The following is a 50,161-nucleotide window of genomic DNA, read 5'->3' as shown; positions in this document are numbered from 1 at the left end:
ACGCACTCGCGGCCGGGGAGGGCGAGGCCGATGGGGCCGGCGAAGGGCTTGCGGAGGCGGCCGGCGCCGGGCTCGGCGTTTGCGCAAGAGCGCCGGACAGGCCAAGCGACAAGGCCGCTGCCGGGATCAGCGCGGCCAGAGCGAGACGGCGAAAACTGGTCATTCTATTCTCCCCAAGGCCCTGCTTCGTCAGGGCCTTAATTCATCAAGACCTTACCCACCAAGGCCTTAACCCGGCCGCGCGTCCCGGTTCGCGCGAACCGCGTCGTTCTAACACGCGAGCGCCGAATTCGTCCCATGACAGATGCGTCATGGCCGATGTCCAGACGCGGTGGCAAATCGCTGGCCAAGCGGCCAAGGATCGCCATATAAGGCAGGCGAAATTCGGGAATTTTCATGAGCGCGCTGGCCAACCACGCATTTGCCAAGATGAATGGCATCGGCAACGAGATCGTCGTTGTCGACATGCGCGATTCCGCTGGGCCGGTCACGCCCGACGACGCCCGTGCCGTGGCGTCCGCGCGAGGCGGCGTGGCTTACGATCAGCTCATGGTGCTGCAGAAGCCGCGGCTCGACGGTACCGAGGCCTACATCAGCATCTACAACAATGACGGCTCGGAGGCCGGTGCCTGCGGCAACGGCATGCGCTGTGTGGTCCGCCGCATCTTCGAGAAGACCGGGCAGACCACGGCGACCTTCGAGACCGCCGCCGGCCTGCTCAATGCCTGGCAGGGTCCAGCGCCGGATCTCTACACCGTCGACATGGGCGCGCCAAAATTCGGCTGGCAGGACATTCCGCTGGCGGAAGAGTTTCGCGACACCCGCTACATCGAATTGCAGATCGGGCCGATCGACAATCCGATCCTGCATTCGCCCTCCGTCGTGAGCATGGGCAATCCGCATGCGGTGTTCTGGGTCGAGGACGTCAACGCCTATGATCTCGGCCGCTTCGGTCCGCTGCTGGAAAATCATCCGATCTTCCCCGAGCGCGCCAACATCACGCTCGCCCACATCGTCGATCGCGAGCACATCACGATCCGCACCTGGGAGCGCGGCGCAGGCTTGACCAGGGCGTGCGGTTCGGCCGCCTGTGCCACGGCCGTCGCCGCCGCGCGGCTGAAGCGTGCCGAGCGCAAGGTCGAGATCACATTGCCCGGCGGCAAGCTCGGCATCGAATGGCGCGAGCGCGACGATCACGTGCTGATGACGGGCACCGCGACCTTCGAATATGAGGGCCATTTCGATCCGGCGCTGTTCGCGCCGGTCGCCTGATGGCTGTCGACATCGTCACCTTCGGCTGCCGCCTCAATGCCTTCGAGGCCGAGGTGATCCGCAGCAAAGCGGAGGGCGCGGGGCTTTCCGACACCATCGTCATCAACAGCTGTGCCGTCACCAACGAGGCGGTGGCGCAGGCGCGCCAGTCGATCCGCAGGCTGAAGCGCGAGCGCCCCGAGGCGCGCATCGTCGTCACCGGCTGCGCCGCGCAGACGCAAGCCGCGATGTTTGCCGACATGGCCGAGGTGGATCGCGTCGTCGGCAATGACGACAAGATGCACAGCGAAGCGTGGCGCGACACGCGCGATGCGTTCGACATCGGCACGACCGAAAAGATCGCCGTCAGCGACATCATGTCGGTGAAGGAGATGGCACCGCATCTCGTCGACGGCTATGCGAGCGGCCTGCCGCGCGTGTTCGTGCAGGTGCAGAACGGCTGCGACCATCGCTGCACCTTCTGCGTCATTCCCTATGGCCGCGGCAACTCACGCTCGGTGCCGATGGGCGCGGTGGTCGATCAGGTGCGGGCGCTGGTCGAGCGCGGCCATGCCGAGATCGTGCTGACCGGCGTCGATCTCACCAGCTATGGCGCGGACCTGCCCGGCGCGCCGAAGCTCGGCATGTTGACCAGGCAGATCCTGCGGCACGTTCCGGAGCTGAAGCGCCTGCGCATCTCCTCGATCGATTCGATCGAGGCGGATGACGATCTGCTCGATGCCATCGCCGACGATTCGCGGTTGATGCCGCATCTGCATCTGTCGCTGCAGTCGGGCGACGACATGATCCTGAAGCGCATGAAACGGCGGCATTCGCGCAATGACGCCATCGCGTTCTGCGACCAGGTCCGCCGCCTGCGCCCAGACATCGCCTTCGGCGCCGACATCATCGCGGGCTTCCCGACCGAGACCGAGGAGATGTTTTCGCGTTCGCTCGACCTCGTCGAAGAATGCGGCCTGACGTTCCTGCACGTCTTCCCCTATTCGCCGCGCCCCGGCACGCCGGCCGCGCGGATGCCGCAGGTGGCAGGCGGTGTGATCAAGGCGCGCGCGAAACGACTGCGGGCGGCGGGTGAAGCGGCGTTACGCCAGCGGCTGCAGGCCGAAGTCGGCGCAACGCGCGAGGTGCTGATCGAGAGCGACGGGCAGGGCCGCACGGAGCATTATCTGCCGGTGGCGATCACGGGCGAGCGGGTGGGAAGCGTGGTGCCGCTTAAGATTGCTGCCAGTGATGGCGAGCGTCTCACCACATAGTCGGTGTCGTCGCCCGGCTTGACCGGGCGACCCAGTACGCCGCGGCTTCTCGATCCATCTCTGGCGTCTCTGGAATACTGGATCACCCGCCTTCGCGGGTGATGACGGCGGAGTGTGGGGCGCGAAGCGAGCCCCGGACGTCCGCCTACAACGCCCGCACCTGCCAGAACCGCAGCGTGCGCCTTGCGTTCTCCGCCGTCATTCTCGAAAAATGCCCCTGCGCCCTGGCGATGTCCGCCGGTTTCATCGCACCTGTCGCGAAGCGGCTTTCGAGCACGGCCACCGTGGTCTCCCAGCTCAGCTGCGCGGCCTTGCACGGCACCAGCAGGCCGTCTTCGCGCAGACTCTGCATCAGCGGGCGAATCACCTCGACCGTCGACCCCGATAACGCCGCCAGGGCCGCGACCGTCTCCTCATAGCGCCGCTGTCTGGCGAAGCCGAACAGCGTCGTCTCATCGAGCCGGCCGCTCGCCTTGAGATTCGCAATCGCGCGCTTGGCACCTTCGAAATCGCGGGCGCCGGACATCTCGCGCTCGACGCCGACGGTGACGGCGGCGATCGCGCTCTGGATTTCCTCGAACAGGTGCGGCGGGGCGCGCGACAGCAGTCGGGTGCGCACGGCGTCCGTCGCCGAGCGCAGCAATTGGCGGCGCAGATCCGACGGCAAATCGACGCGAACGCCGACGCTGACCGCGAGCTCCGGATCGCTTTCGGCCTGCCCGACGATGATGGCAAATCCGCCTCCGGAGACGCGCGCGCCGGGATTTGCGGCGAGCCGTCGGCTGACGCTGGGATAGCGACGCGCCAGCAGCGCGTCGGTGACGATCTCCTTCAGCCACCAGCGGCCGGCGACCGCGAGCAGATGCGGCTCGCTTTTGCTGGAGGCGATCTTCACCAGCTCGCCATCGTCGAGGCGCGCGGATTCCTGCAGCACGGGGCCGGCGATGCGGATCTCGTCATTGTTGGCGAGGCGGCGGATCACGGACGGCGGCGCCTGCGCGACCGGCGCCAGCTGCGCGCTGATCTCGGCGAGCGTGACGCGTGCGCCGATGTCGGCGATCGCGCGCAGCTCGATGGTGCCGATCAGGCGCTCGAGCACGTCGTCGAACAGCGCGATCTGCTCGTCGTCGAAATTGCCGGCGGAAGACAGGAACAGCTCGGTGACGCGCCGGGCCGTCGCCAGGCCCTTTTCCGGCGAGCCGATCCGAAGTGCGGATTCGACCTCGTCGATGATCGATAGCCCGGCCTTGGTCATCACGCGCGGCTCGTCCTGAGCGGTTACGGGAGCTTGTTCTAAGCAACCGTTAGCATTAGAGGCGAGCGCTGAAGGTTTGGTAAACCATGGGGCGGCGGTGCTCAGATCAGGTTTGACTGCCGCCGCGAAGGCGGTGGGCTCCCTCTCCCGCGTGCCGGAGAGGGTTGGGGAGAGGGTTCTCTCCTCAACGGGACACTCTCCAAGAGGCCAAAGCCCTCACCCGCGCCTTCGGCGCGACCTCTCCCGCAAGCGGGAGAGGTGCACCGAACTCGCGGCACCTACTCCCCGTTCCAGCCGCAGGCCCTGAGCTTCTCATGCATATGCGGCGGGGCCGGCGCCACCACGCGGACCGGCTCCTTGTTCCGGGAGATCGGCACCACGATCTCGCGGGAATGCAGGTGCAGCTTCGGCTCGCCGAAGCGGGGGCCGTTGCCGTAAATGTTATCGCCGAAGATCGGCCAGCCGCTCGCGGACGAATGCACCCGCAATTGATGGGTCCGGCCGGTGACCGGTTCCATGGCGAGCCAGGTGAAACCGTCGCCCCGGCCCAGCACCTTCCAATTGGTGATGGCCTTCTGCCCATCCGGGTCCGGCTTCTGCCACCAGCCGCGTTCGGCGTTAAGCCGGCCGAGCGGCATGTCGATGGTGCCTTCGTCCTCAGTGGGGCCGCCCTCGACCACGGTCCAGTAGGTCTTGCCGATCTTGCCGTGCTTGAACAGCAGGCCCAGCGATGCTGTCGCTTTGCGATGGCGGCCGAGCACGAGGCACCCTGAGGTGTCCTTGTCCAGCCGGTGGGCCAGCACCGGCGGCCGCGGCAGGCCGAAGCGGAGCGCGTCGAAGCAGGCTTCCAGGTTCGGCCCGCCCTTGGGGCCGCGATGCACCGGCAGGCCGGCGGGCTTGTCGATGATGAGCATCAGCCCGTCGCGATGGAGCACGCGGCCTAAGATTTCCTCAGCGGTCAATTCGGGAACATCGAGCAATTGCAAGACTTTCGTTTAATCGCCGGAACGGCTAACACGCCACCATGAACGATACCACCTCCGACACCCCCAAGCTGAGCTGGTGGCGCCGCCTGTCCAACGGGCTCAAGCGCACCTCGTCCTCGCTCGGGACCGCGGTCGCCGACCTCGTCACCAAGCGCAAGCTCGACCGCGCCATGCTCGACGACATCGAGGACGTGCTCTTGCGCGCCGACCTCGGCACCCAGGTCGCGGTGCGCATTGCCGACGCCGTCGGCGCTGGCCGCTACGACAAGGCGATCTCGGCCGACGAGGTCAAGGACGTGGTCGCGACCGAGGTCGAGAAGGTGCTGTCGCCGGTGGCGAAGCCGCTCGAGATCGATGCGGGCAAGCAGCCGTTCGTCATCCTCGTGGTCGGCGTCAACGGTTCCGGCAAGACCACCACCATCGGAAAACTGTCGCAGAAATTCGCGTCCGAAGGCCGCAAGGTGATGCTGGCCGCCGGCGACACGTTTCGCGCAGCAGCGATCGAGCAGCTCAAGGTCTGGGGGGAGCGGACGAAGACGCCCGTCATATCAGGCGCGCAAGGCTCGGATTCGGCGAGCCTCGCTTTCAGCGCGCTCACGGCGGCGAAAGAGCAGAACATCGACGTGCTGCTGATCGACACCGCGGGCCGCCTGCAGAACAAGGCCGAGCTGATGAACGAGCTCGAAAAGGTCGTGCGCGTGATCCGCAAGGTGGATGCCACCGCGCCGCATGCGGTGCTGCTAGTGCTCGATGCCACCGTCGGCCAGAACGCGCTGTCGCAGGTCGAAGCCTTCCATCGCACCGCCGGTGTCACCGGCCTCGTGATGACCAAGCTCGACGGCACCGCGCGCGGCGGCATCCTGGTGGCGCTCGCGGAGAAGTTCAAACTGCCGGTGCATTTCATCGGCGTCGGCGAAGGCGTCGACGATCTCGCGCCGTTCACCGCGCGCGATTTCGCCCGCGCCATCGCCGGAATCGAATAGCATCATCCTTCGAGACGCCGCTTGCGCGGCTCCTCAGGATGAGGTCGTGCCACACAAGAGGTCCTCATCCTGAGGAGACCGCGAAGCGGTCGTCTCGAAGGATGGGAGAGACGGAAGAGAGAATGGACAAGACCCAGCCGCATCCGTTGTTCAAGCTGGCGACCGAGCTCGGTCCGCTGCTCGTGTTCTTCTTCGTCAACGCGAAGTTCAATTTGTTCGCCGCCACCGGCGCGTTCATGGTCGCGATCGTCGTGGCGATGGCCGCCTCCTATGTGGTGACGCGCCATATCCCGATCATGGCGGTCGTGACGGGCGTGATCGTGCTGGTGTTCGGCACGCTGACGCTGGTGCTGCACGACGAGACCTTCATCAAGGTCAAGCCGACCATCATCTACGGCCTGTTCGCCGCGATCCTCGGCGGCGGCCTGTTGTTCGGCCGCTCCTTCATCGCTGTGATGTTCGACCAGGTGTTCAACCTGACGCCGCAGGGCTGGCGCATCCTCACGCTGCGCTGGGCACTGTTCTTCGCCGGCATGGCGGTGCTGAACGAGATCATCTGGCGCACCCAGAGCACGGATTTCTGGGTGAACTTCAAGGTGTTCGGCGTCACCCCGATCACCATGATCTTCGCCATCGCCCAGATGCCGCTGACCAAGCGCTATGGGATCGCGCCGGCGTCGCTGGAAGCGAGCGAGGCGGATGCGGGGGACGTCAGGAAGGGGTAGGGCGAAGCGTCGCTCCACATACCGCTGTCATGCCCCGGCTTGACCGGGGCATCCAGTACGCCGCGGCTTCTCCGTATACGTCTGACGTCTCTGGAATACTGGGATCGCCCGATCAAGTCGGGCGATGACAGTTGAGTGTGCGGTACGAGCGCGGCGTCAGCTTCCCGCCTTCAGCGCCTTCTCCATCTGCGGCATCAACACCGTCCGCAGATTATCCGGCGTGATCGGGCCGACCAGCTTGTAGACGATGGTGCCCTCGCGACCGACGACGAACGTCTCCGGCACGCCGTAGACGCCCCATTCGATCGAGGCGCGGCCGTTGGCGTCGACGCCGACCCGGCTGAACGGGTTGCCGTAGCGCCCGAGGAAGCGTCGCGCGTTGTCGGCGGCGTCCTTGTAATTGATGCCGACGAGCTGGAAGCGCTTGTCCTTGGCGAGCTCGGTCAGCAGCGGCGCTTCGTCATGACACGGCACGCACCAGGACGCCCAGACGGTGACCAGGCTGACCTTGCCCTTGAACGCGGCGGGATCGAGCCCCGGCACCTGGGTGCCGTTGCCCTGCAAGCCCTCGAGTGGCGGCAGCGGCGTCTGCGGCGCCGGCCGCCCGATCAGCGCCGAAGGAATCCGCGAGGGATCGCCGCTGCCGAGCCGGAACCAGAACAGCAGCGCAAGACCGAGGAAGGCGATCAGCGGCAGAGCCATCAGGAAGGTGCGCCGCTGCGGCGGAGCGGAGCCCGACTGATCGCTCATGACGCGTCCACCGCGCTACGGCCCGAGCGGCGGGTGACGCCGCTACGGGCGAGCTCGCGCAGGCGCCGGGCCTGGTTGCGATAATCGAGCACGATCCAGCCGATCAGGATCACGACGACGAGCGCCGCAGCCGCATAGGAGGTCACGATGAAGGACGCGTAGGGACCGAGCGACATGATCACGCCGCCCCTTTCGACGCGTTTTCTTGCCGCGAGCCGGCCCCCAACTCGCTCGAAAACGCGACCCGGCTCGCCTGCATCATCTGCAGCGAGCGGACACGGCGGCGCAGGATCTCGTTGCGCATTGCCGCCAGATGCAGCGTGACGAACAGCAGCGTGAAGGCGATCGCCATCACCAGCAGCGGAACGAGGAAGGATTTGTCGAGCGCCGAGCCGCCCATGCGCATGACCGAGGCCGGCTGGTGCAGCGTGTTCCACCAGTCGACCGAGAACTTGATGATGGGCAGGTTGAGCGCGCCGACCAGGGTCAGCACCGCCGCGGCGCGCGCCGCGCGCGAGGGATCGTCGACCGCGCGCCACAGCGCCATCAGGCCGAGATACATCAGGAACAGGATCAGCACCGAGGTCAGCCGCGCGTCCCATTCCCAATAGGTGCCCCACATCGGCCGGCCCCACAGCGAGCCTGTCAGCAGCGCGAGGAAGGTGAAGGCGGCGCCGATCGGCGCTGCCGCTTTCGCCGCGACGTCGGCGAGCGGATGCCGCCACACCAGCGTGCCCAATGAGGCGATGCTCATCACGCCCCACACGAACATCGACAGCCAGGCATTGGGCACGTGGATGAACATGATCTTGACGGTCGCGCCCTGCTGGTAGTCGTCCGGCGCGTAGGCGGCTTGATAAAGGCCGATGGTGAGCAGGATGACGGTCGCGGCCGCGAGCCACGGCAACACCCGCGCTGTCAGCGCGAGGAACCGCGTGGGGTTGGCGAGGTCGATCAGCGTCATGGGTATTTTGATAATCACCGGGGGCCGCTCAGGCAATCAGCACGAAAGTCCGCAGCGAAAGTTGATCGGGGTCAAGGCCAGTCGAGTCCATCTCAATCGAGACCATGGCGCAGGCTCGCCGCCGCCGCGAATGGGCCGATCACGAGGCTGACCAGCGACAGCGCGCAGAGGATCGAGAACGGCGCGCCGAAGGTCATCGGGCCGACGATCACCGCCTGCGAGGCCGCAACCCCGAAAATCAGCACCGGAATCGACAGCGGCAGCACCAGCACGGCCATCAGCAGCCCGCCGCGATGCAGCGTCACCGCCAGTGCCGCGCCGATCATGCCGGTGAAGGTCAGGGCCGGCGTGCCCGCCAGCAGCGTCAGCGCCACCGCAGCCGTGGCGACCATGTCGAGGTTGAGCAAGAGGCCGAGCACGGGGGTTGCGACAATCAGCGGCAGGCCGGCGGCCAGCCAATGCGCCAGCGCCTTGGCGGCGCAGGCGAGTTCCAGCGGGGTCCGGCTCATCGTGATCAGGTCGAGCGAGCCGTCCTCATGGTCGGCCATGAACAGGCGGTCCAGGGTCAGCAGGCTCGCCAGGAGCGCGCCGAGCCAGAGGATCGCCGGTCCCAGCCGCGACAGCAGCGCCAGATCCGGCCCGATCGCGAACGGCATCAGGACGACGACGGTTAGGAAGAACAGCACCCCGATCAGGGCCCCGCCGCCAACGCGGAGCGCGATCCTGACGTCCCGGCGGACGAGGGCGGAGAGGGCGGTCATGGGGTGCTCCCAGCGTGCCCCAAGGGCGGTGCGCTCCCTCCCCCGCTTGCGGGCAGGGCGACCGCATATGGCGTGCGCGATGCGGCGGCATCGGCACTGGGCTCCCTCCCCCGCTTGCGGGGGAGGGTTGGGGAGAGGGTGCCTCCGCGTTGGGGTTGTTGAGAATTTGCCGAGAATATCCCTGCGCGGCGAGAGCCCTCACCCGCCGCGCTCTGCGAGCGCGTCGGCCTCTCCCGCAAGCGGGAGAGGCGGAGCAAGCCCGCGGACAGTCCCCGTGAAAGCATATGCGATAGCCCTGCGCTTGCGAGGAGGGGGGAGGGAACGGAGACAGCCGTGCCCAGCCACTTGGAAAGCTGAGGGTCCGTCAGAATCACGCCATCCCCCCGATCCGCAGCTCCCGCGCCTCGATCCCCAGCGGGGCGTGGGTCGCCGCGATGATCATGCCGCCGTGGGTCAGATGCTCGCGCATCAGGCCGCCGAACATGTCCTGGCCGGCCACATCCAGCGCCGTGGTCGGCTCGTCCAAGAGCCAGACCGGGCGGCGCACGGTCAGCAGCCGGGCCAGCGAGAGCCTGCGGCGCTGGCCCGCGGAGAGGAAGGCTGCGGGCAGATGGGTGGCATGGTCGAGCCCGACCTTGGCGAGGCTCTCAGTCGACTCAAAGCGCTCGCCGCCGAGAAAATCAGCCCAAAACGCCAGATTTTCGGCCACGCTCAGCGCCGGCTTCAGGGCATCGCGATGGCCGAGATAGTGGCATTGCTCCGGCAGCGTCAGCTCGCCATCGCCCCCGCCCAGCGCGATCGTCCCGCCGGCGGGAACCAGCAGGCCCGCGATCAGCCGCAGCAGCGAAGTCTTGCCCGATCCGTTGCGACCCATCACCGCCAGGGCTTCGCCCGAGCCGGCCGCGAAATCGAGGCCGGCGAACACCTCGCGGCCGCCCCGCACGCATCTGAGCCCGTGACCTGCCAGCCGCATCTCGCCTCGTTTCAACCCGCTCAAAGCCAGGCCTCAGGAAATCTTGGGGTAGCGCATGGGAATTTTTGGCTCGGCGATTGCTGCGGCACGATTGTGGCTGTGGCGGCGCGGTTAGAAAGCTTCTATAAGCCCGGAACTACTTGATGCAGCAACTCAACCTGCCCCTGCAAGCGGCCCCAGCCTGATACGCTACGGTGTTAAAATACCCTGCCGGGTATAACTAACAATTGGGATCTCCTACATGACCTCGCTCGACAGCTTCAAATGCAAAAAGACCCTCAAGGTCGGCGCCAAGACCTATGTCTATTACAGCCTGCCTACAGCCGAGAAGAATGGTCTGAAGGGAATTTCGAAACTTCCCTATTCGATGAAGGTCCTGCTCGAGAACCTGCTGCGCAACGAGGACGGCCGCTCGGTCAAGAAGGAAGACATCGTCGCGGTCTCGAAATGGCTGCGCAAGAAGTCGCTGGAGCATGAGATCGCCTTCCGCCCGGCGCGCGTCCTGATGCAGGATTTCACCGGCGTGCCGGCGGTCGTCGACCTCGCCGCGATGCGCAACGCGATGCAGAAGCTCGGCGGCGATGCTGAGAAGATCAATCCGCTGGTGCCGGTCGACCTCGTTATCGACCACTCCGTGATCGTGAACTTCTTCGGCGACAACAAGGCCTTCGGCAAGAACGTCACCGAGGAATACAAGCAGAACCAGGAGCGCTACGAGTTCCTGAAGTGGGGCCAGAAGGCGTTCTCGAACTTCTCCGTGGTGCCGCCCGGCACCGGCATCTGCCACCAGGTCAATCTCGAATATCTGGCCCAGACCGTCTGGACCAGGAAGGAGAAGATGACGGTCGGCAAGAAGACCGGCACCTTCGAGGTCGCCTATCCGGATTCGCTCGTCGGCACCGATTCCCACACCACCATGGTCAACGGTCTCGCCGTGCGCGGCTGGGGCGTCGGCGGCATCGAGGCGGAAGCCTGCATGCTCGGCCAGCCGCTGTCGATGCTGCTGCCCAACGTCGTCGGCTTCAAGCTGAAGGGCGCGATGAAGGAAGGCGTCACCGCGACCGATCTCGTGCTGACCGTGACGCAGATGCTGCGCAAGCTCGGCGTGGTCGGCAAGTTCGTCGAGTTCTTCGGCCCCGGCCTCGACAATCTCTCCGTCGCCGACAAGGCGACCATCGCCAACATGGCGCCCGAATATGGCGCGACCTGCGGCTTCTTCCCGGTCGATGCCGCCGCGCTCGATTATCTCAAGACCTCCGGCCGCGCTTCGGCGCGCGTCGCGCTGGTGCAGGCTTATGCCAAGGCACAAGGCCTGTTCCGGACCGCCAAGTCGCCCGACCCGGTGTTCACGGAGACGCTGACCCTCGACCTCGCCGACGTCGTGCCCTCGATGGCCGGCCCGAAGCGGCCCGAGGGCCGCATCGCGCTGCCGTCGGTCGCCGAAGGTTTCTCGGTTGCACTCAGCAACGAGTACAAGAAGGCCGAGGAGCCGACCAAGCGCTTCGCCGTCGAAGGCAAGGACTTCGAGATCGGCCATGGCGACGTCGTTATCGCCGCCATCACCTCCTGCACCAACACCTCAAATCCGAGCGTGCTGATCGGCGCAGGCCTGCTCGCGCGCAACGCGGCTGCGAAGGGCCTCAAGGCCAAGCCTTGGGTGAAGACCTCGCTTGCCCCGGGCAGCCAGGTGGTCGCGGGCTATCTCGCCGATTCCGGTCTGCAGAAGGATCTCGACAAGGTCGGCTTCAACCTCGTCGGCTTCGGCTGCACCACCTGCATCGGCAATTCCGGTCCGCTGCCGGAGGAGATCTCGAAGTCGATCAACGACAACGGCATCGTCGCCGCCGCCGTGCTCTCCGGTAACCGCAACTTCGAAGGGCGCGTCTCGCCGGACGTGCAGGCGAACTATCTGGCCTCGCCGCCGCTGGTCGTTGCGCACGCGCTCGCCGGCAGCGTCACCAAGAACCTCGCCACCGAGCCGCTCGGCGAGGGCAAGGACGGCAAGCCGGTGTATCTGAAGGACATCTGGCCGACGGCCAAGGAGATCAACGCCTTCATGAAGAAGTTCGTGACCGCGTCGATCTTCAAGAAGAAGTATGCCGACGTGTTCAAGGGCGACACCAACTGGCGCAAGATCAAGACGGTCGAGAGCGAGACCTATCGCTGGAACATGTCTTCGACCTATGTGCAGAACCCGCCTTACTTCGACGGCATGAAGAAGGAGCCGGAGCCGGTCACCGACATCGTCGAGGCGCGCATCCTCGCTATGTTCGGCGACAAGATCACCACCGACCACATCTCGCCGGCCGGTTCGATCAAGCTCACCTCGCCCGCGGGCAAGTATCTCAGCGAGCACCAGGTGCGTCCCGCCGACTTCAATCAGTACGGCACGCGCCGCGGCAACCATGAAGTCATGATGCGCGGCACCTTCGCCAACATCCGCATCAAGAATTTCATGCTGAAGGGCGCGGATGGAAACATCCCCGAGGGCGGTCTGACCAAGCACTGGCCCGACGGCGAGCAGATGTCGATCTACGACGCCGCGATGAAGTACCAGGAAGAGAAGGTGCCGCTGGTGGTGTTCGCCGGCGCCGAATACGGCAACGGCTCCTCGCGCGACTGGGCCGCCAAGGGCACGCGTCTGCTCGGCGTGCGTGCCGTGATCTGCCAGAGCTTCGAGCGCATCCACCGCTCCAACCTGGTCGGCATGGGCGTGCTGCCGCTGACCTTCGAGGAAGGCACCTCCTGGCAGTCGCTGGGACTGAAGGGCGACGAGAAGGTCACGCTGCGCGGCCTCGTCGGCGACCTCAAGCCGCGCCAGAAGCTGACCGCGGAGATCGTCTCCGGCGACGGTTCGCTGCAGCGCGTTTCGCTGCTTTGCCGCATCGATACGCTGGACGAGCTCGATTACTACCGTAACGGCGGTATTCTGCACTACGTGCTGCGCAAGCTCGCCGCGTAAGCGCGGATTTGTGAACGATGGCTCACTGCGAAGTGAGTAGAAGCCCAAATGAAGGCGGCCTATCAAAGGCCGCCTTCACGCGTTTGCGGTACGCTTCGGATGGGCCCGCCCGGCGGAAAACCTCCCCTGGACGGTTGCCTGGACGGACGAATGTGCCGCGCCCCGTAAGACTACGGTGACCATCAGGCGATAAGATTTCCCTTCTCACGAGCAATGGTGTGCGGCGTTCGACATGACAACAATGACGGCTACTTATCCGATTTCGCGCTGGTCTGGTGCCCTCTGGTCGGGAGCTCTCGGCATCTGTGCGATCATCGCCGTCATCCGCCCCGCCGAGGCTGATCCCCGCGCCGTCGTCGAATTGTTTACTTCGCAGGGCTGCTCGTCCTGTCCACCGGCCGACCAGATCATCGGCGATCTCTCCAAAGATCCCTCGGTCATCGCGCTGAGCATGCCGATCGACTATTGGGACTATCTCGGCTGGAAAGACACGCTGGCCGATTCGCGCTTCTCTGCACGGCAGCGTGCCTATTCGCGCATGCGCGGCGACCGCGAAGTTTATACACCGCAGGTGGTCGTCAACGGCTCCACCCATGTCATCGGCAGCGACCGCGCCGGCATCGAGAGTGCAATCGGCAAGACCGACAGGGGCACCGGCGTGATGAGCGTGCCGGTGACGATGTCGCTCTCGGGCAAGCAGATCAGCGTCTCGGTGGCCGCAAGCAAGGAGCCCGCGGTCTCGCACGGCGAAGTCTGGATCTGCTCGATCGCCAAGTCGGTGCCGATCGCGATCACCCGCGGCGAGAATCGCGGACAGCAGGTCACCTATCACAACGTGGTACGCAACCTGCTCAAGGTCGGCGACTGGACCGGTCGTCCGGAAAGCTGGACGGTGCCGATCGAGAACCTCACGCGCGACGGCGTCGACGGCGCGGTGGTCTATGTCCAGGACGGCAGCCGCGAGAAGCCGGGCCCGATGCTGGGCGCGGCGTACACGTCGCTGCATTGATTTCGATTCTCTAACATCGCACTCAGCCTCACCCCTCATGGTGAGGAGCGCGCTCTTGCGCGCGTCTCGAACCATGAAAGGCCCCGCTGATGCAGCCCGGGCCTCGATCCTTCGAGACGCCGCGCGAAGGGCGCGGCCCTCAGGATGAGGGGAGGGAGCCCTCGCGCGGATGTTCGGAGAGAGGGGCCTCGCGCCGGAAACATCCCGACACAAACAAAAAAGGACCAACTTGCGTTGGCCCTCCTTGCCGTGCGCACAGACCCGATCCTGTTCGACCCCGGGGGGCTGGGGGCTGAGGAATCCGGAATCGAAAGGACCGGGTCAACGCACGTCATTCTTTTCGCAATGCAGGGCGGCAGGCGGTTGGCGGAAAAGCGGCGAGACTAAGATTCTTGAGCACGATCCCGTGACGGTTTGCCGCGACAGAGTTCCACCATTGCGTGTGCCCTGACTCGCAGCCGATTCGATCGGTTGAACCCCTTGCGGTGCGGAACGGTTGGCGCGATCATGGAATTGTCATGAACGCGGTTCCGGGGACGGTCTTCGCGGACGCGGGTCATTACCGTGCGATGAGGAGGCGCTTCCCATGAGCCTGATGTCGGAGGATGCCGATCCGAGCGAGCAGCGCGCGGCGGCGCGCACCGCCGCTGCGAATGCGCAGCCGAACCGGGTGACGTTCAACCGGCTCGAGCTGCACCGTATTCTCAATCTCTATGGCCGCATGGTCGCCGACGGCGAATGGCGCGACTACGCCATCGACTTTCTGAAGGACCGCGCCGTGTTCTCGGTCTATCGCCGCGCCTCGGAAGTGCCGATCTATCGCATCGAGAAGGACCCACGGCTGGCGCGCAAGCAGGGCATGTACAGCGTGATTTCGGCGACGGGCTTGATCCTGCGCCGCGGCCACGAGCTCGAGCGGGTGCTGCTGGTGATCGATCGCAAGCTGGCGGTGGTGTGAGGCTTTCGTAGCCCGGATGAGCGAAGCGACATCCGGGACTTCCCTCGCAGCGTTCCCGGGTATCGCTGCGCTCACCCGGGCTACAACACGCTATTTCCCCGGCATGCTCCTCGCCCCCTCGCCGAGGTCGCGCTGCATCATCACCGTATCCAGCCAGCGGCCGAATTTCAGCCCGACATTGGGATGCGTGCCGATCATCTTGAAGCCGCACCGGGTGTGCACGCCGATCGATCCGGCATTGGCGGAATCGCCGATCACGGCGATCATCTGGCGGAAGCCGCGCGCCTCGCATTCGGTGATCAGACGCTCCAGCAGCCGCGAGCCGACACCGCGGCGGTGGAAAGAGGGATCGAGATAGATCGAGTTCTCCACCGTGAAGCGGTAGGCCGGGCGCGGGCGGTAGGCGCCGGCATAGGCATAGCCGGCCACGCGCCCGTCCAGCATGGCGACGAAATAGGGATAGCCGCCGTCGACCAGCGCGCGATAGCGGCGCGTCATCTCGGCAAGGTCAGGCGGATCCAGCTCGAACGTCGCGGTGCCCTCGCGGACGGCCTGCTGATAGATGGCGGTGATGGCGGGAAGGTCGGCCTCGGTGGTGGGCCTGATTTCAGGTGCGGACATGGCGGGAAGGATAGAGGCTTCGTGCGGGCGCTGGAAGGGGCTCGGCGCATCCACACCCGTCATTGCGAGCGCAGCAGCTATCCTCTCCGCTGTCATGCCCCGCGCAGGCGGGGCATCCAGTACGCCGCAGCCTCTCGATTCAATCACAGGCGCCACGGAGTACTGGATCGCCCGCCCCAGTGCGCAATTGCGCACAAGGCGGGCGATGACACCGAGCATGTGACGGCACCCCACCCCAAACAAAAACCCCGGCCTTTCGGCCGGGGTTCGTGTCCGTTCACTCTGGTCCGGCGCTTAGTCGCGCTGGCCGAGGAGCTGCAGCAGCAGCGTGAACAGGTTGATGAAGTTCAGGTACAGCGACAGGGCGCCGGTGATGGCCGCACGCTCTGCGATGTCACCGCCGGCCGAGGCGTAGCCGTAGATGTAGTCGTTCTTCAGCCGCTGGGTATCCCAGGCGGTGAGGCCCGCGAACACCAGCACGCCGATCACCGACACGATGAACTGCAGCATCGAGCTGGCCAGGAACAGGTTCACCAGGCTCGCGATGATGATGCCGATCAGGCCCATGAACAGGAACGAGCCCATCCCGGTCAGGTCACGCTTGGTGGTGTAGCCGTAAAGGCTGAGCGCACCGAAGGTCGCCGCGGTGATGAAGAACACCCGCACGATCGAGGTGTGCGTGAACACCAGGAAGATCGACGACAGCGAGATGCCCATCAGCGCCGAGAACACCCAGAACAGGATCTGGGCGGTCGAGGGGGCGAGACGGTTGATGCCCGCCGAGATCACGAACACCATCGCGAGCGGCGCGAGCATGAACAGCCACTTCAGCGGGCTGACGAACATGGCGTAGCCGAACGGCGTCAGGAACAGCTTGCCGACGCGGACGGCGTCCGCCGTCGGAACGTCGGTCACGGCGGCCATGTAGACGCCGAGCGCGGCAAGGCCGGTGATGGCCAGGCCAACGCTCATGTAGTTGTAGATGCGCAGCATGTAAGCGCGCAGGCCGGCATCGACCGTCGCGGCGTCAACGCGCCCGGCGGCCCTGCCGAAAGGAGAAGCGTAGTTACGGTCTAGGTCCGACATGGTCGAATTCCCGTTGGTTGGTCCGGTCCGGCATGAGGGTCGCCATGCCGCCGGTTCGTCAAATTCTATCTCGGATACCGCTGCCGGCCGACTAAATTTTGGCTAACAATCGGGTCTCCGAACCCATTCGATATGTGGGAAACTAACACATTCGCTGCAACCGTCCACGCGCGGCCGAATGTCGCCCTTGGCTGCAATCCTGACGAGCGGACGTGGTTAATCGCAGGAATCGTGCGATTTCGCTCCCGCGCGGCTGGCCGCTACCATTTGTCACAAATTCCGCAACACCGTGGCGGGCTTTTTGTTCAACGCCAGGAGCGTGCCGGCGAGCCCGAGCCCGACGGTGACGACCAGGGCGGCCGCGACCACGCCGGCCGCGCTGCCGGCCTGCCAGACGAAGCTCAGCGTCATCAGCCGCGTCACGATCATCCAGGCCGCGATGCTGCCGGCGATCACGCCGAACACCGCGGTGGCGAGCCCGATCAGGAGGTATTCGAGGGCATAGGCGCCGAGCAGCCGCAGTCGCGTCGCGCCCAGCGTCTTCAGGATCACCGCATCATAGACCCGGTGACGGTGGCCGGCGGCGAGCGCGCCGCCCAGCACCAGGATCGCCGAGATCAGGGTCACGGCGCTGGCGCCGCGGATCGCCAGCGCCAGATTGGTCACCACCGAGCCGACCGTCTCCATCACCTCGCGCACGCGCACGCTCGTCACCATCGGATAGGCGTCGGCGACCTCCTTGATGATCTTGCCGTCGCCTGCCGCATTTCCGCCCGTCTCCGTCAGCGTCGCGATATGGGTGTGCGGCGCGCCCTTGAAGGCGTTGGGCGAGAAGACGAGGACGAAATTGATGCCGAGCCCCTGCCAGTCGATGTTGCGCAAATTGCTGATCTTCGCCGGGATGTCGCGGCCGAGCACGTTGACCACCACCTCGTCCCCGAGCTTGAGGCCTAAACCGTCGGCGATCTTCTTCTCCATCGAGACCAGCGGCGGGCCGGAATAGTCCGCGCTCCACCACTCGCCCTCGACCACCTTGGAACCCTTCGGCAGCTCGCCGGTATAGGTCAGGCCGCGGTCGCTCTGCAGCACCCATTCGGAATCCGTGGTCGGCTTGAGCTCCTCGGCACGCACCCCGCGCGCGGCCACGATGCGCCCGCGCAGCATCGGCACGTCCTCGATCCTTGCGCTTGGGGCGATCTGGCGCAGATAGCCATCGAACTGCTCGGCCTGCGTGCTCGGGATGTCGATGAAGAAAAAGGATGGCGCCCGATCGGGGAGAGCCGCGAGGAACTGCCGGCGCAGATTGCCGTCGATCTGGGTGATGGTGACGAGCACGGCGAGCCCGAGGCCGAGCGACAGCACGACGGACGGCGTCAGCGCGCCTGGCCGGTGGATGTTGGCGATCGCAAGCCGCAGCATCGGCAGCCGGGTCCGCGGCAGCCGTCGCGCGATGGCCATCAGCAGGGCGGCGATGCCGCGCAGCAAGGCGAACACGACGACGGAGGAGGCCACGAACACCGCGGCGATGCGCTTGTCGAACGACAGACCGATCACGACCGCGATGAGCAGCGCGATCACCACGCCCATGAATACGAGATAGCTCGCGCGCGGGCGGTGCCATTCGGAGCTGATGGTGTCGCGGAACAGCGCGGCCACCGGCACGTCGTGCACGCGGCCGAGCGGCCACAGGCCGAAGGCGAGCGCAGTGAGCAGGCCATAGACGAAGGACAGTGCGAGCTCGTCGGCGTGCACGGCCGGTACCACCGGCAGCGGCAAGAGCTTGCCGAACAGGCCGACGATGGCGAAGGGCATGGCGGCGCCGAGCATAAGACCGATCACCGAGCCGATGCCCGCGAGCAGGATGACCTGCGCGAGATAGATGCCGAAGACGTCGCGCCCGGTGGCGCCGACGGCCTTGAGGGCCGCGATCACCTCGAGCCGGCGGTCGATATGGCTCTTCACGGCATTGGCGACGCCGACGCCGCCGACCAGAAGCGCGGCAAGGCCGACCAGGGTCAGGAACTGGGTGAAGCGGTTGATGTTGCGCTCGAGCTGCGGCGAGGCGTTGGAGCGGCTGCGGATCTCCCAGCCGGCCTGCGGCGCAGCGTTGCGCGCGTCCGAGATGAAGGCTTCGGTCGCGCGCTCGTTGTTCGCGGCTTCGGGCAGCTTGACCCGGTAGACCCAGCGCACCAGGCTGCCGGGCTGGATCAGGCCGGTGGCGCGCAAGGCCGCCTCGCTGATCAGGAAGCGCGGCCCGAATCCGATGCCGCCGGCGAGCTTGTCGGGCTCGGCTTCGACAGTGGAGCGGATCTGGAACGTTGCGGACCCGATCGTGACGCGGTCGCCGGTCTTGAGAGAAAGCCGCGCCAGCAGCGTCGGATCGGCGGCGGCGCCGAACGCGCCGTCATGCTCGGCGAGCAGATCGGCCATCGGCAGCTGTGGCGCCAGCGTCAGCTGTCCCAGCATCGGATAGGTGTCGTCGACCGCCTTCATCTCGACCAGTGCCAGCTTGCCATCCGTCGTGCGCGCCATGCCGCGCAAGGTCGCCGCGGTCGAGAGCGTGCCGCGCGAGCGCAGGAACGCGACCTCTTCCGGCCTGGCCTCGCGCTGGAACAGCACGAAAGAGACGTCGCCGCCGAGCAGCGTGCGGCCTTCGCGGGCAAGACCATCGCTCAGGCTTGCGGAGACCGAGCCGACGCCGGCAATCGCCATCACGCCGAGCGCGATGCAGGCGATGAAGACATAGAAGCCGCGCAGGCCCCCGCGTAATTCGCGCAGCGCATAGCGCAGCGACAGCGCGACGCCGCCCGGCTTCGCGAACGATTCGACCAAAGCGCTCATGCCGGTGCGGACTGCGTGTCGATGCGCCCGGAGCGCAGGCGGATGACGCGATCGCAGCGATGCGCGAGCGAGGAATCGTGCGTCACCAGCACCAGGGTCATGCCGCGCTCGGCGTGCTTGCTGAACAGGAGATCGACGATCTGCTTTCCGGTTGTCTCGTCGAGATTGCCAGTGGGCTCGTCGGCGACGAGGATCGCGGGATCGGGCGCCAGCGCGCGCGCGAGCGCCACGCGCTGCTGCTCGCCGCCGGAGAGCTGGGTCGGATAGTGATGCAGGCGGTCGCCGAGCCCGACCGATTGCAGCTCCTGCGCCGCGCGCCTCGCGGCATCCGGATTGCCGGCAAGCTCGAGCGGCACCGCGACGTTCTCCAGCGCCGTCATGGTCGGGATCAGATGGAAGGACTGGAAGACGATGCCGACCTGGCGGCCGCGAAAGCGCGCGAGTGCGTCCTCGTCGAGGGCATTGAAAGCCGTGCCTGAAACCACCACCTCCCCGCTATCAGGACGCTCCAGCCCCGCCATCACCATCAGCAGCGTGGATTTGCCCGAGCCTGACGGGCCGATCAGGCCGATCGTCTCGCCCGAGGCGACGCGCAGGCTGATGTCCTTGAGGATGTGAACGCGTGCCGCGCCCGTGCCCAATGAGAGATTGACGTTGGAGATGGCGATGGTGTCCATCGCGGTCGTGGCGAGCGAAGAGGAATAGGTGTCCATGGTCCGGTCATATGGCAACTCCGATAGCGCGGTCGAGAGGCGTTACGGATTGTTCATGCACATAGCCGTGTTGATGCTCGCCTTGATGACAATTGCGCCCCCCGCTCGGGCGGGCGCGACACAGCCGGTCAGGCTTGTCGTTCTCGGCGATTCCTTGAGCGCCGGTCTCGGCCTCCCAGCCCAGGAGGCGTTCCCCCAGAAGCTTCAAAAAGCCTTGCAGACCAAAGGTATAACGGTCGACATGACCAATGCCGGGGTGTCCGGCGACACCACCTCCGGCGGCCGCGACCGGCTCGACTGGTCGGTGCCCGATGGAACCGATGGCGTGATCGTCGAGCTCGGCGCCAACGACGCGCTGCGTGGCATCGATCCCGATTTGACGCGCGCTGCGCTGACCGACATCATCCAGCGGCTCAAGGCGCGCAAGATCGCGGTGATGCTGTGCGGCATGCTGGCGCCGCCGAATTACGGCGACGACTATGCCGCGCGCTTCAATTCGATTTATCCGGATCTGGCGAAACGGTTCGACGTGCCGCTCTATCCGTTCTTCCTCGATGGCGTCGCGGCCGACGCCAAGCTCAACCAGGCCGACGGCATTCATCCGACTGCGGCCGGCGTCGACATCATCGTCGGCAGCATCATGCCCACGGTGGAGGCATTCCTTGGCACGATCGCTGGGCAGCGGCGTTGAAAAGCAGGCAGCGCTCAGCGTAATTCCCAAGGTTTTGCCGGGGTGAGGCGCGGCATGCTTCGCAGAGTCACACAACTGCGATAGGAATCAGGGTACCGGTGATTCGTCGCCGGCTCTAATTTGGATATGGTCCTTAGCTCGAGGGCTGTACCCAAGCATCGGGAGTGCGAAACGATGCCGCGTTTGTTCACGGGTCTGGAAATTCCGGCCGAGATCGGCCAGTCGCTTTCCAACTTGAGGGGTGGCCTCCCCGGCGCCCGCTGGATCGATCCCGAAAATTATCACGTCACCTTGCGCTTCATCGGCGACATCGACGGCGCTTCCGCCAACGAGATCGCCTCGATGCTGTTTCGCGTCGACCGCAAGCCGTTCGAGGTGAAGGTGCAGGGGCTGACGAGTTTTGGCGGCCGCAAACCGCGAGCAGTCGTTGCGACGATCGCGCCGAGCAAGCCGCTGATGGAGCTTCAGGCCGAGCTCGAACGTATGATGCAGCGGATCGGCCTCGATCCGGAGGGACGCAAGTACATTCCGCATGTCACGCTGGCCCGGCTGCACGACGCCTCCGATCGCGACGTCGCCGACTATCTCTCGCTGCGCGGCTACTTCCCGAGCAAGGCCTTCATGGCCGAACGCTTCGTGCTGTTCTCGTCGCGTGCCTCGACTGGCGGCGGGCCGTATGTGGTCGAGGACGCCTACGAGCTGTGTGAGTGAGCTCTTCTTTACCTCTCCCCGCTTGCGGGGAGAGGTCGAATTCGATCGCAGATCGAATTCGGGTGAGGGGGTACAGGTCTCTCGACCATCTCGCGTGTGGAGAGAGGCCCCTCACCCCAGCCCTCTCCCCGTAAGAACGGGGCGAGGGAGAAGAAAGCGCATAGCGCCCCGCACCAATTGACGGCTTGCAATTTCCGCCGGTCTCTGGCGGTAAAGGGCCATGCTCTCCATCCCCAGTTCCCCCTTCAGCGAAGCCTACCAGGCCGAGATCGCGTCCGGCGCGATCGAGCCCGATGCCGCGCAGGCCGAGGTCGCCGAGGTCTATGCGGCGCTCGACCAGCGGCTCGCCACCTACAAGCCGCAGCGCAAGCAGGGCCTGCTCAGCCGCCTGTTCAGCAGCAATGACAAGGACGATGCGCCGCGCGGGCTCTACATCCATGGCGAGGTCGGCCGCGGCAAGACCATGCTGATGGATCTGTTCTTCCAGCAGGCCTCGGTCGAGCACAAGCGCCGTGCGCATTTCCACGAGTTCATGGCGGATGTGCACGAGCGCATCTACGACTATCGCCAGGGCATCGCGCGCGGCGAGATCGCCGACGGTGACGTCATCGCGCTGACGGCGAACGCGATCTTCGAGGAGAGCTGGCTGCTCTGCTTCGACGAATTCCACGTCACCGACATCGCCGATGCGATGATCCTGGGACGCCTGTTCGCGAAACTGTTCGAGCTCGGCACCGTCGTGGTCGCGACCTCCAACGTCGCGCCCGACGATCTCTACAAGGGCGGCTTGAACCGCTCGCTGTTCCTGCCCTTCATCAAGCAGATCACCGGCCACATGGACGTCGCGCGGCTCGATGCGCGCACCGACTTCCGTCTGGAGAAGCTGCAGGGCGTGCCGATGTGGCTGACGCCGGCCGATGGCGATGCGGACGCCGCGCTCGACCGCGCCTGGAAGCGGATGTCGGGCGGCGCCACATGCAGGTCGCGCGATATCTCGATCAAGGGCCGCATCCTGCACGTGCCGTGCTCGGCCCATGGCGTGGCGCGGTTCTCGTTCGCCGATCTCTGCGAGAAGCCGTTAGGTGCATCCGACTACCTCAGGCTGGCGCACGACTATCACACCATCCTGGTCGACCATATTCCAGTGATGGATTTCTCCCAGCGCAACGCGGCCAAGCGCTTCATCACGCTGATCGACGCGCTCTATGACAACGCCGTGAAGCTGATGGCCTCGGCCGATGCCAACCCGATCTCGCTCTACCTCGCCGACGAGGGCAACGAGGCCAACGAGTTCAAGCGGACCGCGTCACGCCTGATCGAGATGAGCTCGGAGTCCTATTTGGCGCTGGCCCACGGCCGCAAGGATTCCACCGCCAGCGGCTCGACCAAGGGCCTGGTAGAGACTTAAGTCCTATTTGCCAGCGCTGTCATTGCGGGGCGCGCGTCAGCGCGAACCCGGAATCTCGCGCGACAATTTCGAGATTCCGGGTTCGTCCGCGCAATGGCGCGGGCGCCCCGGAATGACGGTGTAGGGTTCGCTGGCCGGAATCGCGCCAAGCCCGACAATTGGGCATCCACCGACTTGAACGGGGGAGACGAAAGGGATAACCACCCGTCTCAGTTTTCCCCTCCTTACGTGTCTAAAGGACAGGTTCACATGGCGCGCGACAAGATTGCTTTGATTGGCTCCGGTCAGATCGGCGGAACGCTGGCTCACCTCATCGGCCTGAAAGAACTGGGCGACGTCGTGATGTTCGACATCGCCGAGGGCGTGCCGCAGGGCAAGGCGCTCGACATCGCGCAGTCCTCGCCGGTCGACGGTTTTGATGCGCACTACACCGGCGCGAACTCCTACGAGGCGCTCGAGAACGCAAAAGTCTGCATCGTCACCGCCGGCGTGCCGCGCAAGCCCGGCATGAGCCGCGATGATCTTCTCTCCATCAACCTCAAGGTCATGGAGCAGGTCGGCGCCGGCATCAAGAAGTACGCCCCCGACGCCTTCGTCATCTGCATCACCAACCCGCTCGACGCGATGGTCTGGGCTCTGCAGAAGGCATCTGGCCTGCCGCACAAGAAGGTCGTCGGCATGGCCGGCGTGCTGGATTCCGCGCGCTTCCGCTACTTCCTGGCCGACGAGTTCAACGTCTCGGTCGAGGACGTCACCGCCTTCGTGCTCGGCGGCCATGGCGATACCATGGTGCCGCTGGTGAAGTACTCCACCGTCGCCGGCATCCCGCTGCCCGACCTCGTCAAGATGGGCTGGACCTCGCAGGCGCGTCTCGACGAGATCGTCGACCGCACCCGCAACGGCGGCGCCGAGATCGTCAACCTGCTCAAGACCGGCTCGGCCTTCTACGCCCCGGCCGCCTCCGCAATCGCGATGGCCGAGAGCTATCTGAGGGACAAGAAGCGCGTGCTGCCCTGCGCCGCCTATCTCAACGGCGAGTACAGCGTGAAGGACATGTATGTCGGCGTGCCCGTCGTGATCGGCTCCAAGGGCGTCGAGCGCGTCGTCGAGATCGAGCTCGCCGGCAAGGACCGCGAGGCCTTCGACAAGTCGGTCGGCGCCGTGCAGGGCCTGGTCGACGCCTGCAAGAAGATCGCCCCCGATCTTCTCGGCCGCTAAGGCGCAGACAATCCCCCGCCGAAGATCGAAAACCGGTCTTCGGCGGTTTCACTTCCGGGAGCCGCTGCAGCACTTGAAAGGCTGGGCGGGTTCCGGGTTCGGCAGTCCAGAGATCTCGAAGTCAAAGAATCCGGGTTGCAGTTCCTGTGGTATATGGTATGCCAGCCACAAGACTGAGGTGGGCCCATGGGGTCACCGCCCGCGGGTTCAGGGAGCGACCATATGAATATCCATGAATATCAGGCCAAAGCGCTGCTTGGTGAGTTCGGCGTCCCGATCTCCAAGGGCGTGCCGGTCCTTAAAGCGACCGACGCGGAAGCTGCCGCCAAGGCGCTGCCCGGTCCGGTCTATGTGGTGAAGAGCCAGATCCATGCCGGCGGCCGTGGCAAGGGCAAGTTCAAGGAAGCCTCGGCCGGCGACAAGGGCGGCGTCCGCATCGCCAAATCGGCCGCCGAGGTCTCCGAGTTCGCCAAGCAGATGCTGGGCGCAACGCTGGTGACCGTGCAGACCGGCCCCGCCGGCAAGCAGGTCAACCGCCTCTACATCGAGGACGGCTCCGACATCGACAAGGAGTTCTATCTCTCCATCCTGGTCGACCGCGAGACCTCGCGCGTCTCCTTCGTCGTCTCGACCGAAGGCGGCGTCAACATCGAGGACGTCGCGCACAACACGCCCGAGAAGATCGTCACCTTCTCGGTCGATCCCGCCACCGGCGTCATGGGCCATCACGGCCGCACCGTTGCGAAGGCGCTGAACCTCTCGGGCGACCTCGCCAAGCAGGCCGAGAAGCTCACCGCGCAGCTCTACGCGGCCTTCGTCGCCAAGGACATGTCGATGCTGGAGATCAACCCGCTGGTCGTGACCAAGCAGGGCCAGCTCCGCGTGCTCGACGCCAAGGTGTCGTTCGACGACAACGCGCTGTTCCGTCACCCCGAGGTGCTCGCGCTGCGCGACGAGACCGAGGAAGACGCCAAGGAGATCGAGGCGTCCAAGTACGACCTCAACTACGTCACCCTCGACGGCAACATCGGCTGCATGGTCAACGGCGCCGGTCTCGCCATGGCGACGATGGACATCATCAAGCTCTACGGCATGTCGCCCGCCAACTTCCTCGACGTCGGCGGCAGCGCCAGCAAGGAGAAGGTCGCCGCCGCCTTCAAGATCATCACCGCCGACCCCAACGTGAAGGGCATCCTGGTCAACATCTTCGGCGGCATCATGAAGTGCGACGTGATCGCCGAGGGCGTCACGGCGGCGGTGCGTGAAGTCGGCCTCAGCGTGCCGCTGGTGGTCCGCCTCGAAGGCACCAATGTCGAGCTCGGCAAGAAGATCATCCGTGAATCCGGACTGAACGTGGTGCCGGCCGACAACCTCGACGACGCCGCGCAGAAGATCGTGAAGGCCGTCAAGGGAGGCTAAGGCCATGGCCCAGGACCATCTCGCCGCATCATCTCCGCTTGCAGAGCATACGCGCCTCGCCGCGTTCGCCGGCGAATGGAATGGCGAGGAGATGGTCTTCCCGTCGCGCTGGACCGAAGGCGGGCCGGCCACGTCGCACGTCGTCGCGCGCATGGACCTGAATGGATTTTATCTGATTCAGGACGCGGTGCAGATGCGCGACGGCAAGCAGGTCTTCGCGACCCACGGCATCTTCACCTACGACCGTGACGACCGGACCTACAAATTATTCTGGTACGACTCGCTCGGCTACACGCCGCCCTCGCCCGCCTCCGGCGGGTGGGTCGGCAAGACCCTGACGCTGGTGCGCGGCTCGCTCCGCGGCAATGCGCGCCACGTCTACGAGATCATCAATGAGGATTCCTACTCGTTGAAGATCCAGTTCTCGCCGGACGCGGAAGGCTGGTCCGATGTCCTCACCGGCGTCTACCGCCGCATCCACTGACCCTCTCACTCTGTTAGTTTCGCGAAAGCAGACCTCATGTCCATCCTGATCGACAAGAACACCAAGGTCATCTGCCAGGGCTTCACCGGCAAGAACGGCACCTTCCATTCCGAGGCCGCGATCGCCTATGGCACCAAGATGGTCGGCGGCACCTCGCCGGGCAAAGGCGGCGCGACGCATCTGGGCCTGCCGGTGTTCGACACCGTGCGCGAGGCGCGTGAGAAGACCGGCGCCGATGCGTCGGTGATCTACGTGCCGCCGCCGGGCGCGGCGGATGCGATCTGCGAAGCCATCGACGCCGAGATCCCGCTGATCGTCTGCATCACCGAGGGCATTCCAGTCATCGACATGGTGCGCGTGAAGCGCTCGCTGATCGGCTCCAAGTCGCGCCTGATCGGGCCGAACTGCCCGGGCGTCATGACCGCCGGCGAGTGCAAGATCGGCATCATGCCCGCCAACATCTTCAAGACCGGCTCGGTCGGCATCGTCTCCCGCTCCGGCACGCTGACCTATGAGGCCGTGTTCCAGACCTCCCAGGAAGGCCTCGGCCAGACCACCGCGGTCGGCATCGGCGGCGACCCGGTCAAGGGTACCGAGTTCATCGACGTGCTGGAGATGCTGCTCGCCGACCCCAAGACCGAATCGATCATCATGATTGGCGAGATCGGCGGTTCCGCCGAGGAGGACGCCGCCCAGTTCCTCAAGGACGAAGCCAAGCGCGGCCGCAAGAAGCCGATGGTCGGCTTCATCGCCGGCGTCACTGCCCCTCCCGGCCGCCGCATGGGCCATGCCGGCGCGATCATCTCGGGCGGCAAGGGCGACGCCGGTTCCAAGACCGAGGCGATGAAATCCGCAGGGATTACAGTGTCCCCGTCACCCGCGCGCCTCGGCCATACGCTTGCCGAAAAGTTGAAGGGCTAATTCACTTCTTCGTGCTTTTCCGGGCGAAGTTTCGCAGCAAATAGGGTAAAGGGTGCCTGTCGCGCCGAGCCTCTGCCGGGGAGCTCGGCGCCAGCGCCGTTTGTTATGCGCGAACCGAAATCGCCAGGAACTCAAGTATGTCTCGCCAGGACGCGAACGCAGCCTTTGCCCTGTCATCCTTTTTGCAGGGCACCAACGCCACCTACATCGACGAAATCTACGCCCGCTACGAGAAGGACCCCTCCTCGGTCGACGCCGAGTGGCAGGAGTTCTTCAAGAGCCTCAACGACCAGCCCGCCGACGTCCGGAAGAACGCGGAGGGGCCGTCCTGGGAGCGGGACAACTGGCCGCTGACGCCGAAGGACGACCTCACCTCGGCCCTCGACGGCAACTGGGCTGAGGTCGAGAAGGCGGTCGGTGCCAAGATCGCCGCCAAGGCGCAGGCCAAGGGAGGCGACAAGGGCGTCGATATCTCCTCCGCCGACGTGCTTCAGGCGACACGGGACTCCGTCCGCGCCCTCATGCTGATCCGCTCCTACCGCATGCGCGGCCACTTCCACGCCAAGCTCGATCCGCTCGGCATCGAAGCCCAGCGCAACCGCGAAGAGCTCGACCCGCGCACCTACGGCTTCAGCGAGGCCGATTTCGACCGCAAGATCTTCCTCGATCACGTGCTCGGCCTCGAATACGGCACGCTTCGCGAGATCACCGCGATCTGCGAGCGCACCTACTGCCAGACGCTCGGCGTCGAGTTCATGCATATCAGCAATGCCGCGCAGAAGGCCTGGATCCAGGAGCGCATCGAGGGTCCGGACAAGGAAATCTCGTTCACCCGCGAAGGCCGCCGCGCCATCCTGATGAAGCTGGTCGAAACCGAAGGTTTTGAAAAATTCTGCGACACCAAGTTCACCGGCACCAAGCGCTTCGGCCTCGACGGCGGTGAATCGCTGATCCCCGCGCTCGAGCAGATCATCAAGCGCGGCGGCAATCTCGGCGTGAAGGAAATCGTGCTCGGCATGCCGCATCGCGGCCGCCTCAACGTGCTGACGCAGGTGATGGCCAAGTCGCACCGCGCACTGTTTCACGAGTTCAAGGGCGGCTCCGCCAACCCGGAGGACGTCGAAGGCTCCGGCGACGTCAAGTATCACCTCGGCGCCTCCTCGGACCGCGAGTTCGACGGCAACCGCATCCACCTGTCACTGACCGCCAACCCCTCGCATCTCGAGATCGTCGATCCCGTGGTGCTCGGCAAGGTGCGCGCGAAGCAGGACCAGCACGGCGATCCGCCGGATATGCGCATTTCCGTGATGCCGCTCCTGATGCACGGCGACGCCGCGTTCGCCGGCCAGGGCGTGGTCGCCGAATGCTTCGGCCTGTCGGACCTGAAGGGCTACCGCACCGGCGGCTCCGTGCACTTCATCGTCAACAACCAGATCGGCTTCACCACCTATCCGCGTTATTCTCGTTCCTCGCCTTACCCGTCGGATGTGGCGAAGATGATCGATGCGCCGATCTTCCACGTCAACGGCGATGATCCGGAAGCGGTGGTGTTCGCCGCCAAGGTCGCGACCGAATTCCGGCAGAAGTTCCACAAGCCCGTCGTCATCGACATGTGGTGCTATCGGCGCTACGGCCACAACGAGGGCGATGAGCCGGCGTTCACCCAGCCGGTCATGTACAAGCGGATCGCGGCCCATCCGTCGACGCTGTCGCTCTATGCCAAGCGCCTGATCGCCGAGGGCGTGGTCACCGAGGGTGAGGTCGACAAGCTGAAGGCCGACTGGCGCGCGCGGCTCGATGCCGAGTTCGAGGCCGGCACCTCCTACAAGCCGAACAAGGCCGACTGGCTCGACGGCAAGTGGGCGGGCTTCAAGATCGCCGATCAGGAGGAGGATGCGCGGCGCGGCGTCACCGGCGTCGACATCGCCACGCTGAAGGACATCGGCCGCAAGATCACCAAGGTTCCGGACGGCTTCCGCGTTCACCGCACCATCCAGCGTTTCCTCGATAACCGCTCGAAGGCGATCGATACCGGTACCGGCATCGACTGGGCGACCGGCGAGGCGCTGGCGTTCTGCTCGCTGCTCAACGAAAACCACCACGTCCGCCTGTCCGGACAGGACTCGGAGCGCGGCACCTTCTCGCAGCGCCACTCGGTCCTGATCGACCAGGAGGACGAGAGCCGCTACACGCCGTTCAACCATCTGGGTCACGAGCAGGGCCACTACGAGGTCATCAACTCGCTGCTGTCGGAAGAGGCCGTGCTCGGCTTCGAATACGGCTATTCGCTCGCCGAGCCGAACACGCTGACGCTGTGGGAAGCCCAATTCGGCGACTTCGCCAACGGCGCGCAGGTCGTGTTCGACCAGTTCATCTCCTCGGGCGAACGCAAATGGCTGCGCATGTCCGGCCTCGTCTGCCTGCTGCCGCACGGCTATGAGGGCCAGGGACCGGAGCACTCCTCGGCGCGCCTCGAGCGTTACCTGCAGATGTGCGCGGAGGACAACATGCAGGTGGTCTACCCGACCACGCCGGCGAACTACTTCCACGCGCTGCGCCGGCAGCTGCATCGCGAGATCCGCAAGCCGCTGATCATGATGACGCCGAAGTCGCTGCTGCGCCACAAGCGGGCAGTGTCGCGTCTCGAAGAGCTGGCGAAGGGCACGACCTTCCATCGCATCCTCTACGATGACGCCCAGATGCTGCCGAACGAAGCCGTCAAGCTCGTTCCGGACGAGAAGATCCGCCGCATCGTGCTGTGCTCCGGCAAGGTCTATTACGACCTCTACGAGGAGCGCGAGAAGCGCGGCATCGACGACATCTACCTGATGCGCGTCGAGCAGCTCTATCCGGTACCGCTGAAGGCGCTGGTGGCCGAGCTGTCGCGCTTCAAGAAGGCCGAAGTGGTGTGGTGCCAGGAAGAGCCCCGCAACATGGGCGCCTGGCACTTCATCGAACCCTATCTGGAATGGGTGCTGAACCAGGTGAACGGTGCGAGCCGGCGTCCGCGTTATGTCGGCCGCGCCGCTTCCGCCGCGACCGCCACGGGTCTGATGTCCAAGCACCAGGCTCAGCTGAAGGCGTTCCTGGACGAAGCACTGAGCTGAGAAGTTTTTAACGACCCTGTCATGCCCCGCGAAGGCGGGGCATCCAGTACTCCGCGGCGTTCGTTCTAATCACGAAGGTCATGGCGTACTGGATTGCCCGCCTTCGCGGGCAATGACGTATGAATTCATGACCGCTATCGGCGATCCCTTAAGGAAGAGACCATGACTGAAATTCGTGTGCCGACGCTCGGCGAATCCGTCACCGAGGCTACCATCGGCCGCTGGTTCAAGAAGGCCGGCGATCCCGTCGCCGTCGACGAGCCCTTGGTGGAGCTCGAGACCGACAAGGTCACCATCGAGGTCCCCGCGCCCTCCGCGGGTACGCTGAGCGAGATCATCGCCGCCGATGGTGCGACCGTCGCGGTCGGCGCGCTGCTCGGCCAGATCACCGACGGTGCCGGCGCTGCCAAGCCCGCCGCCGCGCCGGCCAAGGCTGCTGCTCCTGCGGCCGCCGCTGCTGCTCCCGCGCCGGCTCCCGCTGCCGCCAAGGCGCCGCCGGCCGACGCCCCGCTCGCCCCGTCCGTGCGCAAGCTGTCGGCCGAGACCGGCATCGACGCCTCCACCGTTCCGGGCTCCGGCAAGGATGGCCGCGTCACCAAGGGCGACATGTTAGCTGCGATCGAGCGCGCCGCGTCGGCGCCGCCCCCGGCCACCCAGCCCGCCGCCGCCGTACAGGTCCGCGCGCCGTCGCCGGCCGATGACGCCGCCCGCGAAGAGCGCGTCAAGATGACCCGCCTGCGCCAGACCATCGCGCGCCGCCTCAAGGACGTGCAGAACACCGCCGCCATGCTCACGACCTTCAACGAGGTCGACATGACCAACGTCATGGCGCTGCGCGCGCACTACAAGGACGCGTTCGAGAAGAAGCATGGCGCCAAGCTCGGCTTCATGGGCTTCTTCACCAAGGCCGTCGTGCAGGCGCTGAAGGACATCCCGGCCGTCAACGCCGAGATCGACGGCAGCGATTTGATCTACAAGAACTATTACCACATCGGCGTCGCCGTCGGCACCGACAAGGGCCTGGTCGTGCCGGTGGTGCGCGACTGCGACCACAAGTCGATCTCCGACATCGAGAAGAGCATCGCCGATTTCGGCCGCCGCGCCCGTGACGGCCAGCTCAAGATCGACGAGATGCAGGGCGGCACCTTCACCATCACCAATGGCGGCATCTACGGCTCGCTGATGTCGACCCCGATCCTGAACGCGCCGCAGTCCGGCATCCTCGGCATGCACAAGATCCAGGAGCGGCCGATGGTCGTCGGCGGCAAGATCGAGGTGCGCCCGATGATGTACCTGGCGCTGTCCTACGATCACCGCGTCATCGACGGCAAGGAAGCCGTCACCTTCCTGGTCCGCGTCAAGGAGAGCCTGGAAGATCCGGCGCGCCTGGTGCTCGATCTCTGATCCCTGATGCTCTGCGAGCGCCGTCGCATTATCGCGCGACGGCGCATGTCGAACCATGGAGGCGCGCGTGACGGATAAGGTCGTTGTCATCACCGGCGGCAGCCGCGGCATCGGGCGGGCGACCGCAATTGCGGCGGCCGCGCGCGGCTTTCGCGTCGTGGTCGGCTATGCCAGCAACAAGCAGGCCGCCGACGAGGTGGTCGCGCAGATCGAGGCCAAGGGCGGCAAGGCCATCGCGGTGAAATGCGATGTCGCCGAGGAAAGCGACATCCTCAACCTGTTCAAGGCTGCCGACAAGTTCGGCATCCTCGGCGCCCTCGTCAACAATGGCGGCATCGTCGGCAAGAGCGGCGTGCGCGTCGACGAGATGTCGGCCGAGCGCATCCAGCGCGTCATGGCGGTCAACGTCACCGGCTCCATGCTCTGCGCGCGCGAGGCGGTGAAACGGATGTCGACCAAGCATGGCGGCAAGGGCGGTGTCATCGTCAACCTGTCGTCGGTCGCCGCCAAGCTCGGCTCGCCCAACACCTATGTCGACTATGCCGCGTCCAAGGGCGCGATCGATTCCTTCACCATCGGCCTCGGCTATGAGGTTGCGAACGAAGGCATCCGTGTCGCGGGCATCCGCCCGGGCCTGATCGACACCGAAATCCACGCCGCCGGCGGCGAGCCCGATCGCGCCCATCGTCTGGCCCATCTGGTGCCGATGAAGCGCGTCGGCACCGCCGACGAAATCGCCAACGCCATCGTCTGGCTGCTGTCGGACGAGGCCTCCTACGTCACCTCAGCCATTCTCGATGTGTCCGGCGGACGCTGACGCGCCGCGCGGACGCTGACACATCTCTATCACGCTAAACCTACGGGACTTTCTCTCATGGCTATCTACGATCTCGTCGTCATCGGCACCGGACCGGGCGGATATGTCTGCGCAGTGCGCGCTAGCCAGCTCGGCATGAAAGTCGCCGTGGTCGAAAAGAACTCAACGCTCGGCGGCACCTGTCTCAATGTCGGCTGCATGCCCTCGAAGGCGCTGCTGCATGCCTCCGAAATGTTCGAGGAAGCCGGCCATTCCTTCGCGAAGATGGGCGTCAGCGTCTCGGCGCCGAAGCTCGATCTGCCTTCGATGATGAACTTCAAGCAGCAGGGCATCGACGGCAACGTCAAGGGCGTCGAGTTCCTGATGAAGAAGAACAAGATCGATGTGCTCAAGGGCACCGGCAAGATCTTGGGGACCGGCAAGGTCGAAGTCTCCGCCGACGGCAAGGCGCAGGTGGTCGAGACCAAGAACATCGTGATCGCCACCGGCTCCGACATCGCGCGCCTCAAGGGCATCGAGATCGACGAGAAGCGCATCGTCTCCTCGACCGGCGCGCTGTCGCTGGAGAAGGTGCCCGGCAGGTTGCTGGTCATTGGCGCCGGCGTGATCGGGCTCGAACTCGGCTCCGTGTGGCGCCGGCTCGGATCCGAAGTCATGGTGGTCGAATTCCTCGATCGCATCCTGCCCGGCATGGACGGCGAGATCGCCAAGCAATTCCAGCGCATGCTGGAAAAGCAGGGATTTGCATTCAAGCTGGGTTCGAAGGTCACCGGCGTCGAAGTGAACAGCAAGGCATTGCTCGCGAAAATCGAACCGGCTGCCGGCGGCGCCGCCGAGACCATCGAAGCCGACGTCGTGCTGGTCTGCATCGGCCGCACGCCGTACACGGATGGGCTCGGCCTGAAGGAAGCCGGCGTCGCGCTCGACAATCGCGGCCGCGTGCAGATCGATCCGCATTTCGCCACCAGCCTCAAAGGCGTCTATGCCATCGGCGACGTCGTCGCCGGCCCGATGCTCGCGCACAAGGCCGAGGACGAAGGCGTTGCCGTCGCGGAGATCATCGCAGGGCAGGCCGGCCACGTGAACTACGATGTGATCCCGGGCGTCGTGTATACCACGCCGGAAGTGTCCTCCGTCGGCAAGACCGAGGAGGAGCTGAAGCAGGCGGGCACGGCCTATACCGTCGGGAAGTTTCCCTTTACCGCCAACGGCCGCTCCAAGGTCAACCAGACCACCGACGGCTTCGTGAAGATTCTCGCAGATGCGAAGACCGATCGCGTGCTCGGTGTGCACATTATCGGCCGCGAAGCCGGCGAAATGATCCATGAAGCCTGTGTTCTCATGGAATTTGGCGGCAGCGCGGAAGATCTCGCGCGTACCTGCCACGCCCATCCGACCCGCTCGGAGGCCGTCAAGGAAGCCGCGCTTGCAGTCGGCAAGCGGGCCATCCATATGTAGCGACGCGCCCAGCGCCGAACCGGGCGGGAAACACATGCTGCGCCGCCTCCTTCAACCGGTCTGGGTCCTGCTTGCGATCATCTTCCTGATCGAAGCCTGGCTGTGGGACCATCTCGAGCCGATCGTTGCAAAGGTCGTCGCGGCGATCCCGCTTGCGCGCTTCAAGCAATGGCTGACGGAGCGCGTCGATGCGCTGTCGCCGGCCATGACGCTGGTCGTGTTCGCGGTCCCCATCATCCCGCTGTTTCCGCTCAAGCTGGTCGGCCTGTGGCTGCTCGCGCACGAATACTGGACCAGCGCAGTCTTCACGATCCTGTTCGCAAAGCTGGTCGGCGTCGGCGTCACCGCCTTCGTGTTCGACGTCACGCGCGCCAAGCTGCTGGAGATGCACTGGTTCGAGCGGATCTACGATCTCGTGATGAAGCTGCGCGCCAAGGCGCATGCGCTGGTCGACCCGATCAAGCGCCGCATCCGCGAGCTGATCGCCGGCAACGGCGAGGGCTGGTCCGCCCGCACGCTGCGCCAGATCCAGCGTTTCAGGAAGAGCGTGCACCAGGCGCGGTGAGCTGCTCGCCGCGGACTCACTGTCATTGCCACACACTCGGTGTCATTGCCCGCGAAGGCGGGCAATCCAGTATTCCAGAGGAAGCGAGGCTAGATCCGAGACGCTGCGGCGTACTGGATGCCCCGCCTTCGCGGGGCATGACAGCGATAATGTGGCTTCAAGCGTGCGCGACAGCGCGCGCCCTAATGCAAATGCAGCAGATGCGGCCACCACAGGCCGAGGGCGGTCATGATCAGGCCGGCGAGCGTCAGCACGCCGCTGACATAGGCCAGCGCGAGCATGCCGGTGATGATGGTGGCTGACGCCAGCACGATGCCGATCTGGAAGGCCGCCGACGCCAGCTCGAAATGGTGGTATTTCGCAGTCGACTCGTCGCGATCGTGCTCGGCGTGCTTGGCCTTCTCGGCGAGCTGCTCGGTGCCTTCGCCGGTCTCGGGCTCGGAGCGGTAGCGCTGCGCGGTCTTGGTCCAGTCGTCGACCTGCTTCTGCACCGACGCCTTCAGCGCGTCATCGCCCGTGCCGGCGAGCGTCAGCTTGCCCTGCTCGGCCGCGGTCTGCACCACGGTGCGGCGGATGCTCTTGGCCTGGAAGAACGCCCAGAGATTGGCAGCCTCGACATTCTTGCTGATCGATTCGGTCTGGGCGCCCTTGCCGAGCGTCTCCGAGACGGCCAGGAACAGCGCCAGGACAGCGATCAGGAGCGCGATCTTCTTGTTCGAGCCGGACGCGTGTTCGGCGTGCTCGGCATGCTCCATGCTTTCATGTGCGCTCATAAATCCCTCCTGCCTCGGTTCCGCAACGATTGACCGAACCGCGCGGCCTGCGCAAGAGGCATGCGCATCGTGACAAGAACGTGTCAGCTCGTCGGCTCTCGTGTCCCGGACGCGGCGCGGCGTGTAACGCTGCGACGCAGAGCCGGGACCCAGCTATTCGCCGCGGATGGGCCCCGGCTCTGCAGCGCATCGCTGCTCCGGACGATGCTTCGCATCGCCGGGAGAGCGCTGCGCTGCGTCCGGGGCACGAGAGCTTGCAGTGTGTCAGCGCCGCGGATGTGCGCTGGCGTAGACCTCAAGCAGCCGCTCGGAATCGATGCCGGTGTAGACCTGCGTGGTCGAGAGCGAGGAATGGCCGAGCAATTCCTGGATGGCGCGTAGGTCGCCGCCGCGCGAGAGCAGATGCGTGGCGAAGGAATGCCGCAGCGCGTGCGGCGTCGCGCTGTCGGGAAGTCCCAGTGCGCCGCGCAGCCGCTCCATCGCGAGCTGGATGATGCGCGGGCTGAGCGGCCCGCCGCGTGCGCCGACGAAGATCGGGCCCTCGGCGGGCAGCGGATACGGGCACATGGCAACGTATTCCTGCACCAGCGCGAGCACGTTTTGCAGCACCGGCACCATGCGGGTCTTGTTGCCCTTGCCGGTGACGACGAGCACGTCGCCTTCGCCGGGCCGCGGCACCTCGCGGCGTTTCAGGCCGAGCGCTTCGGAGATGCGCAGGCCGGAGCCGTACAGGAGCGCCATCACCGCAGCATCGCGCGCCAAAATCCAGGTCTCGCGTTCCTCGCCGGCGCGCTCGTCGGCGTCGGCAAGACGCTTTGCAGATACCATCGGCAGCGGCTTCGGCAGGCTTTTTGCGACTTTTGGCGCACGGATCGCGGAGAGCGCGCCGACCTTGCCCTTGCCCTCGCGCTCGAGGAAGCGGCCGAACGAACGCAGCCCCGCCAGCGCACGCATCAGGCTGCGGCCGGCAATGTCGTCGGCGCGACGCATCGCCATGAAGGCGCGCACATCGGTGGCCTCCAGCGCGGCGAATCGCTTGAGCGTGACGCGCTCGCCCCAATGCGCACAGAGGAAATCCAGGCACTGCCTTAAGTCGCGGCCATAGGCCTCCAGCGTCTTCGGCGACAGCCGCCGCTCGGCGCCGAGATGCGACAGCCAGCGCGCCATCTCCTGCGCGATCGAGGGATCGGCGCTGGCGAGCTCGATTTGTGGGGCGGCCGCTTTGCTCATGCGCTCTGGACGTGGTGATTCCGCACAGTATATCGCATCACACTCGTTTATCGTTCGCTAAGGCCGCCGCGCGGCGCTAGCCTCAAGGCCCGGGTTCCGATTCTCAGCTCATGGATCACACGTCGCGCAGCAGCACCGCCCCCGCCACAGCGACCCGCATGGTCGACGTGCTGGTGCCGGTCGCGCTCGACCAGACCTATTCCTACAAGGTGCCGCGCGGCATGGAGCTGAAGGCGGGCGATCTCGTCGGCGTGCCACTCGGCCCGCGCGAGGTGCTGGCCGTGGTCTGGGGCGAAAACGCCAATCCCGATCCGCGCCTGCACAACCGCCTCAAGGAGGTCAGCGAGAAGCTCGACATTCCGCCGCTCAAGCCCGAGCTGCGCTCGGTGGTCGACTGGGTCGCCAATTACACGCTGAGCCCCCGCGGCATGGTGCTGCGCATGTGTCTGCGCATGGGAGAGACTCTCGGCCCGGAGCGGGCGCGCGCCGGCGTGCGTCTTGTCGGCGATCCCCCGAAGCGGCTGACGCCGGCGCGGCAGCGGGTGATCGCGGTGCTGTCGGACCGGCTGCTGCACGGCAAGTCCGAGGCGGCCAAGGAAGCCGGCGTCTCCTCAGGCGTGATCGACGGCCTCGTCGACGAAGGCACGCTCACGGTGGAGCCGATGCCGCCGCCTCCGCCGCCGCCGACCCCCGATCCGGAGTTCGGCCGTCCGGATTTCTCGCCGCTGCAGCGCGCCGGTGTGGATGCGATGCGCGCGCTCGCGGCCAACGGTACCTTTCACGTTGCGCTGCTCGACGGCGTCACCGGCTCGGGCAAGACCGAGGTCTATTTCGAGGCCGTTGCGGAAACGATCCGCCGCGGAAAACAGTCGCTGATCCTGATGCCGGAAATCGCGCTCACCGGCCAGTTCCTCGACCGCTTCGCGCAGCGTTTTGGCGTGCGGCCGATCGAGTGGCACTCCGAGCTCACGCCGCGCACCCGCGCGCGCAATTGGGCCGCGATCTCCGCAGGCACCGCACCGGTCGTGGTCGGCGCGCGCTCGGCGCTGTTTCTCCCCTACGCCAATCTCGGCCTCATCGTGGTCGATGAGGAGCACGACCAGGCCTACAAGCAGGACGAGGGCGTGCACTATCACGCCCGCGACATGGCGGTGGTGCGTGCGCATATCGCCAAGATCCCGATCGTGCTGGCGTCCGCCACGCCCTCGGTCGAATCCGAGGTCAATGCCCGCAAGAACCGCTATCAGCGCATCGCGCTGCCCTCGCGCTTCGGCGGCCAGCACATGCCGCATATCGAGGCGATCGATCTGCGCCGCGAGCCGCCCGCGCGCGGCCGCTTCATCTCGCCGCGGCTTGCCGGCGAGATCAGAACCGCGATCGAGCGGCGCGAGCAGGCGCTCTTGTTCCTCAATCGCCGCGGCTATGCGCCGCTGACCTTGTGCCGCGCCTGCGGCCATCGCTTCGCCTGCACCATCTGCGACGCCTGGCTGGTCGATCACCGCTTCCGCCAGCGCCTGGTCTGCCATCATTGCGGCTTCTCGATGCCGCGTCCGCATCTCTGCCCGAACTGTTCGGCCGAGGAATCGCTGGTCGCGGTCGGTCCCGGCGTCGAGCGCCTGCAGGAGGAGGCGGCGGCGCTGTTCCCGGAGGCGCGCACCATGGTGCTGTCGAGCGATCTCATCACCTCGATCGAGACGATGCGCTCAGAGCTTGCGGAAATCGCGGAGGGCCGCGTCGACATCATCATCGGCACGCAGCTCGTGGCGAAAGGTCACAACTTCCCGCGGCTCAATCTGGTCGGCGTGGTCGATGCGGATCTCGGCCTCTCCAACGGCGACCCGCGCGCCGCAGAACGCACCTGGCAATTGCTCAACCAGGTGATCGGCCGCGCCGGGCGCGAGCAGGGCCGCGGCGTCGGCTATCTCCAGACCCATCAGCCCGATCATCCCGTAATGAGGGCGCTGATCGCCTGCGACCGAGAGGCCTTCTACGACAGCGAGATCGATCTGCGCGAGAAGACGCTCTATCCGCCGTTCGGCCGGCTCGCGAGCCTGATCATCTCGGCAGGCGACCGCCCGAGCGCCGAAGGCTTTGGCCGCAAGCTCGTCGCGCTGGCGCCGCGCGACGAGCGCGTCGTGGTGCTGGGGCCGGCCGAAGCGCCGCTCGCCGTCATCAAGGGCCGCTACCGCTTCCGCATCCTGGTGAAATCGGCGCGCGGCTTCGATCTGTCGGATTATTTGCGCAACTGGCTCGCGGTTTGCCCGAAGCCGACGGGCAATCAGAAGCTGGAAGTGGACGTCGATCCGCAGAGCTTTTTGTAGCCCCACTCTCTCCTCTCGTGCCCCGGACGCAGCGCAGCGTCTCCCCGGCGATGCGAAGCATCGTCCGGTTCGACGATGCGCTGCAGAACCGGGGCCCATCTCGCGCAGGAGCTCGCGGCTTCTGGATCCCGGCTCTGCGCCGCAACGCTCACGCGCTGCGGCTTGTCCGGGACACGCGGAAAGATTCTGGATTGACAGTTTCATCCAGCGCGCGTCGGCAGCTCAATGCCGGTCCCAACTCGCAACGACGGTGTGGAGAGAGCATGCGCCTCCATCGCCGTTGCGTGCCCCGGACGCAGCGCAGCGTCTCCCTGGCGATGCGAAGCATCGTCCAGTTCGACGATGCGCTGCAGAGCCGGGGCCCATGTCGCAGAGGAACTCGCGGCTCCTGAGTCCCGGCTCTGCGCCGCAACGCCGAGCGGCGTTGCAGCTTGTCCGGGACACGAGTGTGACGACGGCAAACAAAAAAAGCCCGCGGTCCCCCAAGACCACGGGCTTGTTTCAGGCGCGCATCAAACTGATGAAAACTGCGCGCGTGAGGCGTCTCGAATGCCTTAGGAGACGACTTCCGCGGTGACGCGGCCGACGCCGGCGCCGGTGAGGCCGATGGCGCGGGCGGCACCGGTGGAGAGGTCGAGGACACGGCCGCGAATGAACGGACCGCGGTCGTTGATGGTGACGACCACGCTCTGGCCGCGGTGGGTGACGCGGAGCTTGGTGCCGAACGGCAGCGAACGGTGCGCCGCGGTCAAGGCGTTCTGGTTGAAGCGCTGGCCCGAGGCGGTCCGGCTGCCGGACTCGTTGCCGTAATAGGAGGCCATGCCGGAGAAGCTGTGGCCCGTGCCGGAGGTCGGCGTCATCGACGCATTGGCATTACGCCAATCGGAGGTCGCGTTGGCATCGGCCTGGGCGTGGTGCCGGTGATGATGGTGCCGGTGATGCCGGGATTTGGCGGAAGCTTCGGTGGCAGTTCCACCGACGAGGAGAGTTGCGGCGACGAAAGCAATCGCCGTGCGCGGCCGGGTCACAGAGCCCAGCGTCTTCAAAGACAGCATTTAGTGGTCCCTAAGCTAGTATTGCCACATATGTGGCTAGTGGAGCCCCTATCAGTTTGAGAGCGGGTTGGCGTTTCGATTCCCAATGAGGCGTGAATTGGGCAGTAAATCCGGAATGTGTCGTCATGAAATATCTTGTTACCGGTGCGCGATATTCGGCCGATGTCCCGTAAGCTTCGGCTTTAACGATTAGTTAACCTCATGATTACTTGCTAATACTGTAAAACGAAGTCATCGCCTCGATCGTTTAGAATTGGGTAAGTATTCAGCGTGTGGAACTGGTGCGGTCGAATTCACGCCTCAGCGATCCGTGTTCATGGCCGCTATGCGCTGAGGGCAGGAACCAATGGCGGGTCCGCGGCAAGGCACGCAGCAATTTTCCGCGGCGTGGGAGGTCGCCGGTCCCAACTCGTCATCGTTGTCGTTGCGGCCTTGTTGGCTGCGACGAACTGGCGACAGAACCTCGTGCCTTTAATTTGGCGTCATGTTGCACGTGCGCGCCTGCTATGTTAGCAAAGCCGCGATTTTAACGGACCCGGCACCTCCCGTGTCGGCCGAAAATCGAAGTCCCGCTTGAATTCCAAGGGCTTGGATCGCTAGGCGCCGCTTTGTGGCGACGGTTTTTCCCTTGCGAGTTTGACAGCAAAAAGAGCGCGTCTGTGGCTGCAGAAGATACGTCCGTTTCAGGTGTGTCCGGCCGTTATGCAACGGCCTTGTTTGAACTGGCCCGCGACCAGAAAGTGGTCGACGAGGTCAAAGCCGATCTCGAAAAATTCGAGGCCTTGCTGGCCGAGAGCGCCGATCTGAAGCGCCTCGTCCGCAGCCCGGTGTTTGCCGCCGACGCCCAGTCCAAGGCCCTCTCGGCCGTGCTGGCCAAGGCCGGTATCGCCGGGATCTCCGGCAATTTCCTGAAAGTGCTGACGGCCAATCGCCGCCTGTTCGCGGTGTCTGACGTCATTCGCGCCTATCTCGCCCTTGTTGCCAAGTTCAAGGGCGAGACGACGGCCGACGTCACCGTGGCGGAAGCGCTCTCGGACAAGAATCTCGACGCCCTCAAGGTTGCCCTGAAGTCGGTGACCGGCAAGGACGTCGCGCTGAACGTGAAAGTCGATCGCTCGATCATCGGTGGCCTCGTCGTCAAGCTGGGCAGCCGCATGGTGGATGGTTCGCTTCGCACCAAACTCAATTCGATCAAGCACGCGATGAAAGAGGCAGGCTGATGGACATCCGCGCCGCGGAAATTTCCGCGATCCTCAAGGACCAGATCAAGAATTTCGGCCAGGAAGCTGAAGTCTCCGAAGTCGGACAGGTGCTGTCCGTCGGCGACGGTATCGCCCGCGTCTACGGTCTGGACAACGTCCAGGCCGGTGAAATGGTCGAGTTCGAGAACGGCACCCGCGGCATGGCGCTGAACCTCGAAACCGACAACGTCGGTATCGTTATTTTCGGTGCCGACCGCGAGATCAAGGAAGGCCAGACCGTCAAGCGCACCCGCGCCATCGTGGACGCGCCGGTCGGCAAGGGCCTGCTCGGCCGCGTCGTCGACGCGCTCGGCAACCCGATCGACGGCAAGGGGCCGATCCAGGCCGACAAGCGTATGCGCGTCGACGTCAAGGCGCCCGGCATCATTCCGCGCAAGTCGGTGAGCGAGCCGATGGCCACCGGCCTCAAGGCGATCGACGCCCTGATCCCGATCGGCCGCGGCCAGCGCGAGCTGATCATCGGCGACCGTCAGACCGGCAAGACCGCGATCGCGCTCGACACCATCCTGAACCAGAAGCCGCTCAACGCGCAGCCTGACGAGAACATCAAGCTGTATTGCGTCTACGTCGCGGTCGGCCAGAAGCGTTCGACCGTCGCGCAGTTCGTGAAGGTGCTGGAGGAGCAGGGCGCGCTCGAATACTCGATCGTCGTCGCCGCCACCGCCTCGGATCCGGCGCCGATGCAGTACATCGCGCCGTTCACCGGCTGCACCATGGGCGAGTACTTCCGCGACAACGGCATGCACGCGGTCATCATCTATGACGATCTGTCCAAGCAGGCCGTCGCTTACCGCCAGATGTCGCTGCTGCTGCGCCGCCCGCCGGGCCGCGAAGCCTATCCCGGCGACGTGTTCTATCTGCACTCCCGCCTGCTCGAGCGCGCGGCGAAGCTGAACAAGGACCAGGGTTCGGGCTCGCTGACGGCGCTGCCGGTCATCGAAACCCAGGCCAACGACGTGTCGGCCTACATCCCGACCAACGTCATCTCGATCACCGACGGTCAGATCTTCCTGGAAACCGACCTGTTCTTCCAAGGCATCCGTCCCGCGGTGAACGTCGGTCTGTCGGTGTCGCGCGTCGGCTCCTCGGCGCAGACCAAGGCCACCAAGAAGGTCGCCGGCAAGATCAAGGGCGAGCTCGCGCAGTACCGCGAAATGGCGGCGTTCGCGCAGTTCGGCTCTGACCTCGACGCCTCGACCCAGCGCCTGCTCAACCGCGGTTCGCGCCTCACCGAGCTCCTCAAGCAGCCGCAGTTCTCGCCGCTGAAGATGGAAGAACAGGTCTGCGTGATCTGGGCCGGCACCAACGGCTATCTCGATCCGCTCTCGCTCAACAAGGTGCGCGCGTTCGAGGACGGCCTGCTCTCGCTGCTGCGCGGCAAGCACGTCGACATCCTCAACACGATCCGCGACAGCCGCGACCTCTCCGACGATACCGCTGCCAAGCTGAAGTCGGTGGTCGAAGGCTTTGCGAAGAGCTTCGCGTAAGTAAGAGCTTTCATGGCCGGGCTTCCGGCCATGGCCGCTTCGCGAGGAGCAAAATAATATCAAGCTTGCCCGGCGCCCGGCCGGGCATTGCGATAGGGACAGGCTAGCGGTCCGACATTGCGTCGAACCGCCGGGGTGAACGAAGAATGGCGTCACTTAAAGACATGCGCGTCCGCATCGCCTCCACCAAGGCGACGCAAAAGATCACCAAGGCCATGCAGATGGTCGCGGCCTCGAAGCTGCGCCGCGCGCAGACCGCCGCGGAAGCGGCGCGTCCCTATGCCGACAAGATGAGCGCGGTGATCTCCAACATCGCCAGCGCCGCGGCGGGCTCGCCGGGCGCGCCGCCGCTGTTGGCCGGCACCGGAAGGGACCAGGTGCACCTGCTGCTGGTCTGCACCGGCGAGCGCGGCCTGTCCGGCGCCTTCAACTCCTCGATCGTGCGCCTCGCCCGCGAGCACGCCCAGGCGCTGATCGCGCAGGGCAAGGACGTGAAGTTCTTCTGCGTCGGCCGCAAGGGCTATGAGCAGCTCCGCCGTCAGTTCGACAAACAGATCGTCGAGCATCTCGACCTGCGCAGCGTGCGTCAGCTCGGCTTTGTCAATGCCGAGGACATCGCCAAGAAGGTGCTGGCGCGTTTCGACGCCGGCGAGTTCGACGTCTGCACATTGTTCTATTCGCGCTTCAAGTCGGTGATCGCGCAGGTCCCGACCGCCCAGCAGATCATCCCGCTGGTTGTCGAGGAGGGCGGTGCGAACGGCAGCGCGACCTCCTACGAATACGAGCCGGAGGAGGACGAGATCCTCGCGCGCCTGTTGCCGCGCAATCTCGCGGTGCAGATCTTCCGCGCCCTGCTCGAGAACAACGCTTCGTTCTACGGCGCGCAGATGTCGGCGATGGACAACGCCACCCGCAACGCCGGCGAAATGATCCGCAAGCAGACGCTGGTCTACAACCGCACGCGTCAGGCTCAGATCACCAAGGAACTCATCGAAATCATCTCCGGCGCAGAAGCAGTCTGACCGGACACGAAATTCGGATCGAAGGAGACAGTAAATGGCTACAGCAGCCACACAGATCGGTCGCGTTACCCAGGTCATGGGCGCCGTCGTCGACGTGCAGTTCGAAGGCCACCTGCCGGCCATTCTCAACTCGCTGGAGACCAAGAACGGCAACAACCGCCTGGTGCTGGAAGTCGCGCAGCATCTCGGCGAGTCGACCGTCCGCACGATCGCGATGGACGCCACCGAAGGTCTGGTGCGTGGCCAGGAAGTGACCGACACCGGTCAGCCGATCTCGGTTCCCGTGGGTGACGGTACGCTGGGCCGCATCATGAACGTCATCGGCGAGCCGATCGACGAGGCCGGCCCGATCAAGTCGGAAGGCACCCGCGCCATCCACCAGGAAGCGCCGACCTATACCGACCAGTCGACCGAAGCCGAGATTCTCGTCACCGGCATCAAGGTCGTCGATCTGCTCGCTCCCTATGCGAAGGGCGGCAAGATCGGCCTGTTCGGCGGCGCCGGCGTCGGCAAGACCGTGCTGATTCAAGAGCTCATCAACAACGTCGCCAAGGCGCACGGCGGTTACTCCGTGTTCGCCGGCGTGGGCGAGCGTACCCGCGAGGGCAACGACCTCTATCACGAGTTCATCGAATCCAAGGTCAACGCGGATCCGAAGAATCCGGATCCGAGCGTGAAGTCGAAGTGCGCGCTGGTGTTCGGTCAGATGAACGAGCCGCCGGGCGCCCGCGCCCGCGTCGGCCTCACCGGCCTCACCGTCGCCGAGCACTTCCGCGACCAGGGCCAGGACGTGCTGTTCTTCGTCGACAACATCTTCCGTTTCACCCAGGCGGGCTCGGAAGTGTCGGCGCTGCTCGGCCGCATTCCTTCGGCGGTGGGTTATCAGCCGACGCTCGCGACCGACATGGGCGCGCTGCAGGAGCGCATCACCACCACGCAGAAGGGTTCGATCACCTCGGTGCAGGCCATCTACGTGCCGGCTGACGACTTGACCGACCCGGCGCCCGCCACCTCGTTTGCGCACTTGGACGCCACCACGGTGCTGTCGCGCGCGATCTCGGAGAAGGGCATCTATCCCGCGGTGGACCCGCTCGACTCGACCTCGCGCATGCTCTCCCCGCTGGTCGTCGGCGAGGAGCACTACGCCGTCGCCCGTCAGGTCCAGCAGGTGCTGCAGCGCTACAAGTCGCTGCAGGACATCATCGCCATTCTCGGCATGGACGAGCTTTCGGAAGAGGACAAGCTGACGGTGGCCCGCGCCCGCAAGATCGAGCGCTTCCTGTCGCAGCCATTCTTCGTCGCCGAAGTCTTCACGGGCTCGCCGGGCAAGTTCGTCGACCTCGCCGACACCATCAAGGGCTTCAAGGGCCTGGTGGAAGGCAAGTACGATCACCTGCCGGAAGCCGCCTTCTACATGGTCGGCACCATCGAAGAAGCCGTCGAGAAGGGCAAGAAGCTGGCGGCGGAAGCGGCCTAAGCACTGCTCGTCATTGCCGGGCTTGACCCGGCAATCCATCGAAAAACGAAAATCGTTCGATGGATGGACCCGCGGGTCAAGCCCGCGGGTGACAAGTGAAGAGAACGGAAACACCCATGGCCACCTTCCACTTCGATCTCGTCTCTCCGGAAAAGCTCGCCTTCTCGGGTGAGGTCGATCAGGTCGACATCCCCGGCGTCGAGGGCGATTTCGGCGTGCTGGCGGGACATGCGCCGGTCGTGGCTGCGATCCGGCCCGGCATCCTCACCATCACCACCGCTGGCCGCCACGAGAAGATCATCGTGCTCGGCGGCCTCGCCGAAGTCTCGGAGAGGGGCCTGACCGTTCTCGCCGACGTCGCGACCTCGCTGGAGGAGCTCGATCGTGCACAGTTCGCCGAGACCATCGCCGAGATGGAAGAGGGGCTGAAGGAGCACGAAGGCGACGAGCTCGATCAGGCCATCGAGCGGCTCGACCACTTCAAGAGCATCCAGCAGCAGCTCAGCTCCACGGCTATGCACTAAGCCCCGGCGCGGCCGCTCCGGGGCTCAAGCTCAAAATTCCTGAACAAGTTCAGCGCTCGTCACCACCGTGGCGGGCGCTGAAACTTTGTTGCACCGCGCCGGAGATAGCGGCATTCTGCGCCCGCGGATTTGTTCCGGGGGCCGGTGGCAGATGAAACGCAAGATCGCGGCGATTTTCGCAGCCGATATTGCCGGGTATTCGAGGCTGGTCGCGGAAGACGAAGAGGAGACGCTGCGGCGTCTCGCCTCCTATCGCGAGGTCGTCGACGATTTCATCGCCAAGGCCGGCGGGCGCATCTTCAACACGGCGGGCGATGCCGTGCTCGCGGAATTTCCGAGCGCGGTGGATGCAGTGCGCTGCGCGATCGACATCCAGGAGTCTTTGCGGACCCGCAACATGGCCTACCCGCCGAGCCGGCAGATGTCGTTCCGCATCGGCATCACCATCGGCGACGTCGTCGAGCGCGACGGCGATCTGTTAGGGGACGGCGTCAACATCGCCGCGCGTCTGGAAGGCCTTGCCGAGGTCGGCGGCATCTGCGTCTCCCGCGCGGTGCATGAGCAGGTTGCCAACAAGCTCTCGGTCCAGTTCGCCGACATCGGCGCGCAGGAGGTCAAGAACATCCCGACGCCGGTGCACGCCTATATGGTGGCGATGCGGCGCGAGGACCGCAGCTATTCCAAGCCGCAGGTGAAGAAGGCGGCCTCCAAGGTGGCCACGGCGCCGGTGTGGATGTGGCCGCTGGTGGTCGCGGTGGTCTCGATCGTCGGCATCGTCGTCACCGGCTTTCTCTACAACACCAAGCTCAAGCAGACCGCGACTGCCGCATCGAAGCTGGCCGCGCCACCGATTGCCGTGCCGAGCGCAACGCCGAGTCCGACGCCCACCCAGGTCGCAAAGGCGCCGATGGCTCCATCGAACACCGGCGCCGCGATGGCGCCGATGCCCGCGCCGTCACCATCCGCGGCGCCGATGACAGGCAAGCTTGCAGCCGACAGCGTGCCCTTCATCAACGAGCGCGTTCGCAACTTCCTGGCCGGCGACTATTCCGCGGCCGGCGACTACAAGGCTTTCGCGCTCAATGTCGGCGGCTTTACCGGCTCGGCATTGAACCAGCCGAACGAGGAGGCCGCGCGCAGCATGGCGCTCGAGCAGTGCCAGAAGCGTGCCGATGCCGCGCAATCGCCGCGGCGCTGCGAGCTCTATGCAGTCGGCAACAACGTCGTCTACACGCACGGCAAGCCGCCGATGCCGCCACAGCCTTGGGTGCGGCACGATGCCATGACCGAGCGGACCTTCGCGTCGAAGGATTTTCCGATCGTGCGCGATCCGCAAAAGGTCCGGCTCGAGAACATGTTCGTGCCGGCGGCGAAATCGCGCTCGGTCGCGCTCGGGCCGGGCGGACAATATTTCATGGTGCTGGGCGCCGCGTCCGCCGACGATGCGGCGCGGCGATCACTGGAATCGTGCGGCGCGATCGCCGGCGTTGCCTGCCTGGTCGTCGCGATCGACGACAATTTCGTCGTGCCGATCCCGACCTTGTTCAGGATCACCGGCTTCTTCAACGCCGCCGCCAACGCCTCGATCGTGGCCGACGCGCGCGGCGAGGTCGTGCGCAAGCTCAGCGACGCCATGGGCTGGAACGCCGTCGCCGTCGGCACCGCGGGCCGTCCCGGTCTCGGCCTCAAAGCCGCCGACGAGCAGGCCGCCGTCACCTCCGCGCTCGCCGACTGCGCCAAACGCGACAGCGACTGCCACGTCATCGCCATCGGCCCATTCACGGTTGGACCGATCAATTAGGGCGTGCCGCGCTTTGGCGGCGAAAATTCTCTCATGATTTCAACCCCATCTCTACTGTGCATGGGGTTGTTTTCGCAGTTTCAGCTTGCGAGGGCCGCAAACTCTCGCGCCACGGCGCGGTAGACCTCACGTCGGAACGGCACCACGAGGTCGGCGACGCGGTCGAGGCGCTCCCAGCGCCAGGCGTCGAACTCTGCGGGCTGGCCGTTGCGCGGTGTCAGCGGATCGATCTCGTCATCCTTGCCGGTGAAGCGCAGCGCGAACCATTTTTGCCGCTGGCCGCGGAATTTCGCGAGGCGATGCGTCTGTGGGCCGTCGTAAGGAGGGAATTCATAGGTGAGCCAGTCGGTCTCGCCAAGGAATTCGGCGCTGACGACGCTGGTCTCCTCCCAGAGCTCGCGCATCGCCGCGTCGCGCAAATTCTCGCCCTCGTCGACGCCGCCCTGCGGCATCTGCCAGTCGAGGCCCGGTAGGATGATCTCGGGACCGTCGCCCTTGAAGCGGTGGCCGATCAGCACACGGCCATCGGTGTTGAACAGCGCGATCCCCACGTTGGGGCGGTAGGGTTTTTCGTTGGTCACTTGCAAATATCTCTCGGCGTCATTCCGGGCGATGCGAAGCATCGAACCCGGAATCTCGAGGTCCCGGGCACGATGCTGCGCATCGCCCCGGGACGACAATAAGGATTATCCGTCCGCCAGCGCAGAAAATTCCTTCACCACGCGCTCATAGACCGGGCGCTTGAACGGGATGATCAGCCCGGTCAGATTCTGCATCGGCTCCCAGCGCCAGCTCACGAATTCCGCCTTGTGGCCGCCACCGCCGGGCTTTTCGACATTGATCTCGCTGTCCTTGCCGGTGAAGCGCACCGCGTACCATTTCTGGCGCTGGCCGCGATAACGGCCCTTCCAGGCGCGCCCCGCAACCGTGCGTGGAATGTCGTAAGTCAGCCAGTCCGGGACTTCGCCGAGCCGCTCGACCGAGCGCACGCTGGTCTCCTCATAGAGCTCGCGCTTGGCCGCTTCCCAGGTGTCCTCGCCGGGATCGACGCCGCCCTGCGGCATCTGCCAGACATGGGCGTCGTCGACATGCTCGATGCCGCCGGCGCGGCGGCCGATGAACACCAGTCCCTTTGGATTGATCAGCATCACACCGACGCAGGTCCGGTAGGGCAGATCCTCGTAACGCGCCATTCCGCCAGACCTCTCGCCTGCTTTTTTGGAAGGCATGCCGGCCCCGCGGGAGCCGTGCCGTACCAATTTGTTGATTTAGCTGGATTTTGATTTCAGCATCGCGGTTGTCAATGGCACCAAAAGGATACCTCGGTCGCCCAATGTCTTGGTCCAGGCGCCGATGCGCTCGATCGAGACGGGCAGGGCGGACGCCGTGCCGACAGCGATGCCGCGCTCCCGCGCCGTCGATTCGAGCTTGTTCAGGGCGCGGTCGATCTCGGTCGGGGTCGGCACCACGTCGATCGCGATGTCGCCCTTGCCGAACGGCATCGCCTGATTCGCCGCGGCCTGGGGCGCGATGCTGCGGGGCGAGGAGCCGTCGTCGAAGAAGCCGAGGCCGCGCTTGGCCGCCTCGCGGATGATCGGCTGCATCGCCGGCTCGGTCGCGATGAAGCGGGCGCCCATGAAATTGGTGAGGCCGGCATAGCCCTGCATCCGGCTCAGGTGCCAGTACAGGCGGTCCATGTTCTGGTCGGGGCTGAGCGAGGTCAGCAGCGTCTGCGGCCCCGGATCGTTGTCGGGGAAATCGTAAGGCTCCATCGGGATCTGGAGGAAGATCTCGTGGCGCTGCGCGCGGGCCCGCTCGGCGAGCTTGCCGGGGTCGGCGCCATAGGGCGTGAAGGCCAGCGTCACCGCCGGTGGCAGCTTCATGATGGCATCTAGGGTCTTGGCGGCGCCGACGCCGAGGCCGCCGATCACGATCGCGACCGCGGGCATCTTGGCGGCCTTGGCGCGGTCGGCGTCTGCCGCATAGACGTTGAACGGCTTCAGCCCGTCGGCCACCACCGGGATCATGCCGTAGCGCGATTTCTCCAGCAGCTTCGGATTGATCCCGGCCATGACGGGCGGCGCGGCGGACGCTGCCTCGCCCTTGTCCGCAGCATCGCCGCTGCCGATCACCACGTCGTGGCGCGCGCCGGTCGAGCCGTCGATCATGGTGATGGTCTTCTGCTCGCCGGGGGCGGCCTGCTTCGGCGCTTCCTTGGTGTCCTGCTTGCTCTCCTGGCCGTGGCCGGAGGCCGCCGGCTTCTCGTCCGTCGCCTTGTCCGTCGTCTTGTCCGTCGTCTTGGGCTCGCGGATCGCGATCCGCGTCATCGGCTCGCCGCCGAGCGGGTCCTTGTTGAAGATGGCGAAGCCGGCAAAGGTGACGAGGAACAGGCCGAGCAGGACGGCCAGCAGCTGCATGGCCGTGAACGGTAGCCGCAGCCGGCGTTTCCGGCGCGGCGTGTCCTGTCCGAGCGGGGCGCTCAGATCATCGGCCGTTTCAGTCATGCGCGATCCCGAATCACTCGCAATGACGATACCACGCCGTGGACAAGCGGCGGCAGGCCGGGATAGGCCGGGGACGCGAGATCGAATCGGCGGCACCTGCGACGGAGGTGCGCCCCCTCTCCCGCTTGCGGGAGAGGGTTGGGGAGAGGGTGTCTCCACAGAGAGACTCCCCAAGAGGGGAGAGCCCTCACCCGCGCCTCCGGCGCGACCTCTCCCGCAAGCGAGAGCTTTGCACAAAGGCGAATCAGCGATTCCATAGGGCTTAGGTTCGGAGGGGGCTCGGGATGGCATATCGACAGGTTGGGCAACCGAGTTTTGCGGACGCGCTGGTGTCGCGGCGAGGAAAAGGGAGCCCGGTGCTGAGGCGGATTTGCGAGCTGGTCGACTGGG

General features: G+C 65.5%; 43 protein-coding genes. 26 read left to right on the top strand and 17 right to left on the bottom strand.

Annotated features, from left to right (window positions below):
* The first annotated feature begins 396 nt into the window (after positions 1–396).
* Together dapF and mtaB are read left to right on the top strand one after the other, a co-directional pair.
* A complete protein-coding gene (dapF, locus tag CVM73_RS34125; RefSeq protein WP_100236162.1) occupies positions 397–1,272 on the top strand; it encodes a diaminopimelate epimerase in 876 nt (291 codons plus the stop codon).
* On the top strand, positions 1,272–2,525 hold the full coding sequence (gene mtaB, locus CVM73_RS34120; protein ID WP_100236161.1) for a tRNA (N(6)-L-threonylcarbamoyladenosine(37)-C(2))-methylthiotransferase MtaB: 1,254 nt from the start codon (positions 1,272–1,274) through the stop codon (positions 2,523–2,525). Before dapF ends, mtaB begins: the two co-directional genes overlap by 1 nt.
* A 145-nt stretch (positions 2,526–2,670) precedes the next feature.
* Here mtaB and CVM73_RS34115 read toward each other — a convergent pair whose 3' ends face one another.
* Both CVM73_RS34115 and CVM73_RS34105 read right to left on the bottom strand, forming a co-directional pair.
* Positions 2,671–3,780, bottom strand: a complete 1,110-nt coding sequence (locus CVM73_RS34115) for a DUF2336 domain-containing protein (protein ID WP_100236160.1) — start codon at positions 3,778–3,780, stop codon at positions 2,671–2,673.
* A gap of 278 nt (positions 3,781–4,058) precedes the next feature.
* Positions 4,059–4,760: an RluA family pseudouridine synthase gene (locus tag CVM73_RS34105; RefSeq protein WP_167407222.1), complete on the bottom strand. Its 702-nt coding sequence runs from the start codon at positions 4,758–4,760 to the stop codon at positions 4,059–4,061.
* Positions 4,761–4,804: 44 nt separating this feature from the next.
* Between CVM73_RS34105 and ftsY the strand changes: the two genes are divergently transcribed.
* Together ftsY and CVM73_RS34095 are read left to right on the top strand one after the other, a co-directional pair.
* Entirely contained in the window at positions 4,805–5,749 is a 945-nt protein-coding gene (ftsY, locus tag CVM73_RS34100) for a signal recognition particle-docking protein FtsY (protein ID WP_100236158.1), read from the top strand.
* A 122-nt stretch (positions 5,750–5,871) separates the two neighbouring features.
* Positions 5,872–6,474, top strand: coding sequence for a septation protein A (locus CVM73_RS34095; protein ID WP_100236157.1), 603 nt, complete (start codon positions 5,872–5,874; stop codon positions 6,472–6,474).
* A 156-nt stretch (positions 6,475–6,630) separates the two neighbouring features.
* Here the strand turns inward: CVM73_RS34095 and CVM73_RS34090 are convergent, their stop codons facing one another.
* The 5 genes from CVM73_RS34090 to ccmA all read right to left on the bottom strand — a co-directional run bounded on the left by CVM73_RS34090 (position 6,631) and on the right by ccmA (position 9,922).
* Positions 6,631–7,224 carry a DsbE family thiol:disulfide interchange protein gene (locus tag CVM73_RS34090; RefSeq protein WP_100236156.1) on the bottom strand — a complete coding sequence of 198 codons (594 nt, stop codon included), beginning with the start codon at positions 7,222–7,224 and terminating at the stop codon, positions 6,631–6,633.
* Positions 7,221–7,406 carry a heme exporter protein CcmD gene (ccmD, locus tag CVM73_RS34085; protein WP_100236155.1) on the bottom strand — a complete coding sequence of 62 codons (186 nt, stop codon included), beginning with the start codon at positions 7,404–7,406 and terminating at the stop codon, positions 7,221–7,223. The genes CVM73_RS34090 and ccmD overlap by 4 nt, the downstream gene beginning before the upstream one ends.
* Positions 7,403–8,188, bottom strand: coding sequence for a heme ABC transporter permease (locus CVM73_RS34080; protein WP_100236154.1), 786 nt, complete (start codon positions 8,186–8,188; stop codon positions 7,403–7,405). The genes ccmD and CVM73_RS34080 overlap by 4 nt, the downstream gene beginning before the upstream one ends.
* Positions 8,189–8,280: 92 nt before the next feature.
* Entirely contained in the window at positions 8,281–8,949 is a 669-nt protein-coding gene (gene ccmB / locus CVM73_RS34075) for a heme exporter protein CcmB (protein ID WP_100236153.1), read from the bottom strand.
* Between the two features lie 370 nt (positions 8,950–9,319).
* On the bottom strand, positions 9,320–9,922 hold the full coding sequence (ccmA, locus tag CVM73_RS34070) for a heme ABC exporter ATP-binding protein CcmA (RefSeq protein ID WP_100236152.1): 603 nt from the start codon (positions 9,920–9,922) through the stop codon (positions 9,320–9,322).
* A gap of 241 nt (positions 9,923–10,163) precedes the next feature.
* Here ccmA and acnA point away from each other — a divergent pair, with 241 nt between their 5' ends.
* The 3 genes from acnA to CVM73_RS34055 all read left to right on the top strand — a co-directional run bounded on the left by acnA (position 10,164) and on the right by CVM73_RS34055 (position 14,851).
* Positions 10,164–12,884: an aconitate hydratase AcnA gene (gene acnA / locus CVM73_RS34065; RefSeq protein WP_100236151.1), complete on the top strand. Its 2,721-nt coding sequence runs from the start codon at positions 10,164–10,166 to the stop codon at positions 12,882–12,884.
* Between the two features lie 232 nt (positions 12,885–13,116).
* The gene (locus CVM73_RS34060; RefSeq protein WP_100236150.1) at positions 13,117–13,893 is read left to right on the top strand and encodes a DUF1223 domain-containing protein; all 777 of its coding nucleotides are present in this window, start codon (positions 13,117–13,119) and stop codon (positions 13,891–13,893) included.
* 586 nt (positions 13,894–14,479) lie between these two features.
* A complete protein-coding gene (locus CVM73_RS34055) occupies positions 14,480–14,851 on the top strand; it encodes a DUF2794 domain-containing protein (RefSeq protein WP_100236149.1) in 372 nt (123 codons plus the stop codon).
* 90 nt (positions 14,852–14,941) lie between these two features.
* Here the strand turns inward: CVM73_RS34055 and CVM73_RS34050 are convergent, their stop codons facing one another.
* From CVM73_RS34050 to CVM73_RS34035, 4 genes are all read right to left on the bottom strand, one after another.
* A complete protein-coding gene (locus tag CVM73_RS34050; protein WP_100236163.1) occupies positions 14,942–15,472 on the bottom strand; it encodes a GNAT family N-acetyltransferase in 531 nt (176 codons plus the stop codon).
* A 294-nt stretch (positions 15,473–15,766) separates the two neighbouring features.
* Positions 15,767–16,558, bottom strand: coding sequence for a Bax inhibitor-1/YccA family protein (locus tag CVM73_RS34045; RefSeq protein ID WP_100236148.1), 792 nt, complete (start codon positions 16,556–16,558; stop codon positions 15,767–15,769).
* Positions 16,559–16,828: 270 nt separating this feature from the next.
* Positions 16,829–19,399, bottom strand: a complete 2,571-nt coding sequence (locus CVM73_RS34040) for an ABC transporter permease (protein ID WP_100236147.1) — start codon at positions 19,397–19,399, stop codon at positions 16,829–16,831.
* Positions 19,396–20,112: an ABC transporter ATP-binding protein gene (locus CVM73_RS34035; RefSeq protein WP_100236146.1), complete on the bottom strand. Its 717-nt coding sequence runs from the start codon at positions 20,110–20,112 to the stop codon at positions 19,396–19,398. Before CVM73_RS34035 ends, CVM73_RS34040 begins: the two co-directional genes overlap by 4 nt.
* Positions 20,113–20,167: 55 nt before the next feature.
* On the opposite strand from CVM73_RS34035, the gene CVM73_RS34030 reads away from it, so the two are divergent.
* From CVM73_RS34030 to CVM73_RS33975, 12 genes are all read left to right on the top strand, one after another.
* Entirely contained in the window at positions 20,168–20,803 is a 636-nt protein-coding gene (locus CVM73_RS34030) for an arylesterase (protein WP_167407223.1), read from the top strand.
* Positions 20,804–20,977: 174 nt separating this feature from the next.
* Positions 20,978–21,514: an RNA 2',3'-cyclic phosphodiesterase gene (gene thpR, locus CVM73_RS34025; RefSeq protein ID WP_100236144.1), complete on the top strand. Its 537-nt coding sequence runs from the start codon at positions 20,978–20,980 to the stop codon at positions 21,512–21,514.
* 220 nt (positions 21,515–21,734) lie between these two features.
* A complete protein-coding gene (zapE, locus tag CVM73_RS34020) occupies positions 21,735–22,922 on the top strand; it encodes a cell division protein ZapE (protein ID WP_100236143.1) in 1,188 nt (395 codons plus the stop codon).
* Between the two features lie 249 nt (positions 22,923–23,171).
* Complete coding sequence (gene mdh / locus CVM73_RS34015; protein WP_100236142.1) at positions 23,172–24,140, top strand: malate dehydrogenase; 969 nt, start codon at positions 23,172–23,174, stop codon at positions 24,138–24,140.
* 222 nt (positions 24,141–24,362) lie between these two features.
* Positions 24,363–25,559 carry an ADP-forming succinate--CoA ligase subunit beta gene (gene sucC, locus CVM73_RS34010; RefSeq protein ID WP_100236141.1) on the top strand — a complete coding sequence of 399 codons (1,197 nt, stop codon included), beginning with the start codon at positions 24,363–24,365 and terminating at the stop codon, positions 25,557–25,559.
* A gap of 4 nt (positions 25,560–25,563) precedes the next feature.
* Positions 25,564–26,043, top strand: a complete 480-nt coding sequence (locus CVM73_RS34005; RefSeq protein ID WP_100236140.1) for a DUF1579 family protein — start codon at positions 25,564–25,566, stop codon at positions 26,041–26,043.
* Between the two features lie 36 nt (positions 26,044–26,079).
* Positions 26,080–26,964, top strand: coding sequence for a succinate--CoA ligase subunit alpha (sucD, locus tag CVM73_RS34000; protein WP_100236139.1), 885 nt, complete (start codon positions 26,080–26,082; stop codon positions 26,962–26,964).
* 137 nt (positions 26,965–27,101) lie between these two features.
* Positions 27,102–30,071 (top strand): 2-oxoglutarate dehydrogenase E1 component, encoded by a 2,970-nt coding sequence (locus tag CVM73_RS33995; protein WP_100236138.1) that lies wholly within the window; start codon positions 27,102–27,104, stop codon positions 30,069–30,071.
* A gap of 162 nt (positions 30,072–30,233) precedes the next feature.
* Positions 30,234–31,475, top strand: a complete 1,242-nt coding sequence (gene odhB, locus CVM73_RS33990; RefSeq protein WP_100236137.1) for a 2-oxoglutarate dehydrogenase complex dihydrolipoyllysine-residue succinyltransferase — start codon at positions 30,234–30,236, stop codon at positions 31,473–31,475.
* 55 nt (positions 31,476–31,530) lie between these two features.
* Complete coding sequence (locus tag CVM73_RS33985) at positions 31,531–32,292, top strand: SDR family oxidoreductase (protein WP_100236136.1); 762 nt, start codon at positions 31,531–31,533, stop codon at positions 32,290–32,292.
* A 57-nt stretch (positions 32,293–32,349) separates the two neighbouring features.
* Positions 32,350–33,750, top strand: coding sequence for a dihydrolipoyl dehydrogenase (gene lpdA / locus CVM73_RS33980; RefSeq protein WP_100236135.1), 1,401 nt, complete (start codon positions 32,350–32,352; stop codon positions 33,748–33,750).
* A gap of 34 nt (positions 33,751–33,784) precedes the next feature.
* Positions 33,785–34,315, top strand: a complete 531-nt coding sequence (locus CVM73_RS33975; protein ID WP_100236134.1) for a hypothetical protein — start codon at positions 33,785–33,787, stop codon at positions 34,313–34,315.
* A 182-nt stretch (positions 34,316–34,497) separates the two neighbouring features.
* Here the strand turns inward: CVM73_RS33975 and CVM73_RS33970 are convergent, their stop codons facing one another.
* Both CVM73_RS33970 and CVM73_RS33965 read right to left on the bottom strand, forming a co-directional pair.
* On the bottom strand, positions 34,498–35,088 hold the full coding sequence (locus CVM73_RS33970) for a DUF4337 domain-containing protein (RefSeq protein ID WP_100236133.1): 591 nt from the start codon (positions 35,086–35,088) through the stop codon (positions 34,498–34,500).
* Between the two features lie 264 nt (positions 35,089–35,352).
* Positions 35,353–36,318, bottom strand: a complete 966-nt coding sequence (locus CVM73_RS33965; RefSeq protein ID WP_100236132.1) for a tyrosine recombinase XerC — start codon at positions 36,316–36,318, stop codon at positions 35,353–35,355.
* Positions 36,319–36,428: 110 nt separating this feature from the next.
* Here CVM73_RS33965 and CVM73_RS33960 point away from each other — a divergent pair, with 110 nt between their 5' ends.
* On the top strand, positions 36,429–38,639 hold the full coding sequence (locus tag CVM73_RS33960) for a primosomal protein N' (RefSeq protein WP_100236131.1): 2,211 nt from the start codon (positions 36,429–36,431) through the stop codon (positions 38,637–38,639).
* A 554-nt stretch (positions 38,640–39,193) separates the two neighbouring features.
* Here the strand turns inward: CVM73_RS33960 and CVM73_RS33955 are convergent.
* Complete coding sequence (locus CVM73_RS33955) at positions 39,194–39,694, bottom strand: septal ring lytic transglycosylase RlpA family protein (protein WP_100236130.1); 501 nt, start codon at positions 39,692–39,694, stop codon at positions 39,194–39,196.
* Between the two features lie 659 nt (positions 39,695–40,353).
* Between CVM73_RS33955 and CVM73_RS33950 the strand changes: the two genes are divergently transcribed.
* The 6 genes from CVM73_RS33950 (at position 40,354) to CVM73_RS33925 (ending at position 47,267) form a co-directional block, all read left to right on the top strand.
* Positions 40,354–40,914, top strand: a complete 561-nt coding sequence (locus CVM73_RS33950; protein WP_100236129.1) for a F0F1 ATP synthase subunit delta — start codon at positions 40,354–40,356, stop codon at positions 40,912–40,914.
* Positions 40,914–42,443 (top strand): F0F1 ATP synthase subunit alpha, encoded by a 1,530-nt coding sequence (gene atpA / locus CVM73_RS33945; RefSeq protein WP_100236128.1) that lies wholly within the window; start codon positions 40,914–40,916, stop codon positions 42,441–42,443. Before CVM73_RS33950 ends, atpA begins: the two co-directional genes overlap by 1 nt.
* A gap of 146 nt (positions 42,444–42,589) precedes the next feature.
* Positions 42,590–43,465 (top strand): F0F1 ATP synthase subunit gamma, encoded by an 876-nt coding sequence (locus CVM73_RS33940; protein WP_100236127.1) that lies wholly within the window; start codon positions 42,590–42,592, stop codon positions 43,463–43,465.
* Positions 43,466–43,499: 34 nt separating this feature from the next.
* Positions 43,500–44,942, top strand: coding sequence for a F0F1 ATP synthase subunit beta (gene atpD / locus CVM73_RS33935; protein WP_100236126.1), 1,443 nt, complete (start codon positions 43,500–43,502; stop codon positions 44,940–44,942).
* A gap of 116 nt (positions 44,943–45,058) precedes the next feature.
* The gene (locus tag CVM73_RS33930; RefSeq protein WP_100236125.1) at positions 45,059–45,466 is read left to right on the top strand and encodes a F0F1 ATP synthase subunit epsilon; all 408 of its coding nucleotides are present in this window, start codon (positions 45,059–45,061) and stop codon (positions 45,464–45,466) included.
* A 151-nt stretch (positions 45,467–45,617) separates the two neighbouring features.
* On the top strand, positions 45,618–47,267 hold the full coding sequence (locus CVM73_RS33925) for an adenylate/guanylate cyclase domain-containing protein (RefSeq protein ID WP_100236124.1): 1,650 nt from the start codon (positions 45,618–45,620) through the stop codon (positions 47,265–47,267).
* 80 nt (positions 47,268–47,347) lie between these two features.
* Here the strand turns inward: CVM73_RS33925 and CVM73_RS33920 are convergent, their stop codons facing one another.
* The 3 genes from CVM73_RS33920 to CVM73_RS33910 all read right to left on the bottom strand — a co-directional run bounded on the left by CVM73_RS33920 (position 47,348) and on the right by CVM73_RS33910 (position 49,771).
* The gene (locus tag CVM73_RS33920) at positions 47,348–47,848 is read right to left on the bottom strand and encodes an RNA pyrophosphohydrolase (protein WP_167407219.1); all 501 of its coding nucleotides are present in this window, start codon (positions 47,846–47,848) and stop codon (positions 47,348–47,350) included.
* 105 nt (positions 47,849–47,953) lie between these two features.
* Positions 47,954–48,460: an RNA pyrophosphohydrolase gene (locus CVM73_RS33915; RefSeq protein WP_100236122.1), complete on the bottom strand. Its 507-nt coding sequence runs from the start codon at positions 48,458–48,460 to the stop codon at positions 47,954–47,956.
* A 75-nt stretch (positions 48,461–48,535) separates the two neighbouring features.
* Positions 48,536–49,771: a divergent polysaccharide deacetylase family protein gene (locus CVM73_RS33910; protein ID WP_100236121.1), complete on the bottom strand. Its 1,236-nt coding sequence runs from the start codon at positions 49,769–49,771 to the stop codon at positions 48,536–48,538.
* Positions 49,772–50,161 lie beyond the last annotated feature (390 nt).

The organism is Bradyrhizobium forestalis, assembly GCF_002795245.1.
Lineage (GTDB): Bacteria > Pseudomonadota > Alphaproteobacteria > Rhizobiales > Xanthobacteraceae > Bradyrhizobium > Bradyrhizobium forestalis.
The sequence above is the reverse complement of the archived record's forward strand: the minus strand, read 5'-3'. Positions and strand labels throughout refer to the sequence as shown.

Bases quoted from the DNA above. Each gene is read 5' to 3' on its own strand.
- dapF (WP_100236162.1), top strand. From the start codon at position 397: ATGAGCGCGCTGGCCAACCACGCATTTGCCAAGATGAATGGCATCGGC.
- mtaB (WP_100236161.1), top strand. From the start codon at position 1,272: ATGGCTGTCGACATCGTCACCTTCGGCTGCCGCCTCAATGCCTTCGAG.
- CVM73_RS34115 (WP_100236160.1), bottom strand. From the start codon at position 3,780: ATGACCAAGGCCGGGCTATCGATCATCGACGAGGTCGAATCCGCACTT.
- ftsY (WP_100236158.1), top strand. From the start codon at position 4,805: ATGAACGATACCACCTCCGACACCCCCAAGCTGAGCTGGTGGCGCCGC.
- CVM73_RS34095 (WP_100236157.1), top strand. From the start codon at position 5,872: ATGGACAAGACCCAGCCGCATCCGTTGTTCAAGCTGGCGACCGAGCTC.
- CVM73_RS34090 (WP_100236156.1), bottom strand. From the start codon at position 7,224: ATGAGCGATCAGTCGGGCTCCGCTCCGCCGCAGCGGCGCACCTTCCTG.
- CVM73_RS34080 (WP_100236154.1), bottom strand. From the start codon at position 8,188: ATGACGCTGATCGACCTCGCCAACCCCACGCGGTTCCTCGCGCTGACA.
- ccmB (WP_100236153.1), bottom strand. From the start codon at position 8,949: ATGACCGCCCTCTCCGCCCTCGTCCGCCGGGACGTCAGGATCGCGCTC.
- ccmA (WP_100236152.1), bottom strand. From the start codon at position 9,922: ATGCGGCTGGCAGGTCACGGGCTCAGATGCGTGCGGGGCGGCCGCGAG.
- acnA (WP_100236151.1), top strand. From the start codon at position 10,164: ATGACCTCGCTCGACAGCTTCAAATGCAAAAAGACCCTCAAGGTCGGC.
- CVM73_RS34060 (WP_100236150.1), top strand. From the start codon at position 13,117: ATGACAACAATGACGGCTACTTATCCGATTTCGCGCTGGTCTGGTGCC.
- CVM73_RS34055 (WP_100236149.1), top strand. From the start codon at position 14,480: ATGAGCCTGATGTCGGAGGATGCCGATCCGAGCGAGCAGCGCGCGGCG.
- CVM73_RS34050 (WP_100236163.1), bottom strand. From the start codon at position 15,472: ATGTCCGCACCTGAAATCAGGCCCACCACCGAGGCCGACCTTCCCGCC.
- CVM73_RS34045 (WP_100236148.1), bottom strand. From the start codon at position 16,558: ATGTCGGACCTAGACCGTAACTACGCTTCTCCTTTCGGCAGGGCCGCC.
- CVM73_RS34040 (WP_100236147.1), bottom strand. From the start codon at position 19,399: ATGAGCGCTTTGGTCGAATCGTTCGCGAAGCCGGGCGGCGTCGCGCTG.
- CVM73_RS34035 (WP_100236146.1), bottom strand. From the start codon at position 20,112: ATGGACACCTATTCCTCTTCGCTCGCCACGACCGCGATGGACACCATC.
- CVM73_RS34030 (WP_167407223.1), top strand. From the start codon at position 20,168: ATGCACATAGCCGTGTTGATGCTCGCCTTGATGACAATTGCGCCCCCC.
- thpR (WP_100236144.1), top strand. From the start codon at position 20,978: ATGCCGCGTTTGTTCACGGGTCTGGAAATTCCGGCCGAGATCGGCCAG.
- zapE (WP_100236143.1), top strand. From the start codon at position 21,735: ATGCTCTCCATCCCCAGTTCCCCCTTCAGCGAAGCCTACCAGGCCGAG.
- mdh (WP_100236142.1), top strand. From the start codon at position 23,172: ATGGCGCGCGACAAGATTGCTTTGATTGGCTCCGGTCAGATCGGCGGA.
- sucC (WP_100236141.1), top strand. From the start codon at position 24,363: ATGAATATCCATGAATATCAGGCCAAAGCGCTGCTTGGTGAGTTCGGC.
- CVM73_RS34005 (WP_100236140.1), top strand. From the start codon at position 25,564: ATGGCCCAGGACCATCTCGCCGCATCATCTCCGCTTGCAGAGCATACG.
- sucD (WP_100236139.1), top strand. From the start codon at position 26,080: ATGTCCATCCTGATCGACAAGAACACCAAGGTCATCTGCCAGGGCTTC.
- CVM73_RS33995 (WP_100236138.1), top strand. From the start codon at position 27,102: ATGTCTCGCCAGGACGCGAACGCAGCCTTTGCCCTGTCATCCTTTTTG.
- odhB (WP_100236137.1), top strand. From the start codon at position 30,234: ATGACTGAAATTCGTGTGCCGACGCTCGGCGAATCCGTCACCGAGGCT.
- CVM73_RS33985 (WP_100236136.1), top strand. From the start codon at position 31,531: ATGGAGGCGCGCGTGACGGATAAGGTCGTTGTCATCACCGGCGGCAGC.
- lpdA (WP_100236135.1), top strand. From the start codon at position 32,350: ATGGCTATCTACGATCTCGTCGTCATCGGCACCGGACCGGGCGGATAT.
- CVM73_RS33975 (WP_100236134.1), top strand. From the start codon at position 33,785: ATGCTGCGCCGCCTCCTTCAACCGGTCTGGGTCCTGCTTGCGATCATC.
- CVM73_RS33970 (WP_100236133.1), bottom strand. From the start codon at position 35,088: ATGAGCGCACATGAAAGCATGGAGCATGCCGAGCACGCCGAACACGCG.
- CVM73_RS33965 (WP_100236132.1), bottom strand. From the start codon at position 36,318: ATGAGCAAAGCGGCCGCCCCACAAATCGAGCTCGCCAGCGCCGATCCC.
- CVM73_RS33960 (WP_100236131.1), top strand. From the start codon at position 36,429: ATGGATCACACGTCGCGCAGCAGCACCGCCCCCGCCACAGCGACCCGC.
- CVM73_RS33955 (WP_100236130.1), bottom strand. From the start codon at position 39,694: ATGCTGTCTTTGAAGACGCTGGGCTCTGTGACCCGGCCGCGCACGGCG.
- atpA (WP_100236128.1), top strand. From the start codon at position 40,914: ATGGACATCCGCGCCGCGGAAATTTCCGCGATCCTCAAGGACCAGATC.
- CVM73_RS33940 (WP_100236127.1), top strand. From the start codon at position 42,590: ATGGCGTCACTTAAAGACATGCGCGTCCGCATCGCCTCCACCAAGGCG.
- atpD (WP_100236126.1), top strand. From the start codon at position 43,500: ATGGCTACAGCAGCCACACAGATCGGTCGCGTTACCCAGGTCATGGGC.
- CVM73_RS33930 (WP_100236125.1), top strand. From the start codon at position 45,059: ATGGCCACCTTCCACTTCGATCTCGTCTCTCCGGAAAAGCTCGCCTTC.
- CVM73_RS33925 (WP_100236124.1), top strand. From the start codon at position 45,618: ATGAAACGCAAGATCGCGGCGATTTTCGCAGCCGATATTGCCGGGTAT.
- CVM73_RS33915 (WP_100236122.1), bottom strand. From the start codon at position 48,460: ATGGCGCGTTACGAGGATCTGCCCTACCGGACCTGCGTCGGTGTGATG.
- CVM73_RS33910 (WP_100236121.1), bottom strand. From the start codon at position 49,771: ATGACTGAAACGGCCGATGATCTGAGCGCCCCGCTCGGACAGGACACG.